Raw genomic sequence first — 57,671 nt, forward strand, 5'->3', positions numbered from 1 at the left:
ATACTGTTGACAAAGTATACAAATCCTCATGCTAAGAATATCATACGGAAAAAATTGATTTGATTTCAAATTTTAAAATTCGTCAAAAAACGCACTGTTTGAGCGTTAGCGAGTTTGCGTTTTTAGAATTTTGGAATTTAGAAATCAACAATTTTTGAAGTCCGATATTCGTGCTTGAGGGTTTGTCTACGCTCTGAAGAACTTTTGCTCTTATTTTTTTAATATATCCAAAGGATTTACTCTTTGGGGGCTTATGGATAATTTGTTTTTATTGTTGTAGAAAACAAAGATTGGGAAATTTGTTTTTCCTTCTTCTAAGTTTTCTGCTAGGCTTTCTAGGAAAAATTTCAAATCTTTTTTGTTTATATTTTTCTTTTCTTTTTCTAGCCAAAATGGGGATAAGGGTTTTATTGCTTCTATATCAATAAGGATTCCTACTTCATATTCCCTATTTAAAAAACTTGCCCCAAAGGCATAGATTCCATTTTCATGGTCTTCTTTTTGGTCTATGTTTAAATTTTTTGGAAGATTTATTACATCTATTTCCATCACATTTGTAATTTTCCCATTTATTTTTTCAAAATTTTCTAAAATTTTATCTTTTTCTAATTGTTTTTTAACTAAATTGTAATATTTTTTATTTTTTAACATGTCCCCTCCTATTTTTGTAAATCCAAAACTGCATTTGCCATAACTTCTACCGCTGGCTTTATCGCCTTATCTGAGCAGTAAAAATTTTTGCTGTGGAGGGCTTCTTTTTTATGATTTTCTTCTCCGCTTCCAAACCAATAGAAAAATCCTGGGACTTTTTTCATATAAAAGGCAAAATCTTCGCTTGCCATGGTTTGTCCTTCTTTTATTATATTTTCTTCTCCCAAAATTTTTTTTGCTGATTTTAAAACTTTTTCGTACATTTCTTCTGGGTTATAGACTAGGGGAATTTTTTCTGTGTATTTTATTTCGTACTTACACTCATAGGCACAGGCTATATTTTTTACTATTTCTTCCATTCTTTTTACTGATTTTTCCAAAGATTTTTCTGAAAGTGATCTTATTGTTGCAGACAGATGGGTCCTATCGACAACTAGATTGTCTTCTGAACCTCCATTTATGGAATTTACGGATAAAACTGTAGAGTCAAATGGATTTGTGTTTCTTGAAATAATTGTTTGAAGGGCCATAACTATATTTGACGCGCAGACAATTGGGTCAATATTTAAATGTGGCATAGATCCGTGTTGGCCCTTTCCAATAATTTCAATTTTAAAATTGACTTTTGTGCTCATAAGGGGGCCTTTTTTTAAAACGACCTTGCCATAATCAATTTCTGGCCAATTGTGAAGGCCCAAAATCTTGTCAATTTTTACCTTTTCAAAAAGTCCCTTATCCAAATATTCCTTGGCGCCTGTCGTTATTTCTTCTGATTTTTGGAAAATAAAAACCACATCGCCTTTTAATTTTTCCTTATTTTTTGATAAAAGTTTGGATATGGCAAGGACAACTGAGGTGTGATAATCGTGGCCACAAGCGTGCATGATCTTATCATTTTTTGATTTATAGGAAATTTCTGTTTCTTCTTTTTGTAAAAGAGCGTCAATATCTGCCCTAATACCAATTACTTCTCCATTTTTTCCAGTATTTAGCCTTGCAATCAAACCAGTTTCTATTGGAAAATCTATAATTTCTATCCCATCAATTTTTTCCAAAAATTCTCTAATAATTTTTGTTGTTCTAAATTCATTTTCTGAAACTTCTGGGTGCATGTGAATATCGTGTCTAATTTTTATTATTTCTTCTAAATCTTCATTTGAAATTTCAAGCATTATCTGTTTAAAAGTCCTCCCTCTCCAAGTTCAATAAAATCTTCTTTTTTAAGGTCGATTTTTGCAAAAATTCTTGGCAAAAATATGTCAAAACTTGTAAATTTTGAATGCATACTTGCGCCCGGAACTCCAAGTAAATAAGTTTTTCCCCTCATACCAAGAGTGAGCATATTTCCTGGTTGAACTGGCATTCCTTGGATGATAAATTTATCAGATAAATCTTTTATGGTTGATGGAGTTATATCGTCAGGATCCACGCTCATTCCACCAGAAAATATAACAAGGTCAGCGTCGTCTTCTAGATATTTTTTACAAACTTTTTCTATATATTCTTTGTCATCTGGACATTTTTCAATTCCAAGAAGTTCATGGTCAAAGTGGGATAATTTTTCCCTAACTACAGGCTCAAACATATCTTCTATTCTTCCTGTAAAAACCTCATTTCCCGTAATTATCACTCCAACTTTTAATTTTTGAAATTTTTTTACTTGAAAAATCGGCTCATATTTTTTGGCGATTTTTTTAATATTATTAACTTGCTCTTTTTCTGTAAAAAGCGGAACAATCCTTCCTCCAACCAAATTGTCTCCCTCATTTACAATTGAATATGAGGCAATTGTTGCAAAGGTGTAATCTCCTTCCATATTTAGATCAAAAAGTCCCTTTCTGTTTATCACAAAAAGTCCATAGGTCTTACTTTTAAAGCCAATTTTTCCTTCTGATGGATTAGAATAGGAAATATTTTCTCCAATCAAATCATCTGCCACTTCTTTTATTGCATCTTCTTCGTGGACAAAACCTTGGTCAAGCTCTCCCACAAATATATTCTCTTTTCCAATATCTTTTAATTTTTCTATATCTTCTTTTTGGATTACATGGCCTCTTTTAAAAAGTACGCCTTTAAAGCCACTTGCTTTTATTCCAGTTAAATCATGAAAAAGCACATGACCCACTGCGTCTTCTACTTTTATTTTTTTTAGCATAAATTCTCCTGTTTATAAATTTTTCCAAAAAATTACAAACCATTAAATATTTAATGGTTTGTAATTTTCTAATTTTCTATTACTTTATTGTTTTTTATTGAAATCATCAAGGATAAAATTGAAATTGCAATTTCCTCAACGCTTCCATCGTCAATATCATAGCCTACTGGGGCGTGAACTTTTTTAAGTAAATCTTCACTAACTCCCTTTTCTTTTAAATTGTCAAAAACTCTTTTTACCTTTCTTTTTGAACCAATCATACCTAGGAATTTATAATCTTTGTCAATTACATTTTCCAAAACTTCCTCGTCATAATCTGGTGTGCAAATTAAAATGTAGGTATTTTTGTTAAATTTATATTTTGATGCAAAATCTTTCGGATTAGAAATTACAAATTCTTTTATATTTTCCAAATCTTTTTTATTTTTGAAATCTTCTCTTTGGTCGACTATTGTCACGTCAAAATTTGTATTTACAGCAACTCTTGCAAGCTTTTGTCCAACATGGCCTGCCCCAAAAATAATCAAACTGGGATTTGCCCTAAAAATTTTTATATAACCCTTATTTCTTCCACCACAAGACATTTTCACTTCTTGTTTTTCATTTAAAGTGTAATCAAAAGATTTTTCTTCGTCATCTTCTAAGGCTTTTTTTGCTTGTTTAATAAGGTCAAACTCTATAGGACCACCGCCGATTGTTCCAGAAATTTCTCCATTTTCAAATACTGCCATAGAAGAATTGTCCTTGCCGGGAGCTGAACCTTTGGTTTCTGTAAGAATTACCAAAGCAACATTTTCTCCCCCATCAAGTTTTTCTACAATATTTTTAAGAATTTGTATGTCCATTTTCAATTCTCCTTTTTCCTATAAGAATAGCCTCAAGGCAGCCCCCTCCAATAAGTCTTGCCTTATCAGAAATAGTTTTTGCATTTTTTGGAATAACTCTTGGATCAACATCCCCAATTTTTAAATTCTTTGTAACATAAGAGCCATTTCCAATCATGCCCCTAACCATTCCATCAAGTTGTGATTTTATTTCTTTTCCATTTACAAGAGCGACAACTTGGTCTTTTTTTACAACAGAGCCAATATCTTCAATAACTTGGATTTCTCCCTCATCTACTGCTCTTAAAATTCTTTCACTTGTAAAACCTTTAATATTTCCAGGAATTCCCGTATTTTTTTCAGCAAAACCTTCAAAAATTAATCTACCAAGATCATGGCCCCTGTTTGTTTCAATTACATAATCAACATCAACTCCTGCCTCATAACCAGGTCCAAGAGCAATTGTAATGTCAGCCATATTTTTATTTGTTCCAATATTTTTTTTGGCAAGAGTTCCATCAACCACAGCCATAGGTTTTAATTCCTTTATAATTTCAGCTTTTGGATCAATCAAAACCGGAACTACATTTTCATCCCAGGCCTTTTTGATTTGGTCAAGATTTTCTACTTTTCTAGCTGTAAAATCTTCAATTTGTACTTCTCCATCAAAAATTGCTTGGGCAGTTGAGACATATCTTCTTATACAAAGTGGTTTTTCCATCTCCAAAACCAAAACCTTAAAACCAGTTCTAAATAATTTTTGGATAGAACCAGTTGCAACATCGCCACCGCCCCTAAAAACTACAATATTATTTAGCGGCATCTTCTAATTCCTCCAAATTTTTGTAGGTATCAATATCCCACAATTCTTTAATATCGTCAATTTTAACTTCATTTTTATTATCATCCTTAACCAAAATCATTCCGCCTTGGTCAAAATCTAAAGACAAAAGACCTTCCCTATATTCTGGTGAGAAAATTACAGGAGCTCCCCTTCTTTTTTCAGTTCTTGGATAGGTAATCAATTGATTTTCCTTATATTTTTCAATTAATTTATTAACAGTTTCAACTTTTAATAATGGTTGGTCAGCTACAAAAAACATCATAGCAGAATCCTTATCACAATTTAAAACTCCAAGCTTAATTGATGCAGATTTGCCAACTTCATTGTTATCATTGAAAATAGCCTTAAAGCCTCTTTTTTTGGCAGATTCAAGAATTTCATCATAAGATGAAACAAGGATAACATCATCAAAATCAATTTCTTCTACCAAATCAAGAACCCATTCATAAAGTTTGTCGCCCTTAAAATCAAGTAAAAGTTTATTTTCTCCCATTCTTTTAGAAAGTCCAGACGCCATAATAATTGCACTAATTTTCATAATATTTCTCCTTTAAAATTGATCCATAAAAATATTTCAAATTTATTTTCTCTCTTAAATAATTTATTACCCCTTTTGCTTGATTTATCTCAAAAATACTATCAGCTTGGTTAAAGAAAATAAATTTTTCTCCGCAAAAATCTCCAAAAATTCCAGATTTTATTAATTTTTCAAAAACTTCTTCATCTACAATATCACTTTTTATATTCTCCCTAAATTCATCAAAATTATAAATAAAATCAGGAAAAATTTCTTTTCCATAAACTTTTATAGAAAAAATTCCAACAAGTTTATCTGTAAAATCATAAACTACTGGTTCATATTCTTTCCAAAATTTTAGGGGAAGATTTCTACATCCATCTGCTTCTATTATAATATAATCAAAATCTTTTGCGATAATTTTCAAATTATTTTCTCCAATAGATTTTAATTTATTAACTCCATCAAGCTTTTGCCCAATAGCAACTATTTTATTTTTATAATCTTTTTTTACATAATCATCAAAGGACAAAAAAAGTTCATCGACTTGGTCTTTTTCTGGAACTTTTATTTTTGTAGAAGTAGTGATTAAAACCGAACCTTTTTTCTTTAAAATATTTGCAAGATAAAACATAAGAGAAGTCTTGCCACCAGATCCTGTAATAGAAATCACATCATTTTTTTTGATTTGTAAAATCTCATCTAATTTTTTTCCATAATAAAATAAATTAAAGGACTGTGAAATTCACAATCCTTTATTCTCCTATTTTTTTATAATTTTCTTTTTATTTTTTACGTAAGCTGTATCTCTTAATGGAAGTTCCAATCTTAAATCATGGTCCATTGCATAATATGCTCCTTGAACTGCTGGTGCTGTTGGAATTGTTGCAATTTCTCCAATTCCTTTTGCTCCGTAAGCAAGGTCTAACAATTCATCTTTTTCAATTAAAATCGTATGAATATTTGGAGCATCTGGTGCTTTCCACAAGCCCATTGTTCCATATTTTGCTTTTAAAACAGAATTTTGAACTTTCAAATCTTCTGTCAAAGCATAACCAAGACTCATAATAACGCCACCTTCGATTTGTCCTTCAATTGTTGTAGGATTTACAACTTTTCCAGAATCGTGAGCAGCATAAACATCTGTAACTTTTCCATCATCATCTAAAACTACAACATGAGCTGCAAAGCCGTAGGCAATATGTGATTTTGGATTTGGTTTATCTGATCCAAGTGGGTCTGTTGGGTCATCATATTCGTAAAAATATTCTTTTTTATCAAGCTCTTCAAGGCTATGGTTTTCTAAATCTTTTGCAAGTTGTTCTGCACATTTTTTTGCAGCCTCACCAGTTATAAGAGTGTGTCTTGAACCTGATGTTGTTCCAGAATCTGGACTTGTTAAAGTGCTTGGTGGCATAACTTTTATTTTGTGATATGGAAGTCCTGTTGCCTTTCCAACCATTTGTAAAATAATTGTACCAACACCTTGACCTATACAAGTTGCTCCAGAAAATACTTTTACAAAATCTTTTTCAACAACAATTTTTACCCTACCAATATCTTTTAGTCCAACGCCGACTCCAGCATTTTTCATAGCAACTGCAATTCCTGCATGGTCTTTATTTTTTTCATAAATATCTTTTACAGCCTCAAGACATTCAACCATTGCAGTAGATCTGTCAGCGATTTGTCCGTTTGGAAGAACTTCGCCTGGTTTTATTGCATTTCTGTATCTAATTTCCCAAGGAGAAATTCCAACTTTTTCTGCTAAAATATTTATGTTTGATTCCATTGCAAAATTTGATTGGCAAACTCCAAATCCTCTAAAAGCTCCTGCTGTAGGATTGTTTGTATAATATCCGTAGCCTTTTATATCTGTATTTTGATAATTGTAAGGACCTACTGAGTGAGTACAAGCTCTTTCCAAAACTGGTCCACAAAGTGAAGCATAGGCTCCTGTATCAAAATAAATTTCACATTCCATTCCTTGGAAAATTCCATTTTCATCGCAACCGATTGTAAAGGTTCCTTCCATTGGGTGGCGTTTTGGATGCCATCTTAATGATTCATCTCTTGTAAATTTATGTTTTACTGGTCTTTTGAAAAGATAAGCCGCTAGAGCTGCTGGTGGTTGAACACTCATGTCCTCTTTTCCACCAAATCCTCCGCCGACAAATGGATTTACTACGACAATTCTTTCTGGAGTATCTTCCCAGTCAAACATAATTGACAATTCTCTTCTTGTATCATAAACTGATTGGTCGGATGAATAAACTCTTACTCCATCCTTGTATGGTTCTGCCACGCAACATTCTGGTTCAAGAAATGCGTGTTCGCCAAGTGGAGTTTTGTAAGTAAATGTTGCTGTATATTTTGAATTTGCCAAAGCTTTTTTTGCATCTCCACGAGAAACGTGTCTTTGTTGGCAAAGATTGTCAACGCCTTCGTGAACTTGTGGTGCATCTTCTGCCATAGCGTCTTTGATTGAGCTAACTGGCTTTAATTCTTCAAGCTCAACTTTTACAAGTTTTTTTGCTTTTTCCAAAGTTTTTTCATCTTCTGCAACCACAAAACAAAATGCATCTGCAAGGGAAGCTGTTGTTTGTCCAACATCAATAAATACTGGCCAATCTCTTTGAATGTGTCCAACTTTTTGTACTGGCAAATCTTTTGCAGTAAGAACTCCAACAACTCCATCAAGTTTTTCCGCCTCGCTTGTATCAAGACTTAAAAGTCTTGCTCTTGGGAATTTACTTCTTACACAAGAACCGTAAGTCATATTTGGAAGTTCTATATCATCCGCATAAGTTCCTGTTCCAAGAATTTTTTCTTTTGCATCAATTCTGTCGGCTCTTGCTCCAACAAAAGATTCACTTTCCTCATTCTTTATTTCTTCTTCGCCTCTTAAAATTTTTCCGGCTAAAGTTATTCCATCAACGATTTTTTTGTAGCCTGTGCACCTACAAATATTTCCTTTTATGGCTTCTCTTATTTCTATTTCTGTAGGATTTGGATTTGTTCTTATTAAACTTGCTCCACTCATAACCATTCCAGGAATACAAAAACCGCATTGGACAGCTCCTGCCTTAGTAAAGGCGTATGTAAAGGCATCTTTTTCTTTTTGAGATAGACCTTCGTTTGTTATAATTTCTTCTCCATTTAATTTTGATAGCCTAACTATACAAGATTTTTTGTGAATATCTCCAACTATAACTGTACAAGTTCCACAAGCTCCTTGGCTACAACCATCTTTAACAGAAAATAATTTTAAGTCATCTCTAAGAAATCTTAATAAAGATTTATCTTCGTATGTTTCATAAGTTTTCCCATTAACTTTTATAATAAAGGGATCCTGTCCTTGTATTTTTTTTCCTATTAAAATCGTATCTTTATTTGTCATCATATTTCCTTATCTAATTTTCTTTTTATAAATTTGCCCATGCCTTTTTTTCCATAATATCCATTTTTATCCAAAATAATTTTTCCTTTTGCTATGACTGTATCAACTTTTACATCTGTTTTGTATCCTTCATAGCTTGTATAATCACATTTTGAATGTCTGTTTTCTTGTGTTATTGTGTAGGATTTTTTGGAAAATATTCCTATATCTGCATCTTTTTTTTCTTTTATGCTTCCTTTTTTATTTGAAAATCCAAAAATTTCTGCTGGATTTTTGCACAAAAGATTTGTCAATTTATTTAATGGAATATTTCTTTTTAAGCCTTCAGTCAAAACCACTTCCATTCTTTCTTCAACTCCAGGAATTCCTCCTGGTGCTTTTGTAAAATCATCAGCGTAAGGTTTTTTTTCGCTCTCATATATAAATGGACAATGGTCAGTTGCTATTACATCCACATCTCCATTTTTAATTCCCTCCCACAAGGCTTCAATGTCTGATTTTTTTCTAAGGGGAGGTGCGCAAATATATTTTACCGCTTCTTCGTTTGGATTATCCATATATTTACTTTCATCATAAGTTAAATATTGGGTGCATGTTTCGCAATAAATATTTTTAAGACCTCTGGCTCTTGCTGCTTTTATTTCATCAAGTCCTTCTTTGGTTGATGTGTGAACTATATATAATTTCGGATCATTTGCAACTTTTGAAAGATAGGCAAGTCTATTTATTGTTTCTGCTTCGCTTTCATTTGGTCTTGTAAGTGCATGGTATTTTGGAGAAAGATTACCAGCTTCTATCGCCTCTTTTCTCAATTCTTTTATGAGCCCATCGTTTTCACAATGAACACAAACTATTGTTCCAACTTCTTTTGCTTTTTTCAAAACTCTTAGGATTTCATCATCTTCAAGTTTTCCTGCATAAGTTGAATAGATTTTGATGGATGGGATTCCCTCATCCATCAATTCCTCTATTTCTTCTATCAATTCATCATTAACTTCATACATTGCTCCGTGAAAAGAGTAATCTATAACAGCTTTTCCGTCTGCAATATCGTGATAATGGTCGATTAATTTGTGAAGGCTTGCTCCTTTTTCTAAAGCTCCTATATGATCACAAATGGTAGTTGTCGCTCCATAACTTGCTGCTAGTGTTCCTGTATAAAAATCATCGCACGCAACAAATTTTCCCAAATCCAAAGACATGTGGGTGTGAACATCTACTCCACCTGCCGTAACTATTTTATCTTTGGCATCAATAATTTTTTCAGCACTTAGGTTTAAATTTTTGCCAATTTTTTGGATTTTCTCATCTTCTATATAAATATCTAAATTTTCTATTTTTTCATCTAGAACTACCGTTCCATTTTTAATCAATATAGACACGCCTTCACCTGCTTTTACATATAATCTTTTTTATCTTCTTCTTTGATTTGATTTACTACATGTTCTTCTATTTCTTCAAAACCATTTTCAATATTATTTGCTTTTTGTACTGCTATTAAAATATTTTCGTAACCTGTACATCTACACATGTGATTTGCCAATTCTTTTCTTAGCTCATCAATTGTGTAATATTTTCCTCTTGAAATTATTTCTGTTGCAGAAACTATAAAGCCTGGTGTACAAAAACCACATTGAACTGCTGCTTCATCTACAAAGGCTTGTTGGATAATTGAAAGTGAACCATCAGATGCTGTCAAGCCTTCTGTTGTCCAAATATCTTTTCCTTCTGCCCAAATTGCAAGATAAATACATGAGTTAAAGCTTTCGCCGTCAATTAAAACTGCACAAGCTCCACATTCTCCAACTTCGCATCCTTTTTTTACACTTGTAAGGGCAAATTCATTTCTCAAAAAATCTGTAAGTGATGCTCTCACATCAACCATTTTTGTAACCCTGATTCCATTAATTCTACATTTTACAATTTTATATTGAGGTTCGTAATGTAGTTTTTCTTCTGGTTTTGGGCCGTATGGTCCATATTCTCTGCTATGCATTTAATCCCTCCTCATGTTTTTTTCTAATTTCTTTTAAACATCTTGTGGTTATTTCGTAAAGTATTTGTGTTCTTAAAGCTTTTGATGCTCTCCATGAATCTCTTGGAGATAATTCATCTAGAGCTTTTTTTGCAAATACATTTATATTATTATCTGTAAGTTCTCTTCCTACCAATGTTTTTTCTGCTTCAAAAGCTCTAACTGGAATTGCAGCTGCAACTCCATAAGATATTCTTACTTCTTCTACTTTATTATTTTCATCAAACTTTACATTTGCTGATGCTGTTGATGTTGCTATATCCATAGCATTTCTCATTGCATATTTAAAATAGTGTCCGTAATGATTTTCGTAGGATTCTTTTTTAATTTTTATAGCTGTAACAATTTCAGTTTCTCTTATGTCTACTGTTGCATATTTTATATAAAAATCTTTTACAGGAACTTCTCTGTAGCCATTTTCGCCTTTTAATTCAATTATTGCATCATAAGCCATAACTGTTGTACAAGAATCTGCTGATGGAGCTGCGTTACAAATATTTCCACCAATTGTTGCAATATTTCTAAGTTGAGGACCACCTGCAGTGTCAACTGCTTCTCCCAAAGTATTTATATATTTTTGAATTATTTCATCATTTGTAATGTGAGTAAAGCTGGTTAAAGATCCAATTCTAATTGTTCCATCTTCTTCCATACTAACTCCCCTAAGCTCATCTATAAGATAAAGTGAAATAAGCTCAAGGCCTGCCATTTTTCCTTCTCTAATTTTTACCAAAACATCAGAACCACCAGCTATATATCTTGCTTCAGGATGTTCTTTTTTTAATTGTATTGCCTCATCGATTGTATAGGCTTCATAAATTCTTTTTACATCATACATAATTTTTCTCCTTTAAGCATCATATTCCATATCTTGTTCGTAATCATTTTCAATTAGTCCAGCTTCTTTGAAAAGTGGGAACAAAACGTGTGGTGTCATTGGACATTTATTAACTTGTACTCCTGTTGCATTTAAAATTGCATTTCTTATTGCTGGAGCTGGAGAACAAGTTGGTGGTTCGCCAAGTGATTTTGTATTAAATGGTGAAACTGGTGATGGATTTTCTATAAAGTAAACTTCAAAGTGTGGATGATCCATTGTTGTTGATAATTTATAATCAAGAAGATTATTATTTAAAATTTGTCCCTTATCATTATATTTTAATTCTTCTGATAAAGCATATCCTACTGCCATACTCATTCCACCGTGAGCTTGAGCTTCAGCAAGTCTAGGATTTATAAGTCTACCACAATCGTGAACATTTATAAGTCTTAGAAGTTTAACTTTTCCAAGTGAAATATCAACTTCAACTTCTGCAAATGAACAACCAAATGAGAAAGCATTATTTCTTATTGTATAAGTTTCTTCAGCAGAAATATGTTCACTATCACGAGTATTATACAATGCTTCTGTAGCAAGTTCTCCTAAAGACATTAATGGCTTGTTAGTTATTTTATTTATTATCATACTATCAACAAGATCAAGATTGTGTGGAGTATATTCCAAAATTTTACTTGCCCTATCTAATATTTTTTCTTTAAATACTCTAGCAGTATTTGTAATAGAAAAACTTGAAACAAAAGTTTGTCTTGAAGCATAAGCTCCCAAACCAAATGGAGTTACATCTGTATCTTGAGTTGAAACTATATGAACATCTTCCATTTTTACACCAATAGCATCTGCTGCCATTTGTGAAAATGCTGTATCTCCACCTTGTCCAATTTCAGTTTCCCCAAGTTGCATTTGAACTGAACCGTCTTGGTTTAAAACCATTCTACAAGAAGAAGATTCTAGAGAAATTGGATAAACTGCTGTGTTATACCAAAATGTTGCAAGTCCTATTCCTCTTCTTATATTTCCAGTTTGATTTTTATATTCTTCTTTCTTTTTATCATAGTCAATTGCTTTTCTACCAACTGCCATTGCTTCTCTAAATGAATCATAATAATTTTCATTTCTTGAGAAACCATCAACAAATCCTTTTGGCATTATATTTTGAATTCTCAATTCCAAAGGATCCATATTCATAACTTTTGCAACATCATCAAGATGAGATTCAAAAGCAAACATAGTTTGTGGAATTCCATATCCTCTCATAGCTCCTGCTGTTGGAAGATTTGTATAAACAGTATAACCATCAGCTTGAGTATTATCGCAAGGATATAATTGATGGAAACAATTTGTTCCCTTTGCAGCTATTGAATGACCGTGAGATGCATAAGCACCATTGTTAGAAAATAATTCCAATTTTCTTGCAGCAAAAGTTCCGTCAGCTCTTACATAAGAAATAATATGAAGTTTTTGTGAGTGTCTTGTTCTTGTTGAAACAAAAGTTTCTTCTCTTGATGTATCAAGTTTTACAGGATGACCGCCAACTTGAGTTGTAAGGTAAGCTGTTAATGGTTCATACAAAGCATCTTGCTTGTTACCAAAACCTCCACCAATATATGGTTTTACGATTCTAATTTTTCCCCAGCCAATTCCCAAAGCTTGACCGCAAACACGTCTTACAATGTGAGGAATTTGAGTTGAAGCAATAACAACAATTTTTCCTTGCTCTTCATAAGCACAAGCAATTCCATTTTCAATATGAGAATGTTGAACGATTGGAGTTTCGTACCAGCCTTCAACTTTTGTAAGACCTTCTTCTTTTATAGCCTCTTCATAATTTCCTCTGTGATTTTTAGTATGACCTAAAATATTGTCAGGAAATTCATCGTGAATTGGTCTTAATCCATTATTCATTGATTCAATAGGATCCAAAACAACTTCATATTCTTCATATTCAACTTCAATTAATTTCAAAGCCTGACTTGCAGAAACTTCATTTTCTGCAATAACAACAGCCACATCGTCGCCATAATATCTAACGTGTTCATTTAGAAGTCTTCTATCAGCAATATCTTGATGGCTTTTGTCAGTTGACCAAGGGTGGCCTGCTGTTGGGAAAGTATGTTTTGGCACATCAAAACAAGTAATAATTTTTACAACTCCCTCAACCTCTTCAGCCTTTTTAGTATCAATAGAGATAACCTTTCCATGACCAATTGTTGAATGCAAAACTTTAGCAACATAAGCCCCCTTCATAATAAGGTCTTCTGTGTATTTTGCATGACCAGTTACTTTATCGTACGCATCTACTCTTTTAACACTTTTTCCTACATACATTTTAACCTCCTAAAATGTTTCAAAGCATTTTTAATTTATGTACATTTACATTTCTACTGTATATTGTATATAATATATTACCACAAAATACTAATCGTTTTCAAGGTTTTTACGCAAATTTTTAGTCAAATCAAAAATAATTTTTAAAATTTTTTCAAACAATATTTTAGAATTAATAAAATTTAGAATTTTTAAATTTTTTAATGAACTTTCCATTTATATAAATCTGTTTTTATAATCTTAAATAAGCCGTCATTAGCAAATTTTTCTTTTATGCTCTTAAAAATAATTATAATTATCTTTGATATAATATTCATACTAAGGTATGTTTAATTTATATTGCTATGAGAAATTATTAGATAATTTAGTTTGATAAAAATTAATTTCGTCATTATTATGACATAGAATTTCTTATACAAAAACAAATTAATTAATGCAAACTTAAAAAAGAGAGGTTATTATATCTTGAATCAAAAAAATAAAAATTTTTCAAAGTTGCTACTTCTTTTAGGAAACTCTATCGGTCAACTAGGAAGTAGCATACTTTCTTTTGTGCTTGGGCTTTATATTTTAAAAAAATTAAATTGTTCTATATTTTTTTATAGCCTTTCCCAAATTATAGGACCTTTAGTGGCGATTTTTTTATTGCCTATTTTAGGAAGTGCCATTGATAAATACAATAAAAATAGAATTATTAGATTTTCTCAATTTCTTAGTGCTATCTCTCTGTTTTTATTTATTATAACAAGTAGAAAAATAGAGATAGAATATATACATATTATAGGTCTGTTAATAATTTTAAAACTTTCCGATCAAATCCTATCTACAAGCTTAAATTCTTCTACTATTAATATAGTTGATAAAGATGATATTCAATCGTTTAGAGCTCATTTACAAATAATTCAAGCAGTAAGTATGGTTTTATCTCCCATTATAGCAGTATTTATTATTGATAAATTTGCATTAATTGGAATTTTACTCATGGAAATGTTTATGGAATTATTGGTATTAGTAATCTATTGGAAAGTTGATTTTAATAAAAATACAAAGAAAGAAGTTAATGAAAGTCAAAGCTTACTAATTTTGTTTAAAGATGGTATTGATTTTATATTTAAATACAAAAAAATTGTATTTGGTTTAGCTTTTGTTTTAGTGGTAAACTTTATTCTTGGTATCGTTAATATAGGTTTGCCATTTGTCGAAATAAAAATTTTAAATTTATCAAGCAAAAATTATGCTTTAAATGATAGTATTTTGGCTATAGGTTTATTAATAGGTTCATTAATTTCATCAAAAATTAAATCCCAAAAAACTTTAAATATTGCTAGAAATTCTATAAGCTTAATATCTTTAGTAACTTTTGTGTTAGGTTTGTTATTAACATTAGAATTAACTAAAAACAGTTGGTCTATTATATTGGCAGGATATTTCTTAATAATTGGTATTTCAATTACTATATGTAATATACTTCTATCTAGCTGGTCTATACTAAATATCCCTCAAGAATTTCAAGGAAGGGTTTTTAGTATATTAAACACATTAACTCAAGTGTCTTTGCCACTAAGTATGTTATTATTTGGATACTTATTTGAAATAATATCAGTATACGCTGTTTTTGTAGGAGCTGGAATCTTTTTATTATTATTTACAATTGGTATTCCTTCTTTATTTAAAATTAATTTAAAAAATGATAAATTGGAGTAATTTAAAAAAGTCTATAATATTGCGTAAAATATTTTACACAATATTATAGACTTTTCTTTTATTTTATTGTAAATTTTAAGCTTTTAAAATTTTATTCTTCTTCTAATTCTTCTAATTCAAGATTTGCTAAAGAATTTTCTTTTGCTTTATCTTCTTCTTTTTCTGGAATTATCAAATTCATTAAAACTGCAGAAATTGTCGCAAGTACAACTGGTGATGATCCGATTGCTACTGCTAATTCTTCTGGCATAAAGAAAACGCCAGCATTTTGTGCGCTTGCAACTACTGTAGTAAATCCAACGCCAAGTGCTACTGAAACTCCAACTATTGAAGTGTTTCTTCCGCTTAGTGGTTGGCTTGTTATCATTCTAACTCCATTCATTGTTATTGCTGCAAAAACTGAAAGTGTTGCTCCTCCCAAAACTGGATAAGGAATTGTTGTAAGTATTGATGATAATTTTGGAACAAGTCCTGATACCAAAATAATTAATGATGCAAGTGTAAATACTTTTTTATTTACTACCTTATTTATTGAAACTATTCCTGCATTTTGTGAAAATGTAGCTGTTGGTAGGCATCCAAATAATGCTCCAAATAAATTTGCTACTCCATATCCTACAATTCCACCTCTTAATTCTTTTGGTGTAGGAATTCTATCCATACCACCTACTGTTGTTGAAGTCATATCTCCTATTCCTTCAATTGCTGTTACTATAAAAATAATTGTAATTGAAACTATTGCTGATGGTTCAAAAGCAATTCCAAAATGAAGTGGTTCTACAACTGAAATCCAACCTGCTTCTTTTACTGTAGAAAAATCTACCATTCCAAAAAACATTGATATTATGTAGCCAATAATCATAGCAAATAATACATTTGCAAGTTTAAACATTCCTTTTCCAAAATGTGTAAAGCCAAGTCCTAATATTAAAGTTATTCCTCCGACTAACCAATTTTGCCAAGCTCCCCAGCCAGCAACTTCTACGCTTCCTGCTCCTCCCATATAATTCATAGCTACAGGATAAAGTGAAAGTCCTATTACAAGAACAACTGTTCCTGAAACAAGTGGTGGAAATAGTGGCATTATGTATTTTAATCCGATCCCAAAAAGTATTGAACAAATTCCACCAACGATTTGTGCTCCCAATACTATGGCAACAACTTCAACGGGGCCTCGTGCTCCAAATTGATTTGCTAGAGCAATCATAGTTGGTACATAAGCAAATGAAACTCCAAATATCATTGGAAGTCTTGATCCTACAATTTTAATTGGATAAATCATCAACAATGATGTAAGTGCTGAGCCTATAAGGGCAATTTGTATTAAAATAATTGTATCTTTTGGTGAAAGTCCACTTGCTCCAGCAAGCATTAATGGTGGAGTAATACAACCTGCAATCATTGCCACAACGTGTTGAAAGGCAAGTGGCAACGCCTCTTTTGTAGTTACCTCTCCGTCGAAACTAAAAAGTCCTCTAAATTTTTTTTCTTTTTCCATAAAAATTTTCCTTCTCTTTTATTTTTATTTTTTTCCGTAAGGAAGGGAGCTATTTTAAAACTCCCCTTATAATAATTTTATTTTTAAAACAAAATTATTTTTATTTATCATCCATCGCCTTTCTTTCAGCTTCTTCTTCTGCTATAGTTTTCTTTGGCATTATTATATTTAATAAGAAAACTACTAAAGTTGCTAAAACTACTGGTGAGGATGTAAATACCATTCTAAACCAATCTGGAAATTGTGATAATGCTTGATCGCCTAGTTGAACAATTCCCATTCCAAGTGCTATTCCAAGTCCTACTATGGTTACATTTCTTGAGCTCATTTCGTCTGACATTATTAATTTCATTCCGCTCATTGTTATTTGTGCAAAAACTGTAATTGTTGCTCCACCAATAACCGCTTGTGGAACTGAAAGCATCAATGCTCCAAATTTTGGAATAAATCCTGCAACAAGAATAAGGCTTGCTGTGATTGCAAAAACTTTTCTTGCAACAACTTTTGTTAGTGAAACTATTCCTACGTTTTGACTGTAAGTTGCTGTTGGCATTCCACCAATTAATGAACCAATTACTGAAGCAAGTCCGTTTGCTTTAATTCCTCCTTCAAGCTCATCTGCTGTTGGAACTCTATTAAGTCCTCCAGCTGTTGTTGATGATAAATCTCCTACAGCTTGAATTGAATTTACAACAAACATTACTGACATTGTAATTACTGCATCAATTGGAAATTCTAATTTAAATGGCATAATTCTTGGTAGAGTTAGCCAAGCTGCTTCTTTTACTCCATCAAAATTAACGATTCCAAAAAATATTGACGCAACATATCCAACGCCAATTCCTATTAAAATAGCTGCAAGTTTTATAATTCCTTTTCCAAACATATTACAGCAAAGAGTTACTGCTAAAGTTAAAAATGCTACACCCCAATAAACCAAATCCCCTTGGTTTGGATTTCCATTTCCTCCTGCCATATAATTTAAGGCAACAGAATAAAGTGAAAGTCCAATTGTCAAAACAACTGTTCCTGAAACCATTGGCGGGAAAAATTTATAAATTCTTTTTATATTCATTCCTACCACAAAGGCAACTACACCACCAACTAACTGGGCACCATAAACTGCTCCTATTCCATATTTTATTCCTATTGATGTCAAAACTGGAATATAGGCAAAACTTACTCCCATAATTACTGGAAGTTTTGCTCCGACTTTAAATACTGGGTATAATTGCAAAAATGTTGCTATTGCGGCTACAAACATTCCAGCTTGAATCAAATAAACTGCATCTTGAGCTGATACTGCAAATTCTGTATTCGCTAATTGCCCTGTAAGAACGATTGCCGGAAGTGTATTACCTACTATCATTGCCAATAAATGTTGAAGGGCTATTGGCAAACTCCTTTTAAAACTCGGATTTGCATCCATGTCAAACAAGGACGTGTTTGTGTTTTTTTCTTTTTTTTCCATCTCATCTCCTTTTTTTGATATAATTTTTTTCTATATCCTATATTAGAATTTTTTAAACTCCAATAATATGATACATTTACTTATAATTTAAACAAATAAATTAATAAAAAATTTTTTTCTTATATTTTTAAAATAAGTTCATAAAATATTTAAATAAGAATTTTATTTATTAAGCTAGTTTAAAAAACAAACTAGCTTAATAAATTTTAAAGATTTTTCCAAATTTTTGCAGCTCTTTGTCTTGAATCTGCATGGATTTTTGCTTGGTCGACTGTTGTAATTATTTTATCTTTCATTACAAATTTTCCATTTATAATTGTATCGTTTACAAGTCTTCCTGTTAAACCAAATAAACTATGTCCGCCCCAATTGTCCTTGTTAATTGGTGTATATGGATCGTAATTTATTGTAATTAAATCTGCATAAGCTCCCTTTTTAATTCTTCCTACTTCATTGTTTAGGAAATGTGAAACTATGTCAGGGTTATTTTTAAATTGCATTTCCAAAGTTTCTCCAAATCCTTTTGTTGGATCTTGGGTATTGTGAGCTTGGATAATATTTGCAACTTTCATTGATTCAAACATATCGTTTGTATAGGCATCTGTTCCTATTCCTACTTTTAATCCTTTTTCAAAAAATCTATTTACTGGAGGAACTCCTACTGCGTTGTTCATATTTGATTCTGGATTAAAAATTACTGGTGTATTATTTTTCTTTAATATATCCATTTCTCTTCCATTTATATGAACACAGTGGATAGCTAAGGAATTTTCATTTATTATGCCAAAATCATTTAGTCTTTCTACAATTCTTTTGCCGTATTTTCTTTGGCAATCCCATTGGTCTTCGATTCCTTCTGCAACGTGAACGTGGAAGCCATTATAAACTCCATCCATTGCATCAAGAGCTTTTTCTAATGATTCATCTGAAAGGGTAAAGGAAGCGTGAAGTCCAAATAATCCTCTTAGCATATCATCATTTTCTTTTTGAGAATATTTAATCCAATCCACGTTTTCTTTTATTTCCCTATCTCTGATTTCAACTCCATCACGATCTGAAAGCTCATAACAAAGATTTGTTCTAACTCCTACTTCTTTTGCAGCTTCTCCAAGAGTAAATAGAGAATTTTCTACAGAATTTGGTCCTGAATGGTGATCAATTACTGTTGTAACTCCATTAGCTATTGATTCCATATAAGTTGTTAGGGCATTTAATCTTACATCTTCTGTTGTAAGCTTTCTATCAAGAGCCCACCATAAGTTTTCTAAAACATTAAAGAAATTATCTGTTGGTTTTGAAACTGCCATTCCTCTTGCATAAGCTGAATAAATGTGTGAGTGAGCACATATCATTCCTGGCATAAGAAGTTTTCCTTTTAAATCAATTACTTCTTCATCAGGATATTTTTTTAAAATATCCTGATTTTCTCCAACATCTTCTATTAATTTGTCCTTGATATAAACTGCGCCGTTTTCATAAAAATTATTATTTTCATCGTTTGTAATTATTAGGCAATTTGATAATATCATCTTATCTCCTTATGAATTTAAAATTTCACTTGGCTTTATATAGTAAGCATAGTTTTCTTCGATGGCTTTTATTAGTTTTTGCATATTTTCTGACAAATCATCTAAGTTTTCTGTTTCAATTACTTTACCATTTTCAAGTCTAACTAGATATTTATTACCATCTTTTAAGAAACCTGTATTTGTTGAATCATCAAAGTCTTCTTTTGTCCAAAATACTGTAAGTTTATCTTTGTAAGGACGTCCTGCGTGTGGGCAATAGAATCCACAGTTGCCACATTCATTACACATTCCATCTAAGTGGATTATTTGATGAAGATTATTAAATCCATCAACCTTTATAGCCACGTTTGCTCTGTTTGGACAAACTTCTGTACACATTTCACAAATTTGATTACATTTTAAACATCTGTATCCTTCATTTTTGCCTTGGATTTTTTCTTGAAGTCTTCCTCTTTTTTCAAAAATTATTTTGTTTTGTTCTTTAACTTCAAATTTTTCAAAATCATTTTCTAGATTTTCTTTTGCTAAAATATCAAGACAAACTGCTTTTGCTTCTCCCATTGCTTTTACAATAGTGCTTGCTCCAGCTCTACAATCTCCAATTACATAAACATTGTCGATATTTGTTTCGTAATTTTCTGTAGTTTTTACATTGCCCCAATCATCTAAATTAATATTATTTTCTTTGAATGCGCTTGTATCTACTCTTGCTCCTGTTGCTCCAATTACTGTATCAAATTCAAGGTCAAGTTTTTCTCCTGTTGAATTGATTGATCTTCTTCCAGATTCATCAAATTCCCCAAGTTCCATTTTTTCGCATTTTAAAACTTTTCCGTCATAAGAATAAGGAGCTACTAATTCATAAATTTTGTGTCCTTCTTCTTTTACATCATTCACTTCTTCTTGAGTTGCAGGCATGTAAGCTTCTGTTCTTCTGTAAACTAAGGCTACGCTTTCAACTCCTTCAAGTCTTGCTGCAGTTCTTGTGCAATCCATAGCTACATCTCCTGCACCTACAACCGCAACTTTTTTACCAACATTTGCCTTGCCATTCATTCTTACATCCCATAAGAAATCAAGAGCATCAAGGATATTTTCGCTTCCTTCTTTTACTGGAGATCTTCCCTTCTCCCAAGCACCTGTTGCAGCAATTATATAATCATAATCTTTTTTCAATTCTTCATAAGATTCTGTAACTTCGGAATCAAAAACAAATTTTACGCCTTGTTTTACAGCGATTTGGTAATCTCTTTCGATTTGTTCGTCAGAAATTCTAAATTCTGGAATAACGTGGCTTACAATTCCGTAAGGTTTTGATAATTTTTCTCTTACTGTAACATCCATTCCATTTCTTCTTAAATAAGATGCTGCAGCAATTCCACCAGGACCTGCTCCTATAACAAGAACTTTTTTGTCTGATTTTATTTCTGATTCTTTAATATTTTCTACAAACTTATCTTGAGCCTTATCAGCTGCTATAAGTTTCATATCTCTTATTTGAAGGCTCTTTTCATAGTCAACTCTTGTACAATGATCTTGGCAATAATGTGCACAAAGTTTTCCAAGAATTGTTGGTGCAGTATTGTCCATCGCAATAACTTCAATCGCCTTATCGTATTCACATTCAGCAACTAATTGCAAATATTCAGGAATTTGTTGTTGGATAGGACAGCCACCATCTTTACAAGGAGCCTTGTAGCAATCTGTAAGTGGAAGAGTTGAATTTGTTTTTCTTGATCCAACTTTTTCTCTGTATAATTTATTATTAACCCACTCGCTTATGATTTTATCTCTAAGTTTTACAGTTTTTTCTACATCAACATCGTGTAGTTTATCACTTAATAAATCTTCAGTTTCTTTTGCCAATTGGTTAAATCTTAAATATCCACCTGGTTTAAGAATTGTTGTTGCAACTGTAATTGGTTGACCTAAAGCTTCAAAAATTTCTTTAATATTTCTAGCATCAGCCCCGCCAGAGTATGACATTGGAAGTTTGCCATCAAATTTTTCTGAAAGCATAGCTGCCATAGAAATAGTTAATGGAAGAAGAGCTCTTCCTGACATATACATTTCTTCTGCTGGAAGTTCATTTCTTTTTACATCAACTGGGAAAGTATTTGTAAGCTTTACACCAAAGGCAAGATCATTTTTCTTTGCAAGATCTAATAATCTTTCAATCATAACAACTGCATCTTCGTATTGAAGGTCATCTTTGAAATGGAAATCTGTAAAAGAAATATAATCAAAGCCCATATCATCAAGAGTTTTTCTTGCATATTCATAACCTAACATTGTTGGGTTACATTTTATAAATGTAGATATTTTCTTTTCATCTATTAGATATGTTGCAATTTTTTCAATTTCTTCTGCAGGGCAACCGTGAAGGGTTGAAAGTGTTATAGAATCACAAATATTTGTGCTGATTTTTTCTAAATCTTTTTTATCAAATTTTGAAAATTTATCGATATTTTCTTCAAGATATAATTTACATTCTTTAAATACTTCTGTGTCTTTAGCATTTCTTAAATTTTCAATATATGTATCAATTTTTTCAGATTTTATTCCTTCAAGATCATAACCTACTGACATATTGTAAGCAAAATCTTTTTTATCAGAAATATTTAATTCTTTTGTCAAAGCAATAATTGCAAAATATGCTTTTACATATTCATTGTAAGCTTCTTTTACTGTAAGCTCTGTTGACCATTCACAGTTATAACATTCATCTTCCGAATTTATACATGGTTTTGCAACAGCTTTTTGTATATCTACTCCATCAAGTTTTTGAACTGTTTTTAATTCAATAAATCTTGCTCCTGCAAGATAGGATGCTAGAATATTTTGGGCAAGTTGAGATTGAGGACCTGCTGCAGGGCCTACTGCTGATGAAATCTCATCGCCAAAAACAGTTTTTAACATTTTTCCTGATTCATTTTTGTAGAATTTTTCTTTTTTAATTCCAAAAATAGAACCTTCATTCTTATATTCTTCCAAAGCCCAATTCATTAGGTCTTTAAAAGGTATAGGTCTCATAAATTCACTCATTTTTTTACTCCTTAATTATAATATGATAATTTAATAGGTTTAAATCTTAAAATCGCTCTATTGTTTAATACAGACTTAATTAAAAACTCATATATTAATATTATCAAAATTTTTATTGAAAATTATTTAGCTAATTTTCTTTTTATAAATTTTCCATATCCTGGAACTCCTAAATATTTCCCTTCTGATAATACAAACTTTCCTCTGCACAATACTGTCTTAACTTTATAATCGGACTCAAACCCCTCATATGAAGTATAGTCTACATTTGAATGTCTATTTTCTTGTTTAATAACATATTTTTCTTTTTCTAATATTATTATATCAGCATCACTATTTGGGTTAATATTTCCCTTTTTAGGATATAATCCAAATATTTTAGCTGGATTAGCTATTAATACCTCTATCAATCTATCAAGACTTATTCCTCTTTTTAACCCCTCTGATAGTATCAGCTCTAATCTTTCTTCAACACCTGGTGCTCCACCTGGGCAATCATAAAAATTATCTTTATAAGGTAACTTCTCTGTTTCATAAAAAAATGGACAATGATCTGTAGCTACAACATTAACTTCACCATCAATTATCCCTTGCCATAAAGCATTTTGATCAGATTTTTTTCTTAAAGGAGGTGACATAATATATTTTATTCCTTCAGAATTACCGCCATCAATATATTTTTGCTCATCTAATAACAAGTATTGAGTACATGTCTCACAATATAAATTTTTAACTCCTCTTTTTCTAGCCTTTTTTATTTCATTTAAACCTAATTCCGTTGAGGTGTGAACTATATATAATTTAGGATATCCTGCTATTTCAGATAAATAAATTAGTCTATTGATTGCTTCCGCTTCTGTTTCAGCCGGTCTAGTTTTTGCGTGATAAATAGGATCTAACTCATTCTTTGACTTTGCCTCTTCTCTTAATTCTGCAATTGCTCCATCATTTTCACAATGAACACATACTACTGTCCCAGTTTCTTTAGCTTTTTTCAATATTTTTAAAATTTTATCATCATTAAGTTTTCCACCATAAGTTGTGTATATTTTTGTTGAAACTATACCTTCATTTTTATGATATGATTCCATTAATTCCAATGTTTTATCTCTTGAATCTTGGATTGCTCCATGAAAAGAGTAATCAATTATAGCTAAATCTTTTGCCATTTTATGATATTTTTTTATCATTTCATCAAAATAGCTTTCTTTAGATCCAAAAGCTATATGATCTACTATTGTTGTAGTTCCTCCACAAGCAGCAGCTCTTGTACCTGTGTGAAAATCATCAACAGCAACAAATTTACCTAAATCTAGAGACATATGGGTGTGAACATCTACGCCTCCTGGTAAAGTTAGTCTTTCTTTCGCATCATATATTTCACACTCGTCATCATTAAGATTGCACCCTATAGATTCTATCTTCTCTCCATTTATTTTAATATCTACTATATTTTCACCGTATAAATTAGCATTTTTAATAATTAAAGACATATTCCATCTCCTATTTTTTCTTAACAATTTTAAGATATAAATAGTACAAAGCACCTGTAGCTATTACACCAAATACATAAGCATTATTGAATATCCATGTTATTGATTCAATATATTTACCAGCAAATATTAATGCTGTCATTATAATGAATAATACTATTACAGGGATGTTCCACCCATTGCTATAAAAATACTTACCTTCATTCGTCTTATAAACATCAACCATATCTATTTCAGTCTTATATTCAAATAGATATGATACCAAATATATACCTGATATAGGACCAATAAGTGCACCTAATAACTGAGTTACATTGAAAATAAGATTATAAGCACTTGACAAACTATCCCAAGGCCTTGCTAATAAAGCCAATAAAGCAACTAATATAGTAACAACTTTATATGGTATTTTATTTTTAGTTAAAGTCGCTGCGATATTCACTGGTGGAATTAAATTTCCAGCAACATTAGTAGTTAAAACAGCCAAAATTATAAAAATAGAGAATATAATTCTTATAAATATACTAGGAAAATTTCCTACTAATACGGCAGGTTCCCAAATTTCTTTACCAAAAGCTAGTAATCCACCAGCTGTCCCACACATTCCTACAAAAGAAATATAAAATGTCATTAAAGGAGCTGAAATAATTTGCCCAACACTTTGTGCTTTTTGGTTTACACAATTCCTTGTAAAGTCTGGCATTGATAATGCAATTCCTCCGTCAAAAGCTATCATAGCTGAAAGAGCCGGCCAAAAAAGTTTCCAAAAGCTAATACCTGGTTTTGCTTGAAGTATTTTTGCTCCAAATAATGTTTTAAAGCTCCAGTCAGCGGTATAAAGTCCCCAGATAATAACTATTAGGCTTAGAACAATTAATATAGGTGCTGACACGCCTTCTAGTATTTTAACTGCCTTGCTACCTGAAGCAGCAATATATACGTTCATAATCCAAAAAATTATAAATGAAATAAAGTGAGCTTTAAATCCCATTTCTAACCAACTTGGAAAAATAGCGCCAATTATCGTATATATAGCTTGACCTCCGATCCATGCTTGAACACCAAACCAAAATACCCCAAGAATAGCCCTAATAAATGATGGAAAAATTGTACCTTTTTTACCAAATACAATTTTGCTAAGCATCGGATATGCCATACCATATTTTGTACCAAAATGACCCAAAACTATAGCTACTCCCATAACTATGGTATGTCCTAATACAACAGTTAGTAAAGCCTGTCCCCAAGACATTCCTGACACCAACAAGCCACTTGCTACTTGATACACGGCTATAGAAACAATCATTCCAATCCATAAATTCGATATATCCTTAGTGTGCCAATTTCTGTCTGTAGACTTTATAGGTGAGCTTATTTCATTATAATCATTTTCATGATTATTTATCTCTTTTATCCCTAATTCGGTTAAATCATATATGTCGCCATTTAAAACTTGATTTTTTTGTTTTTCCAAAACTTACCTCCTTTTCAAATTTCAAATTTGAATAAGATAACAACTTTCTAATTTAATATTAAACGTTTTCTTAATAAACACTTTGCAAATTCGAAGCAATTCAAAATACTACAGTTCCTTTTATAAATATTATATTATTAATTTTATGTATATTTATCATTTAGCAAAAGATTTTTAAAAGTTAATCGCTTTTCATAAACTTGAAAGTTTTATCTTATTATTAACCGATATAAATTTATATCAAGAAAGGACTAAGCCTTTCTTGATATGATTTTAATTTATTTTGTATATTCTAGTGGTAAAACTGCGTATGTTGCTGCACAAGTTACTAAGTCTTGTTTGAATGTAACTTCGTTTGGTGCGTGAGCTTGATCTTCTGCTCCTGGTCCAAATCCTATTACTGGAATATTGTGTCTTCCCATTATAGCAACACCGTTTGTTGAGAATGTCCATTTATCTGTTAATGGTAAATCTTTTCTCTTTTCAATTTCTTTTTCTACATTTGGAGCTATTCTCTTATCTCCATAAAGACCTTTGTATGCTCTTTCTAATGCTTTTGTTACTTCGTGATCTTTAGGAATTACCCATGTTGGGAAATAGCATTCTTGTTTTTTGCTTACGCCAGTCCATGATGGTCTTTCGTAATCATACATTGTAACTTTTGCACCGAATTTTTTAGCTGATGGTAAATCTTCAATTTCTTTTATGCAAGACTCCCATGTTTCTCCAGCTGTCATTCTTCTATCAAGTGAAATTGCACAAGAATCTGCAACTGCACATCTTGATGGAGAAGTATAGAAAATTTGGCTTGTTGTAACTGTTCCACGTCCTAAGAAGTTTGCTTCTTTGTATTCAGGATTGTATTTTTCGTCAAGCATTTTTACAAGACCTTTTATTTCTACTGAATCGTCTGCTGGATTTTCGTTTAATTGTTCGATTTCGTTAAGGATTTTTGCCATTTTATAAATTGCGTTGTCTCCTCTTTCTGGAGCTGAACCGTGGCAAGAAACTCCTTTAACTTCTACACGGATTTCCATTCTTCCTCTTTGTCCTCTGTAGATTCCACCGTCTGTTGGTTCTGTTGAAACTACAAATTCTGGTTTGATTCCTTCTTCTTCAATCATATATAACCAGCAGTTTCCATCACAGTCTTCTTCTTGAACTGTTCCTGTAACTAAAACTCTATATTTATCATTTAAGAATCCTAAATCTTTCATGATTTTTGCGCCGTAAACTGCAGATACGATTCCACCTAATTGGTCTGAGCCACCACGGCCACCAATTAAATTTTCATCTTCAAATCCTTCGTATGGATCAAATTCCCAGTTATCAATGTTTCCAATTCCTACTGTATCAATGTGACCATCAAATGCGATTTGTTTTTCGCCTTTACCCATTTCGCCAAGTACATTTCCTTGACCATCAATCCAAGCTTTATCAAAGCCTAGTTTTTCCATTTCTTCTTTTATTCTTTTTGATTTATCGCCTTCTTCGCAAGATTCACCATGTTTTAAAATTAAATCTCTCAAGAAAGCATTCATATCTTCTGAATAATTTTGAGCAGTTTCTTTTACTAAATCATAATTAATTTCTGTCATTTAAATCTCCTTTTTAATTTTAAAATTCTTATTTATTTTCGTCTTCTTTGTCAACTAATCTTTCTTTGTTAGCTTCAATTAATTTTTCAATTGTAGCTTTAGGATCTTTAACTTTTTGTAAGAATATCATTGCAGCAATTATATATGGTTTAAAGCTTGCTTCTTTGTAAAGTGGATCTCTATATCTATCAAATACAGATTCATCAACTTCTCCATCTTCACATGAAAGTCCTGTTATATCTGCTGGAAGACAGTGCATGTATAAAGCTTTACCATCTTTTGTAAGTTTCATCATTTCTTCTGTACAAGCCCAGTCCATGTGTTCTTTGTTTTGTTCAAGAAGTCTTTGTTCAAGTTCATCAATTCCTTTTTGATCTCCTTTTGCATAAAGATCTGTTCTTTCTTCCATAGCTGCAAATGGAGCCCAAGATTTTGGATAAACTATATCAGCATCTTTGAAAGCTTCTTCCATTGAATTTGTTTTTGTAAAGCTTCCACCGTATTTTTTAGCATTTTCTTCTGCAATTTCTTCAACTTCTGGCATTATTTCGTATCCTTCTGGATGAGCTAAAACTACATCCATTCCAAATCTTGTAAATAAACCTGAAATTCCTTGAGGAACTGAAAGTGGTTTACCATAAGATGGAGAATAAGCCCAAGTCATAGCAACTTTTTTACCTTTAAGATTTTCAATTCCACCAAATTCGTGAATAACGTGAAGTAAATCTGCCATAGCTTGAGTTGGATGGTCAATATCGCATTGAAGATTTACAAGGTGTGGTCTTTGTTCAAGAACGCCGTGATCATATCCTTCTTGTACATATTCAGCAAAGTCTTTCATATATTTGTAGCCTTTGCCTATATACATATCATCTCTTATTCCAACTGTATCAGCCATAAATGAAATCATGTTAGCTGTTTCTTTTACAGTTTCACCGTGAGCTTGTTGTGATTTTCCTTCGTCTAAGTCTTGAACTTCAAGTCCTAGCATATTTGCAGCTGATGCGTATGAAAATCTTGTTCTTGTTGAATTATCTCTAAATAATGAAATAGCAAGTCCTGAGTCAAAGATTTTTGGAGAAATATTTTTTTCTCTCATTGCTCTTAATGTATCAGCAACTGTAAAAATTGCTTCAAGTTCATCTTGTGATTTATCCCATGTGTGGAAAAAGTCATCGTGGTATAAGTTTTCAAAATCTAAGCCTTCTAATTTTTCTAATAATTTGTTAATATCTTGTGTCATTAATTTTTTCTCCTATCTAATTATTTTTTTATATTCAAATTTTTCATCGTTTGTATAATATCCATCCCAAACTACTTTTCTGTAGTGTTCGAAGTCGGTATCTCCTTCTGTTGAGATAAATAAAATTACTGAATTTTCATCTAATTTTAATTTTTCTTTTATATCTTTTAAATCTTCTCTTTGTAAAATTTCACTAACAGCTCCAACAGTTGCTGCTCCAGATTCTCCAGATATAACTCTCTCATCTTCTCCAATTGGATTTCCCAAAATTCTCATTCCTCTTGCAGCTGAACTATCTGGAACTGATAAAAATGCGTCAACGTAAGATTTTAAAATTGGGTATCCAACAGTAACTGGTTCTCCACAAGCAAGTCCTGCCATGATTGTATTCATTTCACCTTCAACGTTGTGGATTTTGCCGTCATTTATTTTTGCTGTTAGGTAGTTACAATTTGCCTTTTCTGGCTCGATTAGTCCTATAAAAGGTTTCTCACTTCCCTTATATTCGTCTGAGAAAAATCCTGTTACTCCAGTTGCAAAAGAGCCTACTCCTGCTTGTAAGAATATGTGAGTTGGTTTTTTGCCTGCTTCTTTTAATTGATCAGATGCTTCTTTTGCAAGAGTTGAATATCCTTGAATAATCCATGTAGGAATTTCTTCATATCCTTCCCAAGCTGTATCTTGAACCATAATATATCCTTTTTCTTCAGCATATTTATTGGCAAGTCTTACGCAAGCATCGTAGTTAAGTCCATCCATAATGTCACATTTAGCGCCAGTTTTTCTGATATTATCTCTTCTTTCAAGAGCTGATCCGTCAGGCATCAATACCACGCAATCTTGTTCTAATTGTTGGCTTGTCCAAGCAACTCCTCTACCATGATTTCCATCAGTTGCTGTAATAAAAGTTACCTTGCCTAATTTTTCTTTGATTTCAGGAGAAATCAATTTCTCATAAGGCAGATCCTCTAAATCCATATCAAGTTTTTGAGCTATGTATTTTGCCATAGCATAAGATCCTCCCAAAACTTTAAAAGCATTGAGACCAAATCTTAATGACTCGTCTTTGACAAATATATCCTCCACACCAAATAAATCCGCAAGATTGTTTAATCTTTTTAATGGTGTTACAGAATATTGGGGAAAGCTCGCATGAAATTTTTGAGCTTTTGAAGATTCTTCTTCATTAATAAAACTTAAATCAGCTAAATCTTCCAAATTTCTTTCATTTAAAACTATATTAAAACTCTCTTTCAATCTTTTCTCCTTTCTAGAACTTCTTCTGGTATTATAGTAACATATCACACATCAAAAAGCAAGACTTTTTAAAAATGTTTTCAAAAATTTTTTTAATTTTTTATTTTTTAATATTTTTCTATTTTAAATTTTTATTTTCCTGTGAAATTTTTTTTAAAAATTTCTATTTAAATTTTTTCTTTCATTAAATTTTTCGTATAGTATAATTTAAATAGAGTATTTGAAATTCAATAATTTATAGAAAGAAGGAAGATATGTCTAATATAGAACTAGAAGTTTGTGGAGGTTGCAATGCAAAAATCCCCCAAGAAAGTCTAGGCGAAACTTTATCTTCTATTAAAAATTTTAAAAGAGATGATGTTTTGATTGGATACGATACCATGGACGATTGTGCTCTTGTAAGAGTTGATAAAAATAATGGAATTGTATCTACCCTAGATTTTTTCCCGCCGATGGTTTCCGATCCATATATCTTTGGACAAATTGCTGCGGCAAATGCCCTATCAGATATTTATGCTATGGGAGCCGAACCAATTTGTGGGCTAAATATTGTTTTGTTTCCTGAAGATGAAAATATAAATATTTTGAAAAAAATTCTCCAAGGAGGTGCAAGCAAGGTTATAGAAGCTGGTGCATCTCTTGTAGGCGGTCATTCAATTCATGATCCAAAAATAAAATACGGACTTTCTGTAACGGGAAAAGTCGATATTGATAAAGTTTGGAAAAATAATACGCCAAATGAAAAAGATATTTTGATTTTAACCAAACCTTTGGGAGTGACCTTGGTTACAAATGCCTATGGGATTAATATTCTTGGACAAAAAGAGATGGATAAGGCCATTTCTTCTATGATATTTTTAAACAAATATGCCAAGGAGATTTTGGAAAAATATAGGATAAGCTCAGCTACTGATGTTACTGGTTTTTCTTTTATGGGTCACTTATCAGAAATGCTTGGCGATAAATATTCTGCCATAATTGATTCTAAAAATATTCCAATCCTTGATGGAGCAAAAAAAGCTGCAAGCGAATTTGTTTTTACCAAGGGAGGACAAAGAAATAGGATGCACATGGAAAATATGGTGGAATTTCTGGTTGACGACTTTGCTCTTGAGGAAGTTTTATACGATCCTCAAACATCTGGAGGACTTTTGGTAAGTATTCATAAGGATGATGCAAAAGATGCCTTGGAAGAATTAAGAAAAAATAATATAAATGCAAAAATTGTAGGTCAAATAAGTAAAAAATATGATAAATCAATATTTATCGAATAAAAATAAAGGAGTATGAAAATGAAAGAAATTGATGCTAGAGGAATCGAATGTCCAATGCCTGTAATTATGGCAAAAAGAGAAATTAAAAATGGAGAAGAAAATTTTTATGTACTTGTAAATGAGGACATAGCTGTAGAAAATTTGAAAAAACTTGCAAAAGAAACAGGATTTGATGTTGAAATCGAAGAAAAAGAAGATGGAGTTTTCAAATTAACTTTTAATAAAAATGAAGAAAAAACAGAGAAAGATGATAAGGAAGAAAGCCTATCTTCTTCTTATGTTGTAGTTTTTGATTCTGATAAAATCGGAGATGGAGATGAAGATTTTTCAAAATCTTTATTGGAAAGTTTCTTAGTTTCAATAACTGAGGCAGACGTTCTTCCAAAATTTGTAATTTGCTACAACAAGGGAGTATTTTTGACAACTCAAAGAGAAAATACCATAGAAGATTTGAAAAAGCTTGCTGATAATGGGGTTGAAATAATCTCTTGCGGTCTTTGCCTTGACCACTATGGAGTAAAGGAAAAATTAAAAGTTGGAAGAATTTCAAATATGTATGAAATTTCTTCATTAATGAGAACCCATCACACCATTAGACCATAATGGAATATGTAATTTATACTTTCAAATCGTCAAATTTAGCCTATCTTGCCCTAAGCAAAGTCGAAAACGAAAATATTAGGGCAAGGCTAGTCCCTCTTTTGCCAGAAATTGATGCAGGTTGCGGACTTTGTCTTAGGTATGAAAAAAATTTTGATGAGAAAGTAAAAGAAATTTTTTCAAAATATAAGCTGGATTTTGAAGAAAAATACCTGCTTATTTACAAAGAAAATGACAGAAAGCCAGAGGTTAAAGCTTATGATTTATCTTGATAATGCTGCAACTACAATCGACAAGGACGAATCAGTCGCAAGGGCAGTTTATAATGCAATAAATTCAAAATCTTTTGGCAATCCCTCAAGAGGAGCCTACAAGGTTAGCCTTGATGCCCTAAATTTATTGATGCAAACCAGAAAAGAAGTTGGGGCTTATTTCGGTATGGACAATCCCTTAAATGTGGTTTTGTGTCCAAACATAACTTTCGCCCTAAATTTTGTGATAAAATCACTTTTTACAAAAGGCGACCACGTCATAACAAGCCTTGCAGAACACAACTCCGTCCTAAGACCCCTTTATGATTTGGCAAAAAACGGAACAGAGCTTTCTTTTATCGATATAAAAGATGATTTTAGCCTTGATCTTGAAAAAATTGAAAGTTTAGTCAAAAAAAATACAAAAGCCCTAGTAATTACAGGAGCATCAAACGTATCAGGAGTTTTGACAGACCTTGATAAGGCAAATGAAATTTGCAAAAAATATGATTTGAAATTAATAATAGATGGAGCCCAAGTTGCAGGATATGTGCCTTTTGATATAAAAAAATATCCCGAATCAATATTTTTATTTACAGGCCACAAGGGACTTCACGCTCCCCAAGGAACGGGTGGATTTATTGTAAATGGAGATTTTGATTTCAAACAAGTTTTTGCTGGTGGGTCAGGTTTTGATTCATTTTCAAAAACCCAACCACACGTCTTGCCAGATTTATTTGAGCCAGGGACTGCAAATGTTCATTCCTTTGCAGGACTAAAAGCCGCCATAGAATTTTTGACAGAAAATTCTCAAAAAGATATAAATGAGCTTACAAAAATTTTGTATAATGGCCTTAAAGAAATTGATGGAATTAAATTTTATTCAAATATAAATTTAAAACACGTTCCAATAATTTCATTTAACATAAAAGATATTCCAGCAAATTATATAGCAATGAAGATATGGGATGATTACGAAATTTGCGTAAGAGCAGGCAGCCACTGTGCCCCACTTTTTCACGAAAAAATGGGAACAAAAAAACAAGGCATAGTAAGAATGAGCCTGTCATTTTATAACACAAAAGAAGAAATAGAAAAAACAATAGAGGCTGTGAGAAATATAGCAAATGAAAAAAGCTAGGGGAATCCTAGCTTTTATTTTAAAAAAATTATATTTTCTTCATCAAAAGTGAAATAAAGCTCTTTTTCGTTTTTCAAATTTTCCCATTTTTCTTTTTCTATAAAAACGGTAATTTGTCCTTTGCCTTCTTTTTTTCTTATTAGTAGGCAAGTGTTGAAAGTTTGGTCGATTTCTTTTATTATTTCCATTTGGAAAGAATTTTTTTCTTTTTTATTTTTGGAAATTTCTACATCATGACCTCTTATGCCTATAAATTTTTCATTGTGATTTTTTTCTAAATCTAAATCAAGGTTCCAAGCCTCAGCCTTATAAATATTTTCTCCAATTTTTTCAACTTTTGAGAAATTTTTGCAACCTGATAGCTCTGCTGCTGCCATGGTTTCTGGATTATGAAAAAGCTCCTTGGTTGGTTTTTTTGCTTCTGATTTTCCTTTTGTCATTATTACAATGTCATCGCACATTCTGTATATTTCATCTCTATCGTGGGAGACAAAAAGGGTTGGTATTTTATATTCTTCTATAATTTTTCTAACTTCAAGCTCAATTGACCATCTCAAGTATCCATCGATTGCTGAATATGGCTCGTCTAACAAAAGAATTTCTGGCTCGTTTACCAAAATTCTTGCAAGGGCTGCTCTTTGTTTTTCGCCACCAGAAATCATTTCTGGCATAGAATTTTTTATGTGCCCAATATGAAGTTCTTCAAGTTTTTTATTTATTATTTTTTCAGAATTTATATTTTTTTCCCTAAGCCCAGTTTTTATATTTTCATAAACTGTCATGTTTGGAAAAAGTGCGTAATCTTGAAATAGATAGGCAACTTTTCTGTCTTTTGTTGGTATATTTATTTTTTTATCTTTATCAAAAAGGATTCTATCATTTAAAACTATTCTTCCATAATCCGGTTTTATAATTCCCGCTATTGCTTTTAGGGTTAAGCTTTTGCCAGAGCCTGATGCTCCCAAAATTCCCAAAATTCCTTCTTCATTTGTAAATTTTGCATCAAGTTTAAAATTTGTAAATTCTTTTTTTATTTCAACATCAAGCATAATTTTTTTCCTTTGGATTTGTATCTTCTAAGAAATTTATGGCAACAAGAACAACAAATGAAATCAAAACATTTATCATAACCCACTTATAAGCAACAGTATCTTGACCGATTCTCCAAAATTGATAAACAGTTGTTGAAATGGTTGCGGTTTTTCCTGGAGTGTAGCCGCTTACCATGGATGTTGCTCCATATTCTCCAAGGGCTCTAGCAAATGATAAAACTAAACCTGCCATAACGCCTTTTTTGCAATTTGGCATCAAAACTTTCCAAAAAATCCATGTATTTGACTTGCCCAAAGTTTGAGCAGCGTATGATAAATTTTGGTTATAAGCTTCAAAAGCTCCTCTAGTTGTTCTATACATCAAAGGAAATGTTACTATAACTGTTGCAAAAATTGCTGAATACCAATTCATTATAAGAGGAAATTTAAAATATTCTACTGCGATTTTTCCTAGGGGCGAATTTGGTCCTAGAATTTTTATTAGAAAAAATCCTACAACAGTAGGAGGCAATACCAAGGGTAAGGTTAATACCACATCTATTGCCCCCTTTACTTTTGCAGGTAATTTTTTTATATAGTAAGCAGCAAATATACCAAGAAAAAATATTATTACCGATGATATACTTGCAATCCTTATTGAATTATATAAAGGATATAAGTCCATATCTATTTATTTAATGCCTTTATTTAATGGCTTAAATCCATATTTATCTAAAATTTCTGATGCTTTTTCGCCTTTTAAAAATTCTAGATATTTTTTGCCTTCTTCTGGATTTTTTGAATTTTTAAGTAAAGCTGCTGGATAAATTACTTTATTTTCTAGCATTGAATCATCAGCTACTGCTACTGTTTCAAGTCCTGCTGTTTTTGCGTCAGTTTTATAAACTATTCCACAATCAGCTGCTTTTTCACTTACCCATGATGTAACTTCTTTTACGTTTGAACCAAGTGTAACTTTATCTTGAATCTTATCCCAAATTCCTAAATTTTTAAGAATTTCTTCTGAATATTGTCCAACTGGAACGTCAGCATTTCCTAGAGCGATTTTTTCTACTTCATCTTTTTCAAGATCTTTAAAATCTTTTATTCCTTTTTCATTTCCCTCTGCTACTGCAAGAGTTACTTCATTTTCAAGTAAATCAAATCTTGTTTCTTTGTCAATTTTTTCTTCTTTATCAAGTTCATCCATTTGTTTTTGAGCTGCTGAAACAAATACATCACAGTCTGCTCCCTCATCAATTTGAGTTTTTAATGTTCCTGATGAATCAAAGTTAAAGGTCAAACTAAGATTTGGATTTTCTTTTTCAAATTCTGTTTTTAATTCTTCTAAGGCTTCTGTCATTGAAGCTGCTGCGAATACTACAAGGTCTTTTTTCTCCATTTTGCCAGCATTTTCATTTGATTTTTCTACGCTTGCATTTGAATTTGACATAGCTTCATTTGAATTGTTGTCATTTTTTTTGTTGTTAGCACAACCTGCTGTTCCGATTAATAATGCTCCTGCTAGAGCTGTCATTGCGATTTTTTTAATATTCATTTTCTTCTCCTAAAATTTTAATTTCATCACCTGTTTTTATTACGCCTTCTTTAATTACTTTTGCAAATATTCCCTCATAAGGCATAATACATTTTCCTACACTTTGTTTTATGGCGCAGCCCTTGTGACATTCTTTTCCAATTTGACTAACTTCCAAAATACAATCGCCAATTTTCAATTTTTTTCCTATTGGAAGCTCATGCAAAATTATTCCTTGGGTTGTAATATTTTCTGCAAAATCCCCAAAAGCAAATTTGCGATTTTCATTTTCCATTTTTCTAATTGATTCTACTGCCAAAAGGCTTACTTGCCTGTGCCACTTTCCTGCGTGGGCATCATTTTCTAGCCCAAAATCTTTTTTAAATAAACCCTGACCTATCTGTTCTTTTCTCACACCCTTTGTCTTTGAAATATTTATTGATAAAACTTTTGCGTTAATTGTGTCCACTATTATCCCCTTCTAATATATCTAAGCCATGACTTAAAAAAGGCAAAATTCCTTCTATACTTTCTATAACAGCCTTGGGAGATCCTGGTAGGTTTATAATTAAAGAATTATTTTTTATTCCAGAAACTGCCCTTGATAAGGCCCACATATAAGTTTTCTCTTTTGAAATCAACCTTATTGCCTCGCTTATGCCTGGCGTTTGTTTTTCTATTACTTTTAAACTTGCCTCTGGTGTGTTATCTCTTTTTGAAAGCCCAGTCCCACCAGATGTTAAAATTAATTGGATATTTTCATCAACTAATTTATTTAATTCTTTTTCAATATTTTCCAAATCATCGTTAATTATAGACTTATAAACCATCTTATAATTTTCTGGCATTATTTTTTGACAAGCGTCAATGCAGCCGTCTTTATTTTCGCCAGTAGATCTGGTATCAGAAATTACCACAAAGGCGTAATTATAAATTTTTTCTTTCATAAAGACCAGATTTTCCTCCTGATTTTTTTACTAAATATATATCTTTTATGGTCATAGACTTATCAAGAGCCTTGCACATATCATAAACTGTCAAAAGACCAGCTGAAACTCCAGTCAAAGCTTCCATTTCAACGCCGGTTTTTCCTTGGCACTTAACTTTCACCTCACAAAATAATAAATTTCCCTCAAAATTAAAATCTACATTTATTCCATTTAATAAAAGTGGATGAGCCATGGGAATTATTGAAGATGTATTTTTTACAGCTTGAATTGCTGCAACTTGAGCAATGGCAAGGACGTCTCCCTTTTTTATTTTTTCATTTTTTATAGCTTCTATCGTTTCATTTTTTAATTCAATTGAACCTTTGGCTATGGCTTCTCTTTGGCTAATTTCTTTTTGAGAAACATCAACCATTTGCCCCCTGCCATTTTTGTCTAAATGTGTAAACATTTATCCTCCTATCCTATACATGGATTCTTTTATAACTTCTTTTTCCAAATGATGTCTTTGAGGCTTTTTCATAAGAGCCTCATCAATTAATTTTTCTATATTTTCATTTGCTCTTATCGCTTTTTTTAAATCAATTTCTAAATCCGAATGAAGACAAGGTCTAATTTTGCCATCAGCTGTAAGTCTTAATCTGTTGCAAGTAGAGCAAAATTTATGACTTAATGGCTCAATAATCCCAAGTGTATAATCAAAATCTTGGACTTTGTAAAGACTTGTTGGCGAATTTTTGTCGGGATTTTTTATTGGAATTAAATTTAATTTTTTTATAATTTCATCGCTTGAAATAAATTTATCTTTTGAAAATTCTGCCGTACCACCTATTGGCATTAGCTCAATAAATCTAAGCTCTATGTCATTTTCTTTGGCGAATTTTATAAAATCATAAATTTCTCCATCATTAAATCCCTTTATCAAAACGCAATTAATTTTTATTTTATAGGCAAAATTTTTAGCATAAGAAATTGCATCAAGGACTTTTTTTAAATCGCCACCTTGACTCATCATCTTATATTTTTTCTCATCAAGGCTATCAAGAGAAATATTTAATCTTTTTAGTCCATTTTCCCACAAAATTTTTGCCTTTTCTTTTAAAAAATATCCGTTTGTAGTCATTGCCAAATCTTTTAGTCCATCAATTTCTGCAAGCATTTTCACTAAACTTTCTACATTTTTCCTAACCAAAGGCTCGCCACCTGTAAGTCTTATTTTTTTGATTCCTTTTTTTACAAAAATTTTGCTTATTTCATTAATCTCTTCTAGAGTCAACATATCTTCATGATTTTTTTTGCAAGAAAGACCATCTGGCATACAATATTTGCACCTATAATTACAACGGTCTGTAAGAGAAATTCTCAAATAATCTATTTTTCTTTCATACTTATCAAGCATATAATCAACTACTTTCTATATTTTTATAATATCCTAGCTTAAAACCAAATAAACAATATTCTTAAAATTTTAAAAAAAAATTGAACTTGGAAAGAAAGTAAATCTTCTAAATCTCATTAAATAACTAAAGTGAAAATTAAAAGATTTGCCCTCTTACACCAAGTTCACTATTAGCTTAAAGCATTTCTATAAAAGCTGCAATTCTTGTATTTATTTGTCCAATATCTGTTTTTGAAAAATCAGTTTCCAAAGATAGGTATGGGATATTTTTTTCTTCTGTTACAAATTTTCTAATTGATGTAGTTTCTATTGCATAAGTGTGACAAGCTTGAAGCTCTACATCCAAAACTGCATCGACTTTATATTTGTCGATTAACCTATCCAATAAATCAAATCTGTTTTTATTTGGGCTCATCACTGAACAACCAATATCTATGTATCTTTTTGCAATTGCCTTTATTGGATCGTCTGTATTTTCTTCTACAAGTCTATCATAATTTTTTTCGCCTGTACAGTTTTCGTAACTTACAACAACTGCCCCATTATCTTCAACAGCTTGTATGACTTTTTCAGTTGCTCCACCGATTGGACAACCTGTAATTAAAATCCTTGGTTTTTTTGGGCGAGTTTTGTCATATTCTTTCATGATTTTTTCTGCCAAATTATTAAGCTCATCAGCAAGATTTTCCCTATCAAATTTAAAAGTTGAACCATACAAAACTTTAAAATAATCATATCCTGACATAGGAGTTGGATCATTTGCCATTGTGCCCGCAAGTTTTTTGAAGGCTTTTCTAATTTTATTTTCAAGCTTAATTTGATTTTCTAAATTTTCATCAGAAATTTCTACCCCAAAAGTATCTTCAATTTTTTCTTTTACTCTAATAACTTCTTTTTCCCAAAAATTAATGGCATCTTCTCCTTGGTTGTGAGGAAGATTCATCACATGGACTGGTTTAAATTCCCCCATAAGCTCATACATTTTTTGTTTTCCATCACAAGTAGTCTCCCCTATTACCAAATCTGAAAAATGAAAAAATGGACACTTGTCTGTGATTGCAAATCCATAAGATGATTTTATCAAAGGACAAAGATTGAGTGGCAAATCTTTTTCAGCTTCACTTATAGTTTCATCTGAAGTTGAACAAAGTGAAACTGTTCTTGCTCCCATAGCTTGGGCGATTTCTCTTGGAAAATATGTACAATACATCCCAACAACAGGCTTTCCACTATCTTTTATTTTTTTAACTTGCAAAAAAGAATTTTTTCTTTGCTCAGCAAATTCTTCAAAAACTTCAGGTAAATCTTTTACTAATTTCATTTTACCTCCTTTAAACAAAACAATTTTATGGCTTTATTTTTAAGTTCAAATTAAAAACAATTATATATCTAAAATTTTTAAAATTTTATATGATATATTTTCATCATTGAGGATTTTTTTTATTTTTTCAAAATTTTCATCTTCAAATCTAAACGCCAAACCGCAACCTGCTCCAAATTCTTCTGGTACTGGAATTAATTCTCCATTTATTTTTTTGTTTTTACAAAAATTTTCCATCAAAAGAGCATCGTTTGTCGTATCAAATCCTGCAACAAGTTTCATATCTCCTCCTCATATTTATAAGTAGAGTATAACATATCACTAAATCCTTTTCAATGAAACGTTTGTAGATATTTATATTTCTGTTATAATATTTTTGTATAGAATAATTTGATAAAAGAGGAATTTATGAGCGAGAATAATAAAAATAAAGTTAAAATAAAAAAAATAAGCAGGACTTTTGTAAAAGACGAAGCCTATAATTTGCTTGCACAAAGAATAATTAGCGGAGAACTTAAACCATGCGAAAGACTTAGAGTCCAAGAGCTTTCAGATGATTTGGGAATTTCTAGAACTCCAGTAAGAGAAGCTTTGTTGCAACTTGAAAGCGAGGGCTTAGTAATGACCAAAGCAAATCGTTGGACAATAGTTGCTCCTATAAATCCTTGTGAAGCAAAAGATATTTATCCAATTATCTATAGCTTGGAGGAGCTTGCTTTGATTGAAGCTTTCGACAAAATTGATGATAAATTTATTGAAAAAATTCAAGATATTAATGAAGATATAAGTTATTTTCATAGAAAAAAAGACCAATTAAAAACTATAAAAAAAGACAACGAATTTCACGATGCTTTCATTGAACTTTCTGGAAATGCTGAGATAAAACCTATTATTGATAAACTAAAAAGAAGAGTTGAAAGAATGGAAATTTATTTTTTTGAAACAGGCGATGAAAATTTCACAACTTATAAAGAACACATGAACATAATTAACGCCTTAAAAGAAAAAGATTTGGAAAAGGCTAGAAACTTTTTAGTTGAAAATTGGAAATCAACCATACATACTATAAATAAACTTTCCAAGGATTTGGAATTTGAAAATATAGAAGATCAAATAAAATAAATTAAAGGCTTTTGTGAAATATTAAAAATTTTACAAAAGCCTTTTTTTACTAAATTTTATATCAAAAATTCTTTTGGCAAATCATGGCTTGCAAAGTGTAAAATCGAAAGGCTAAAGCAATAAGCTCCAGCGTTTGAAACTTTCAATATATCGCCAATATTTGCTTTTTTTAATTCTATATCACTTGCTAACAAATCTAAACTTGTACACAAGTGTCCCCCAATATCTACAATTTCTTTTTGGGAATTTTCTCCAATAATTTCAAATTCACATTGATTTTTTCCTGTGTAAAGTGGCTCAAAAGCTTTTTTGCACTCATATCCCAAAGCTTGTTTTAGCATTTCTTTCATAGGTCCTTTAACAAAACCGTTCATAGCATTTTTTACAACAAGGTAGGTTTTCCCATTTGAATATTTTTTGTCGATTATTGGTGTATAATAAGTTCCTGAATCCATAACCAAAAATCTTCCGCTTTCTATCAAAAATTTTGCCCCAAGCTCATTTTTATTTTTTTCGTACAAATCTTTCATAGTTTTTGCCAAAATATCCAAATTCACATCATCTTCGTTTTTTTTGTCGTAGGCAACTCCTATTCCTGAGCCAAAATTTATAAATTTAATATCAGCATGTGAAAGTTTTGAAAATTTCACTGCCAAATCATAAGTATTTTTGTAATAATTTGAAAGAAGATTTGTGTCAAGAATTTGGCTTTGAACGTGAACGTGAAGACCTACAAGTTTTAAATTTTTGTAAGTCCAATCGAAAGAAAAAATTTTATCTTCATCAATTCCAAATTTACTTGAATGGGCTTTTTTATCTGTCATAGAATAATTCGGATTTACTCTTATGCCAATTTCTAAAATTTCTCCGTGATTTTTTGCAAGTTTTTCTAACAAATCAAGTTCGTGGAAAGAATCTGCAATAAAAATACACTTGTCCCAAGCTTTTTGTAAATCTTCCATAGTTTTTCCTGGAGCAGAATAATAAATTTGATTTTTTTCCATACCAGCCTTTATTGAAAGCAAAACTTCATTGCTTGATGCGGCATCAGAACCAATTCCATTTTCCTTTATAGTTTTTATTACTGGCATAAAGGGATTTGCCTTGATTGAATATAAAAATTCAATATTTTCAAATTTTTCTTGTAATTTTTGGCAAGATTTATCAATTATTTCTTTTTGATAAATATAACAAGGGGCGTTTTCTCTTACAAATTCATCAATATTTTTTGCTTGCATAATTTTCTCCTAATTTTATCTGAAAACCTTTCTTTGTAATTTAAATTTACTTCTTAAATCCATTATACAATAAATTAATTTATAAAAAAATCCTTGAAAACTTACTGACTAGTAAATTTTCAAGGAAAAATTAATCTGCTTGAGGTGATATTTTTAAATCTAAAAACAAATCGTTGTATAAAATTGTTGTTTCCTTGCCCAAATTTTTGAAAACTTCTAATTTTTCTATATCTTCATCGTCCGGATACAAGGTTTTATCATTTCTTGCTTCTTTGTCAATATATTTCATTGCCTTTTTGTTTGGAGTTGGATACCAAACATAATCTGCATTTTTTGCTGCAACTTTTGGTTTTAGCAAATAATTTATAAGAGCATAAGCTCCCTTTGTATTTTTTGAAGTTTTTGGAATAACCATGGTGTCAAACCAAATATTTGAACCTTCTTTTGGAATAGCATAAGAAAGATTTGGATTTATTTCTTTTGCCATTGAGGCTTCTCCAGAAAATGTAATTCCAACATCAGCCTCGCCTTGTGCCATATACATTCTAATTTCGTCAGCAAGAATTGCCTTTACATTTTTCATAAAACCAACCAAGTCATCCTTAGTTTCTCTTAAAATTTTTTCATCTTTTTCATTTAGACTTTTTCCATTTGCCAAAAGACCAATGCAAAGTGTTTCTCTTGCTCCATCAAAAGATAAAATTTCTCCTTCAAATTTTTTATCCCACAAATTTTTCCAAGAAGAAAAATCTTCTTTTTTGTATTTTTTATTGTTATAAATTATTCCAAAAGATCCCCAAAAATATGGAATCGAATATTGGTTGTTTGGATCAAAAGAAAGATTTAAAAATCTTTCGTCAATATTTTCAAGACCTTTTATTTTTTTGTGGTCCAATTTTTTCAAAAGATTTTTATCTCTCATCATCTCAACCGTATATTCTGACGGAAAGGCCAAATCGTAGGAAGTTTTTCCCTGCTCAACCTTTGCCATCATGGCTTCGTTTGAATCGAAAGTTTCATAAATTACATGATAGCCAGTTTCTTTTTCAAAATCTTTTATAATTTCAGGATCAATATAATCGCCCCAATTATAAAAATAAATATTTTTTGAATCCTGATCTTTTGCTTTTTCATTTAATTTTTTTTGTCCTACAAACAAAAGAAGGCAAAGAGTTAAAATTCCTATAAAAAATTTATAAACCTTATTCATCTTGTCCTCCTTTTTTCTTCTCTACTTTGTATGACATAATAGCCGATTGCAAGAATTAATGACAAAATAAAAATCAATGAAGAAAGCGCATTTATTTCCAAAGAAATTCCTGTTCTAACCCTTGAATAAATTTCTACAGAAAGAGTTGAAAATCCTGAGCCTGTCACAAAAAATGTAACTGCAAAATCATCCAAAGAATAAGTCAGTGCCATAAAAAAACCTGCAAATATTCCGCTTGCAATATTTGGAAGAATAATTTTATTTAAAATTGTAATATCATTTGCTCCCAAATCTTCAGCCGCTTTCATCATATCAGAATTTAGGGCATAAAGCCTTGGAAGAACCATCAAAACCACAATTGGAATTGAAAAGGCAATGTGAGCAAGCAAAACCGAAAAAAATCCCATAGGAATTTTTAATAAAAAAGAAAATAAAATCAAAAATGAAGCACCCATCATAACATCAGGCAAAACCATAAGGACCGAATTTAAACTTAAAACTTTCTTTTTTAATTTTTTATCTCTCATATAATAAATCGAAATTGCACCAAGCGTTCCAATAATTGTTGCAATCAAAGACGATAATAAGCCAATTATTAAAGTATTTATTACAATATTTATAAGCCTTTCGTCATTAAAAACTTTTTTGTAATAATCTAGGGTAAAGCTTTCAAAAACATTCATATTTCCCCCGCTATTAAATGAATAAAAAATCAGAAAAGCTAAGGGCAAATACATTATTATAAATACAAAAAATAAATACAAATTTCCAATTTTATTTTTTTTATTTTCCATCTTTGACCGCCTTTTTATTTAAAATAGAAATAACTGCAAACATCATAAAAATTAAAACAAGGCCAATGGTTGAACCCATGCCCCAATTTTGAGTAACCAAATAATGCTCTTCAACAGCTGTTCCCAAAGTTATAATTTTATTTCCTCCAATAATTCTTGTAATAAGAAAAAGTGAAAGCGAAGGAATAAAAACCGCCTGACTTGCAGCCATCACTCCATCCATAGAAAGAGGAAGGATTATTTTCCTAAAAGTTTGAAACTTACTTGCTCCCAAATCTTCGCTTGCGATTATATATTCATTTGGAATAGAATCTATTGCCCTAAAAATTGGAATTATCATAAAAGGAAGTTCGACGTAGGAAGCAACCAAAATAAAGGCAGGATTTGTAAACAAAAATCCCTCACTTGCAAGTCCCAAAAATCCCATAATACTTCCATTTTTATTAAAAAGTCCAATAAAGGCATAGGCTTTTAAAACCAAATTTATCCAAGTTGGAAGAATTACCAAAAGCAAAATAAAATCCTTGTGCTTGGCCTTTGACAAAAAATATGAAAAAGGATAGGCCCACAAAAGTGTGAAGGCTGTTATTAAAAAGGCAGTCAACAAAGAATTGAAAGTCATAATCATATAATTTTTATTTGAAAAGTAGGAAATATAATTATTTAAAGTGAAATTTCCATAAATATCAAAAAATGATTGGTAAATCAAAAGAAGAATTGGAGCAATAATAAAAATTAAAATCCAAATATAATAAATAGCTGATAATTTTTGGTATTTTTTAGCCATCATCTTCTCCAATCGCATATTTTTCAATTCTTTTATCAAAATCATCCTCACTTTCGTTATAACGCATAACGTGGATGTTGTCTGCATCAATTTTTATTCCAATATCGTCGCCTTCTTCAAAAGTTCTTGTCGTATGAATTTTCCACCTAAATTCGGAAGAATCAAAACAAATTAATTCATTAAAAACTCCCCTGTACAAAATATTGTCGATATTTACAACAATATCCGCATCATCAACTGACACAACATTTATATCTTCAGGCCTAATTACAACTTCAACCCTTTCATTTTTATTAATTCCAGCATCAGAGCATGCGAAAGTTTTATTTGCAAATTCAACCTTATAATCATCAACCATTCTTGCCTTTAAAATATTGCTTTCTCCAATAAATTGAGCAACATAGCGATTGATTGGCTCATCATAAATATCTTTTGGGCTTCCTTGTTGGACAATTTCTCCCTTATCCATTACAAAAATCCAATCACTCATAGCAAGCGCCTCTTCTTGATCGTGGGTTACAAAAACAAAAGTAATTCCAAGCTCCCATTGCAAATCACGAAGTAAAACTTGCATAGATTTTCTAAGTTTCATATCAAGAGCAGACAAAGGCTCATCAAGTAAAAGCACATCAGGTTTATTTACAAGAGCACGAGCTATGGCAACTCTTTGTCTTTGTCCTCCTGACATTTGAGAAATTTCTCTTTTCTCAAATCCTGACAAATTTACCATATCAAGAGCCTTTTTAACCTCTTTTTTTATAATTTTTTTGTCAGTTTTTTTAATTTCAAGACCAAAGGCAACATTATCAAAAACATTCATGTGAGGAAAAAGAGAATAATTTTGAAAAACTGTATTAACCTTTCTCTTACTTGCAGGAACATCCAAAACATTTTCGCCATTAATATAAATCTCTCCAGAATTTGCATCCAAAAATCCAGCAATAAGATTTAAAATTGTAGTTTTCCCACAACCAGAAGGCCCCAAAAGCGTATAAAATTTCCCCTTCTCAAGCTCCAAATCAACAGATTTTAAAATCATTTCATCATCAAAAGACTTAGAAACTTCCTTTAAAACCACAGAATATTTATCTAAATTTTCACACACAAGACCACCCCCATTAGTTTCTTTTAACAGTATAACATAAAAGAAGAAAAAATTTGCAAGTCAAGTCTACAATATTTTATTAGTAAATTTTACATAATATTATGGACTTGCTTATAAAATAGTGATTTGTTTAAATATAAATAAAAAGTGTGACGGCTAATAAATAATTATAACCATCACACTTTTTATTACACATTGATTTTAAAACCTTAAAAAGCATCTCTTAGGATATTTGCCAAGTCAAATTTTGTTACCAAAGCTGGATTTGTTGGTGTGCACCTATCGTTTAGAGCTGTAAGTGCCATTTTTTCTATAGAATCTTGGTAAGCTTTTTCATCAATTTTACCAAGTTCACTTAATTTTTCTGGAATATTAAATTTTTTATTCATTTCTTTTATTACTTTGATTAAACAAGTGTAGTCCCTATGATTTAATTTTTGAGCTAAATCGTCTAATTTTTTTCTAGCCTCTTCACTATTTTCACAATTATATTCTATTACATAAGGTAAAAGTATTGCATTTAATCTTCCGTGAGAAATATGAAAAGTTCCACCAATTGTATGGGCTAGGGAATGATTTATTCCAAGTCCTGCATTGTTAAAAGCGATTCCTGCCATATTTGAAACTTCTAGCATTTTTTCTCTTAGTTTTAACCTATCTCCATCATCGTATACTTTTGGCAAAATTTCAAAAACTGTCTTTATGCAAGTTTCTGCAAAAGTATCGGTATATATTGATGCATTTTTACTACTATAGGCTTCTATTGCATGAGTCAAAACGTCCATACCTGTATCAGCTGTAATAAAATTTGGTACAGTTTTTGTAAATTTTGGAATTAATAAAGCATAATCTGGAAGCATTATATCGTCTATTAATACTTTTTTATCATTGCCTACTGTTACAACTGCAAAATTTGTAGACTCACTTCCTGTTCCTGCTGTAGTCGGGATAGCTACAAAAATTTTTTTTACTTTTTCTTCTTTATATATATCATATATAATTGCTTTAGTAGCATCTATAGCTGAGCCTCCACCAATGGCACAGATTAAATCAGGATTTGAATTTTTTAAAGCTTTTTTTCCTTCTTCAACTAATTCTTGGCTAGGATCTGGTTGAATATTGCTAAAAATATCATAGGAAATATTTTTATCTAACAATTTTGTCACCTGATCTATCATTTTACTTTCTACTACAAATGGATCTGTTACAAAAAAAATTTTATTAGGATTTAAAGAATTTAAAATTTTTATGCTATCATCTCCAACATTTATAGTAGGTTTTACTGAAAACGTCATATAATTTCCTCAACTTTCATTTCTATTGGTATTAGTATCTCTGTTACATATTTTTTCTCATCTCTAAAAGTCCAAGAATCTACCACAAATCTCTCTATAACATCTTCTGATAATTTATATCTATACTTTTTAGCCCACTCTCTAAGTTTTTCATAGGATTTACTTAAATTTTCATATTTTCCAAAATGATAAATAGAACCATAGAATCCATCTTTCAATGTAAAAATGATTCTTTCATCTTGAATAGGTTTAACTGCTTTTTGTATGTATAAACATCTAATGTTTCTATTTTCCTTTTCACACTTTAATCTTTGGATATAAGAATCAAAATAAAACATAACAGAACCTGTAATCTTATTGTTTTTACTTTTTACAAAATTTGCAAAATCTAAATCTAATACAGTATCTTCATAACAAAAACTAAAATCTATAGGATAAGATATTAGTTCACTTTGTTTTATATACTTAATACTTGGGGTATTATTGCCAATAATAAATGCTGAAGATGCTTCTGATATTAACTCATTCCAATCTTTTATAATAGTTAATCGCTCATCTAATTTTTTTATTTCATTACTTGTTCTTTTAATAAGTTCATTGAATGATTTACTCACATCATCATAGTCTGAATTAAATATAAAGTCTCTAATTTCATACAATGAAAAATCCATAAATTGCAAATATTTTATTATAGAAATCAAGAGAATAGTATCCTCCGTATAATATCTATATCCATTTTCTTTAACTACATCTGGTTTTATAAGTCCTACAGTTTCATAATGTCTTAAAGCTCTTGTGGATACATCCGCTTTATTTGAAGCCTGACCAATGGAATATAATTTTTCTTTATTGATCATTTTTACTCCTTAATTATTTACTTTTTCAAATAAGTATTTAGTATTTTTATAAATATTTTCTTCTAAATTATAAAAAGGGCTTTCAATCATCTCTTCTATAGCCCATAAAGTTTTCAAAGACAAACAAGTAATTTCTGCAATATAATAATCATTAGACGAAATACTTTTATCTTTAGATTTTTCAGGTCTTACTTTTTTTAGATCTTTTGGAATATTTGTAGATTTAGAATTTAGAGTATTTTTTATATTTTCTAATAAATGGGACTTAACAGGAGATAATTCTTCTAAATTTTCTTTAATATCTTCAAATCTATCTTTATCTGTAAATTCCATCATTCTAGCATACTTATCAAAAATAGGATTTACGCCATTTTTTTCAATTTCTTTTAAGTCTTTATATAAATAATCTATAATTTTTTGATTATACGCCAAATATTGAGAAAGCCTCATAATGAAAAATTCTTTAGGTGAATCTTGGCAAACTGCTCTACCATTAAGTCCCCTTATTTCATCAAAGTTTTTCCATTCAAAATCTAAAATCCAAGAAAGCTCATCAAAAACACATAATAAATTATAATCTCTAAGTATATCTTTCATCAAGTTCTTGTCAATATTTTTAAATAAATATCTCATATCAATTTCCTTTCACCAAATTAATTGCCTTAATTTGTGGATTTATAATTGAATTTTGTACTTCAATAGCATGAGCCAATAAAAAATCATCATCTGATTTGGTAATAGATCTATATTTTAATATATCTTTTACATATATACTTAGTTTTTCACTTAAATAAAGAAGATCTTTTTTATCATTTGATGCCATAAATTTATTCATATCTTTAAGTAAATCACGAGGATAATAATTAATTTGTGCTAATCTTTTGTATCTTAACTTATAATAAGGCATATATACTTTTGCAAATAAAAAAAGTACTCCAAATAAAGCTTCCATAAATTCAGCTTTTGCAAAAAAAACTGCTGAAATATCATTTCTATCAAGAGATCTTTTTAAATTATATTGTCCCGCTTGAGCCATTTGGAAAAGATACGCTGCAAGTTTTTTTCTGAGTACATCTTCTGGATAAAAATCTAATAAATATTTTCTATATTCTGAAAATAATTTACAATTATCTAAAAAAATTTCTCCATTAGTGACAGTAGCAAGATAAGATTCTGGAATTTTTAAAAATTCTATATCGCTAATTGGAAATTTCCTAGCTGATGTATATTTTTCATAAAAATCTTCTAAAGAGAATAACCCAACTCTTTTATCTACCAGTTTCGACTCAACTTTCTTATATCCTAGAAATTCATCTGGTAACTTTTCCAAAACAGAATTAATCCTATTTTTATAAATTTTTACATCATCTTCTTTTAACCAAATACAAAATCCCGGACCAAAATCATGATCTTTTGAAATATCATCATCAAGACCAAAACATTCAGAGCCTTCTCCAACCAGACCAATTGAACAAAGATCTAAAATTTCTGGACAATTATTTTTAAAAATTGGATAGGCTATATCATAAAAATATTTTTTTGATAATTCTATGCCATTCATGATATTTCCTTTTGCTTTTTAGCTTGATTAAGGTTTTGAATTAGAATTTCCTTTACTGGACCTTCACCAACAGTTTCATCAAATACTTCTATAGCTTTTTCATAATAGTATACAGACGTATAATATTCTTTATTGTTATAATAAATATTAGCAGCTGTCGCATAAGCATTTGCCAAATGTGGAAGTCTTAATCTATTTTTTTCATAATAAAGTATAGCCTCATTTACATTTACCAATGCTTTAGCATACTTTTTTTTAAGTATTAATATTTCTGCGAGATTTATCTTAGATACAGCTATTTTTTCTTCATTTTCTATTATTTTTAGAGCTTTTTCAATATCTTCTTGTGCTAAATCCAACATATTTTTTGCCCTAAAGGCTTGAGATCTATTATTATATACGCTTGCCATTAAATATTTTGTATCGCTAAGTTGGCTAAGAATATTTTCAGTTTCATTCAAAGTATCAATTGCTAAATCATAATTTTTAGAAACTATATGGCAATTCGATATATTTATAAGAAGACTAGCATAATCTTTTGAAATAAATCCGTAGCTGTCTAACACTAATTTTTGTATTACTTTATAAATCTTATAAGCAAAGTCTGTTTGACCCTTTACTCTAAGAAAAGATGCGAGCTCATTACCAACAGCGATAATGGCTCTTTCATCTTTTAAACTTATAGTTTTAGAAAATTCTTCCATCAAAAATAGAATAACTTCCTTGCCATTTGATTTATTAAACTTTAGCTTCAAATCATTATAAAAGTTTGATAAATCATATTTCATGATTCTTATTTATTTTTTGGTAAAATTGTTTCAACTTCTGTGTGTGGTCTTGGAATTACGTGTACAGATAATAATTCTCCAACTCTTTGTGCTGCTGCAGCTCCTGCGTCTGTTGCTGCTTTTACTGCTCCTACATCTCCTCTAACTAAAACTGTTACAAGTCCTCCTCCAACGTGTTCTTTTCCTACAAGTGTTACGTTGGCTGCTTTTACCATTGCATCTGCTGCTTCAATACTTCCTACTAATCCTTTTGTTTCGATCATTCCTAATGCTTCGTTCATTTTTTCTCTCCTTTATATTTTTTATTTTTTTATTAACTTATTTATTCACCTTTAAAGGCATTTACTAGTGAGTCTACCATTTCTTTTAATTCTTCTAGGTTTATCTCACCTGTTTCATTAAAGTTTGAAGATTTCTTTTCTTCTTCTGTTTTACAATTATTACAACCTGTTGAATATTCAAAATATTTTGGCTGGTTTCCATAGTTTGGTAATGAATTGTTATTTAATAAAGAATTATTTCCGTGATATTTTTTAAATATTTCATCTTCTTCAACAAGCTTATCAGCATCTTTTGTTCCATAAACTAATTTTTTGAAGTTAACAAGGTGTTTTGGACCAACATTTTCTGATACGCTTGATCCTCCCATTGTTCCACATCCTAAGGTTAGCGCTATTGGAAGGCCTGTTGTAAGTCCTGTTCCTCCCATTGTTCCACCAGTATTTACAAGAATTCTACTTGCAGGTTTTATAGCAAATTTTCTTGCAATTTCTTTATCTTCTGTATGTAGGCTCATAGTGTGTCCTATACCATTTTCTAGAAGTTTAAATGAAAGATCGCAAGCTTCCTTCCAATCATTTACTGTGTAAAATCCTAGTACTGATGTCAATTTTTCATAAGATAATGGATATTCTTTTCCAACTCCGTATTGTTCACCAACAAGTACTCTAGTCCCACTTGGTATGCTAACTCCTGCAGCATCTGCTATAACTTTTGCACTTCTTCCTACATAGTTAGGATTCATTGCTGTTCCATTTCTAAATAATAAAGCACAAACTTTTTTGCATTCCTCATCAGTCATGAAATATGCACCAGCTTTTTCAAATTCTGAAACTACTTCTTGTCTATTTGTTCTTTCGACAATTAATGATTGTTCTGAAGCACATATTGTTCCATTATCAAAAGTTTTTGATGCCATAATATTTCTAACAGCTTTTTTGATATCAGCAGTTTTTTCTATATAAGCTGGTGAGTTTCCTGCCCCTACTCCTATAGCTGGTTTTCCAGCAGAATATGCTGCTTTTACCATTGCTGGACCACCTGTTGCTATGATTAATTTAACTTCATTAGCATGCATTAATTCATTTGTTGCATCAATTGAAAGTTTTGTTAATCCTTGTACAATATTTTCTGGTGCCCCTGCTTTTACAGCTGCTTCATTTACAATTTCTATTGCCCTTGATGTACATTTACTAGCTTTTGGATGTGGACTAAAGATTATAGGATTTCTAGATTTTATAGCTATCATTGAGTTATATAAAACTGTTGATGTTGGATTTGTTGATGGAACTATTCCCATTATTAAACCAACTGGATCTGCTATAGTAATAACTTGACCTTCTTGGTCAGCATCTACTATTCCTATAGTTTGTTGATTTTTAATTTCTTCATATAAAAGTCCACTTGCCATGTGATTTTTATATATTTTATCTTCTACCTTTCCAAAGCCTGTTTCTTCTACTGCAATTTCTGCTAATTCTTTTGCGTGAATTTCTCCAGCTTCAGCAATAGCTTTTATAATTCTATCAATTTGATCGAATGTATAATTTTTTAATTTTTTTTCTGCTTCAGCTCCTTTTCTAGCAAGATCTCTTGCTGCTTGGATTGAAGATAGATCAAAATCTAATTCTGCCATGCTTACCTTCTTTCTAATTTATTTGTTAATTATTCTTTGTGTGGTAAGATTGTTTCAACTTCTGTGTGTGGTCTTGGGATTACGTGTACTGATACTAATTCTCCAACTCTTTGTGCTGCTGCAGCCCCTGCATCTGTTGCTGCTTTTACTGCTCCTACATCTCCTCTAACTAAAACTGTTACAAGTCCTCCTCCAACATGTTCTTTTCCTACAAGTGTAACGTTAGCTGCTTTTACCATTGCATCTGCTGCTTCAATACTTCCTACTAATCCTTTTGTTTCAATCATTCCTAATGCGTCTAATTGTGCCATTTTTTTTATCTCCTTTTTTTCTACTTTTTTTACGATCTTATTTGTGGTTTTTTTGTTTACTTCTGTATTCACTTCTTCGTTTTTTGTAGCTTCTGTTTTTTTTGCTACTTCTTTCTTTTTTTCTGTCATCTAAACCCCTTGTATAATAATTTCTATAAAGTCTTTAGGACCTAATCCTAGAGCATTGGCTTCTTCTTGATCTATATGACAATCAAGATATCCGTTATCTCCTACTCTAACACTTACATTTTCAAGTAGTGCTGACCTTTCACCTCTAGTTTTTATTGAAACTATATCTCCATTTTTTAATCCTCTTTCTTTTGCTTGAAGATTATTAAAATGAATGTGTCTTTGAGCAACTATTGTGCCTTCTTTTAAAACAACTGTTCCTTCTGGTCCTATTACTGTGATTCCTGGAGTATCTTTAATATCTCCTGACAATCTTAGTACTGGTTTTATACCAAGTTTAAAGGCATCTGATCTTAGTATTTCTACTTGACTTTGTTTTCTTACTGGACCTATTATTCTAACTTTTTCTATGCAACCTTTTTTTGCTGCTATTGTCACACATTCCTTGCATGCAAATTGTCCTGGTTGTGATAAACTTTTTATTGGTGTAAGCTTGTATCCTTTCCCAAAAAGAGTATCTAAATCTTCTTGAGATAAGTGAATGTGTCTTCCTGATATTCCTACAGGAATCTTATAAAGATCTATATTAACTTTTTGCTTATTTTTTTTATAATTGTCTACTAAGCTTTCTAGCAACTGACTAAATTCATTCATCCTATCCTATTATCCTTTCAATATCATTTTCAGATAATAGGCCTTGTTCTATCCCTTTTTTAAGTATCCTATAAATTTGTTCTTCCGATAAAACAGCTGATGATTTTTTACATTCTTTGCTTTCTTTTTTTTCTTCTATATCATTTTTTTTATCTTTACAATCACATTTTTTAAATTCTATGCCAAAATCTTTTGCTAAGTCTTTGGCTGCAGCTGTGATTATAGTGTTGTCATCAATATAGATTTCTTTTTCATTTTTTTTCTTTAAGACTTCTTCCTGACTTATGAGTCTTTTCATCAAAACCTCCTAGAAATCACAATCCTCATCTATTATTCCAACTATAACAGCATCTACAGGAATTTTTTGATTTTGATTTTCCTCAAGAATTGCTCTTGCAGATGAACCTTGGGTTATAATAACCCTATCTCCTCTACCAGCTCCTATTGTATCTACTGCTACTATTTTTTTATTTTTTTCACTTCCATCTAAAATTTCTACTAACATAAATTTAAGACCATTAAGCGAATCATATTTTCTTGTAGCCCATACATTGCCTATAAGTTTTGCGATTACCATATATTTTTTTCCTTAATTTTTTCTTCAATATTTCTTAGGGCAACTTTAACTTCTTCCATCTCTCCTATTATTGCAAGCATAATCATATTTTGTGGACATGAGCCTCTAACATCTAATACTTCTACCCCACTAGTTTTATAGGCTATATCACTTGCCACAGTCATTTCTATTAATTTTCCTTGAACAAGCCCTAAAGCTCCAGGATTTTTTTCCAATTTGAATTTGGATCTATTTTTTATAATATCAAGTGTGGCTGGGCTTGGTGCTTTTATAAGTTTAATATCCATTTTTAATCCTCTATAAGTGATAAAGCTATTCCTATTGGCGTTACAAACATAGGATTTGATGGTTTTAATGTTTTTATTTTTGTCTTTTGACCAACATAATCTTCCATTCCACTTAAAAGTGCTGTACCACCTACCAAAACAATTTTATCTATTTTTTGATCTTTGCTTGCATTTTCGATTATAGAAATTATTTTATCTATAACAGGTCTTACAACAGGAAATATTTCTTTATGTTTTGAAAAATCTCTTTTTAATTCTTCTGCTTTATCAAAGTCAATTTTATATGCCCCTGATAATACTAATGAAAAATGTGTTCCACCTGTAGCTTCATCTAAAACTTTTACTACTTTTTCGTCTTTTACTATTGATATTCCAGTTGTACCGCCACCGATGTCTACTACAGCTCCATTATCAAGATTTAATAATTTATTTGCAGCTGTTGGCTCGTCTAAAACTTTTTCTACTATAAAACCACTTGACTCTGCTACATTTTTTACTGCTCCACCGTCTATATTTTCTGTTCCTGGTGGGATAGCGCATCCTGCTATAAGAAGTTCTTCTCCTAGTTTTTCTTCTAGTTGATTTTTTAGCTTTCTTACAATATCACAAGCTCCTATATAATCCACAACCATTCCATCTTTAACAACTTGAGCAAATTCATATGCACCTGCAACAGGTCTTTTATCTTCATCAAATACACACAAAACTATAAAAGCAGTTCCTAAATCTATACCTGTGTAAAGTTTTTTATTTTTTGTCTTTATAGGCTTTTTTATTGATTCTTCAAAGTCTTTTATGACTTTATTAACATTTTCTAAATTGATAAGCTTATCCTCCTTTGCAAATATTTATAAACCAAATATAAAGTTTAGCAGCTATTTTATATATAAACTCTTCATTATTTTTTTCTTTAATCTTATTAAGTTTATCAATACCTTCTTCTATACTTATAAAGCTTTTAAGATATGGATTATCAAGATTCATATTCATATAAATATCTATAGCTTCACTTTCTTTACAATTCATTTTCTCTAGGTCTATAATTTCATTTTTAAAAATTTTTATCGCTAAGTCATTTAAATAAGAAGCAAATTCATGGTCAAAATCTTTAAGCTCAAAAGCAATTTTTTTAATTATCAAACTCACTTCTTCATCTAATTTTTTCTCATCCAAATTTTTGCAAATCGGATTATCCCCAAGCTTATTTTGTTTCTTTTTTGTGTTTTTAGCCTTTGTTTTATCAACTATATCTATCCTAAAATCCAAAAGAAATTGTCTAGCTTGTGGAGTTAGCTTACTACCTTTTTCAATGATGTATGAGTCAAAAGGGCTTTTTTTGTATTTGTATCTTAAATTATCTTCTGTTATAAAAAGCATCTTTTTTCCTCAGTTTCTTTTATATATTTTCTTAATTTTTCTAGTCCCTTACCTGTCTTTAGTGATATCTCAAATATATAATCACTTCCAATAGCATTTGCTATTTGCCTTAATTTTTCCAACTTTACATCATCATAAAGATCAATCTTATTGATTATTGTAATTGTTGGTCTGGTAAATGATTTTGCAAAGTTTGGTGGAACATGACAATCTTTTTGTAAATCTATCATAAAAATATTTACTAAGGCTTGATTTTGTCCAACCATAATCAAAGCACTATTTAAGTAGGGATTTTCTATATATCCTTCTGATACTTCAATAGTTTTTTCTCTAAATTGAAGATCTAAACTTTTTTTTGATTTAAGATTTTTCTCTTCAATTAAGCTTGCAAGACTTGTCTTTCCCACTCCATCATTTCCAGCTATTAACCACTTTCTACTCATGACATTGTTACGGGACAAGAAGTAAATTTTAACATACTTTCAAAAGTATCTTTAACTGCTTGTAGGGACTGTTTTACGCTTTCATTATCTCCTTGTAAAAGAACGCATCCATTAAATCTATCAATAAAGCAAACTTCTACATTCGCAGCTTTTGCTGCCACATCAGCTGCTATTATGGAACTTTCTGTTGGAGTTAAGGTCATAATTCCTATGGCATTTCCCTTATCCAAACCAATTTTTTCATTTACTGATGGATCTGGAGATGAAATAAGATGAAGAAGGGTTATTTGTTTGCCTGGTACTGATTCTTGAACTATTCTTTGCAAATTTTCCATATTATCACCTAATGCCTTACTAAATTCACTTCGATTTTCTTTTCATCAATCCACTTTTGGATTTCATCTAACTGTTCATTGGACAAGGCAAATTCACCTTCCATCTCAGAATCCATTGGATAATCCATATCAAGCTGTTCATATTTGCCAACCCCATACCTATGATAAGGAAGTAAATCTATGCCATCGAAATTTTTAAAACATTTAAAATCTTCTAAAAAATCTACAACTGCTTTTATTTCTTCGTGGCTGTCATTTACTCCTTTTAAAATTGGCATTCTTACCCTAACTTTTTTTCCACATTCTAGTAAATATCTTAGATTGGATAAGATTCTTTCATTATTTACTCCAGTCCAATATTTATGCTTTACAGGATCCATTTGTTTAATATCAAATAAGAATAAATCTACATGGTCTTTTATTAAATCTAAAGATTTTCTTGGAGTATAACCACAAGTTTCTATGGCTGTATTAATTCCACTCATATGACTTTCCTCAAGTAGGGATTTCAAACTTTCAGCTTGAGCACTGCATTCTCCTCCGCCTACTGTTAACCCGCCACCACTCATCATATAAAAATCTTTATCTTCTTTTACAATATCCATTAATTCAGTTATTGTTTTATCTTCACCTACAATTTCTATAGCTTTTTGAAGGCAATTTTTCTCACATCTTCTACAACCTATGCAAGTTATATCTCTATGAACTTTGTGTATTCCATTTTCCATATAATGAATTTTTTTTGGACAAACATTAACACATTGACCACAATTTATACAAGCATTTTTTTTAAGCATTACTTGATATTCTCTTTTTAATCCTTCAGGGTTGGAGCACCACTTGCATCTAAGTGGGCAACCCTTGAAAAATATTAAAGTTCTTACTCCTGGACCATCATGGACGTTGTACTTTTGAGTATTGAAAATTCTAGCAGTCCTTTCAATTCCTTCTTTATTTGAATCTACATCCATTTATATTCCTTTCTATTCTAGAAGTGTTCTAGCATTGTACGACTTATAATTTCGTCTTGAACATCCTTACATAATTCAACAAAGAATGCTGAATATCCAGCAACACGAACTACTAAATCTCTATGTTTTTCTGGATGTTCTTGAGCATCTAGCATAGTTTCATTATCTAAGTAGTTAAATTGCATCTCTCCATTTCCATACATACAAGCTGTACGTAATAAGGTTACAAGAGCATTTTCTCCTTCTATAGAATCTAAAATTCCTTTTTGAATTTTAAAATTGTGTACCATACCCATATTCATTGAATCATTCGCCATTTTTGATACTGATTTTATAATAGCTGTTGGTCCATTAAAGTCAGCACCTTGAGTTGGTGATATGCCATCTGATAATGGTGTCCATGCATCACGACCATTAGCTGATGCTCCTGTCATTTGTCCAAATGGTGTATTGTTAGATATTGAAAGTGTTCCATGGCAAAGTCTTGAATAAAGTGTTCTATATTTTGCG

Annotated in this window: 59 protein-coding genes (1 of these 59 running past the window's edge); 6 read left to right on the top strand and 53 right to left on the bottom strand. The window is 30.9% G+C overall.

The features are described 5' to 3' along the window. Positions 1–210 precede the first annotated feature (210 nt). The 12 genes from HMPREF0078_RS06590 to xdhA all read right to left on the bottom strand — a co-directional run bounded on the left by HMPREF0078_RS06590 (position 211) and on the right by xdhA (position 13,592). Positions 211–651 carry a hypothetical protein gene (locus HMPREF0078_RS06590; RefSeq protein WP_004839364.1) on the bottom strand — a complete coding sequence of 147 codons (441 nt, stop codon included), beginning with the start codon at positions 649–651 and terminating at the stop codon, positions 211–213. A gap of 8 nt (positions 652–659) precedes the next feature. Beyond that, positions 660–1,823 (bottom strand): M20 metallopeptidase family protein, encoded by a 1,164-nt coding sequence (locus HMPREF0078_RS06595; RefSeq protein WP_004839365.1) that lies wholly within the window; start codon positions 1,821–1,823, stop codon positions 660–662. Next, positions 1,823–2,806: a molybdopterin-binding protein gene (locus HMPREF0078_RS06600; RefSeq protein WP_004839366.1), complete on the bottom strand. Its 984-nt coding sequence runs from the start codon at positions 2,804–2,806 to the stop codon at positions 1,823–1,825. The genes HMPREF0078_RS06595 and HMPREF0078_RS06600 overlap by 1 nt, the downstream gene beginning before the upstream one ends. Before the next feature lie 68 nt (positions 2,807–2,874). After that, positions 2,875–3,651: an XdhC family protein gene (locus tag HMPREF0078_RS06605; RefSeq protein ID WP_004839367.1), complete on the bottom strand. Its 777-nt coding sequence runs from the start codon at positions 3,649–3,651 to the stop codon at positions 2,875–2,877. Continuing rightward, a complete protein-coding gene (gene yqeB / locus HMPREF0078_RS06610; RefSeq protein WP_004839368.1) occupies positions 3,632–4,453 on the bottom strand; it encodes a selenium-dependent molybdenum cofactor biosynthesis protein YqeB in 822 nt (273 codons plus the stop codon). Before yqeB ends, HMPREF0078_RS06605 begins: the two co-directional genes overlap by 20 nt. Further along, positions 4,440–5,012: a nucleotidyltransferase family protein gene (locus HMPREF0078_RS06615; RefSeq protein ID WP_004839369.1), complete on the bottom strand. Its 573-nt coding sequence runs from the start codon at positions 5,010–5,012 to the stop codon at positions 4,440–4,442. The genes yqeB and HMPREF0078_RS06615 overlap by 14 nt, the downstream gene beginning before the upstream one ends. Further along, positions 5,002–5,664 carry a selenium cofactor biosynthesis protein YqeC gene (gene yqeC, locus HMPREF0078_RS06620; RefSeq protein ID WP_004839370.1) on the bottom strand — a complete coding sequence of 221 codons (663 nt, stop codon included), beginning with the start codon at positions 5,662–5,664 and terminating at the stop codon, positions 5,002–5,004. The genes HMPREF0078_RS06615 and yqeC overlap by 11 nt, the downstream gene beginning before the upstream one ends. 90 nt (positions 5,665–5,754) lie before the next feature. After that, the gene (xdh, locus tag HMPREF0078_RS06625; protein ID WP_198482162.1) at positions 5,755–8,391 is read right to left on the bottom strand and encodes a selenium-dependent xanthine dehydrogenase; all 2,637 of its coding nucleotides are present in this window, start codon (positions 8,389–8,391) and stop codon (positions 5,755–5,757) included. Then, entirely contained in the window at positions 8,391–9,773 is a 1,383-nt protein-coding gene (hydA, locus tag HMPREF0078_RS06630; RefSeq protein ID WP_004839372.1) for a dihydropyrimidinase, read from the bottom strand. The genes xdh and hydA (HMPREF0078_RS06630) overlap by 1 nt, the downstream gene beginning before the upstream one ends. Before the next feature lie 14 nt (positions 9,774–9,787). After that, on the bottom strand, positions 9,788–10,387 hold the full coding sequence (gene xdhC, locus HMPREF0078_RS06635; RefSeq protein WP_004839373.1) for a xanthine dehydrogenase subunit XdhC: 600 nt from the start codon (positions 10,385–10,387) through the stop codon (positions 9,788–9,790). Then, the gene (gene xdhB / locus HMPREF0078_RS06640) at positions 10,380–11,264 is read right to left on the bottom strand and encodes a xanthine dehydrogenase subunit XdhB (protein ID WP_004839374.1); all 885 of its coding nucleotides are present in this window, start codon (positions 11,262–11,264) and stop codon (positions 10,380–10,382) included. Before xdhB ends, xdhC begins: the two co-directional genes overlap by 8 nt. Positions 11,265–11,276: 12 nt before the next feature. Further along, positions 11,277–13,592 carry a xanthine dehydrogenase subunit XdhA gene (gene xdhA / locus HMPREF0078_RS06645; protein WP_004839375.1) on the bottom strand — a complete coding sequence of 772 codons (2,316 nt, stop codon included), beginning with the start codon at positions 13,590–13,592 and terminating at the stop codon, positions 11,277–11,279. A 465-nt stretch (positions 13,593–14,057) separates the two neighbouring features. On the opposite strand from xdhA, the gene HMPREF0078_RS06650 reads away from it, so the two are divergent. Next, on the top strand, positions 14,058–15,296 hold the full coding sequence (locus tag HMPREF0078_RS06650; protein WP_004839377.1) for an MFS transporter: 1,239 nt from the start codon (positions 14,058–14,060) through the stop codon (positions 15,294–15,296). Between the two features lie 91 nt (positions 15,297–15,387). Here HMPREF0078_RS06650 and HMPREF0078_RS06655 read toward each other — a convergent pair whose 3' ends face one another. From HMPREF0078_RS06655 to dpaL, 9 genes are all read right to left on the bottom strand, one after another. Further along, entirely contained in the window at positions 15,388–16,794 is a 1,407-nt protein-coding gene (locus HMPREF0078_RS06655) for a uracil-xanthine permease family protein (RefSeq protein WP_004839378.1), read from the bottom strand. 100 nt (positions 16,795–16,894) lie between these two features. Then, positions 16,895–18,265, bottom strand: coding sequence for a uracil-xanthine permease family protein (locus tag HMPREF0078_RS06660; RefSeq protein ID WP_004839379.1), 1,371 nt, complete (start codon positions 18,263–18,265; stop codon positions 16,895–16,897). 206 nt (positions 18,266–18,471) lie between these two features. Next, complete coding sequence (gene ssnA / locus HMPREF0078_RS06665; RefSeq protein ID WP_004839380.1) at positions 18,472–19,794, bottom strand: putative aminohydrolase SsnA; 1,323 nt, start codon at positions 19,792–19,794, stop codon at positions 18,472–18,474. Positions 19,795–19,803: 9 nt separating this feature from the next. Beyond that, the gene (ygfK, locus tag HMPREF0078_RS06670; protein WP_004839381.1) at positions 19,804–22,839 is read right to left on the bottom strand and encodes a putative selenate reductase subunit YgfK; all 3,036 of its coding nucleotides are present in this window, start codon (positions 22,837–22,839) and stop codon (positions 19,804–19,806) included. Between the two features lie 122 nt (positions 22,840–22,961). Continuing rightward, positions 22,962–24,332 (bottom strand): dihydropyrimidinase, encoded by a 1,371-nt coding sequence (hydA, locus tag HMPREF0078_RS06675; protein WP_039920590.1) that lies wholly within the window; start codon positions 24,330–24,332, stop codon positions 22,962–22,964. Between the two features lie 10 nt (positions 24,333–24,342). Further along, positions 24,343–25,806, bottom strand: a complete 1,464-nt coding sequence (locus HMPREF0078_RS06680; protein ID WP_004839383.1) for an NCS1 family nucleobase:cation symporter-1 — start codon at positions 25,804–25,806, stop codon at positions 24,343–24,345. 278 nt (positions 25,807–26,084) lie between these two features. Next, complete coding sequence (locus HMPREF0078_RS06685; protein WP_004839384.1) at positions 26,085–27,404, bottom strand: YgeY family selenium metabolism-linked hydrolase; 1,320 nt, start codon at positions 27,402–27,404, stop codon at positions 26,085–26,087. A gap of 28 nt (positions 27,405–27,432) precedes the next feature. Beyond that, a complete protein-coding gene (ygeW, locus tag HMPREF0078_RS06690; RefSeq protein WP_004839385.1) occupies positions 27,433–28,647 on the bottom strand; it encodes a knotted carbamoyltransferase YgeW in 1,215 nt (404 codons plus the stop codon). Positions 28,648–28,659: 12 nt separating this feature from the next. Next, positions 28,660–29,904, bottom strand: a complete 1,245-nt coding sequence (gene dpaL, locus HMPREF0078_RS06695) for a diaminopropionate ammonia-lyase (protein ID WP_004839386.1) — start codon at positions 29,902–29,904, stop codon at positions 28,660–28,662. A gap of 254 nt (positions 29,905–30,158) precedes the next feature. Between dpaL and selD the strand changes: the two genes are divergently transcribed. Genes selD through HMPREF0078_RS06715 form a run of 4 tightly spaced genes read left to right on the top strand, consistent with a single transcriptional unit; the run spans position 30,159 to position 33,170 of the window. Then, positions 30,159–31,178, top strand: coding sequence for a selenide, water dikinase SelD (gene selD / locus HMPREF0078_RS06700; protein ID WP_004839387.1), 1,020 nt, complete (start codon positions 30,159–30,161; stop codon positions 31,176–31,178). 18 nt (positions 31,179–31,196) lie between these two features. Further along, the gene (gene yedF, locus HMPREF0078_RS06705; RefSeq protein WP_039920591.1) at positions 31,197–31,781 is read left to right on the top strand and encodes a sulfurtransferase-like selenium metabolism protein YedF; all 585 of its coding nucleotides are present in this window, start codon (positions 31,197–31,199) and stop codon (positions 31,779–31,781) included. Next, entirely contained in the window at positions 31,781–32,050 is a 270-nt protein-coding gene (locus tag HMPREF0078_RS06710) for a DUF3343 domain-containing protein (protein ID WP_004839389.1), read from the top strand. Before yedF ends, HMPREF0078_RS06710 begins: the two co-directional genes overlap by 1 nt. Next, positions 32,037–33,170 (top strand): aminotransferase class V-fold PLP-dependent enzyme, encoded by a 1,134-nt coding sequence (locus tag HMPREF0078_RS06715; protein ID WP_004839390.1) that lies wholly within the window; start codon positions 32,037–32,039, stop codon positions 33,168–33,170. Before HMPREF0078_RS06710 ends, HMPREF0078_RS06715 begins: the two co-directional genes overlap by 14 nt. A 14-nt stretch (positions 33,171–33,184) precedes the next feature. On the opposite strand, the gene HMPREF0078_RS06720 is transcribed toward HMPREF0078_RS06715, so the two are convergent. From HMPREF0078_RS06720 to HMPREF0078_RS06760, 9 genes are all read right to left on the bottom strand, one after another. Then, positions 33,185–34,219, bottom strand: a complete 1,035-nt coding sequence (locus HMPREF0078_RS06720; protein ID WP_004839391.1) for a sulfate/molybdate ABC transporter ATP-binding protein — start codon at positions 34,217–34,219, stop codon at positions 33,185–33,187. Next, positions 34,212–34,886 (bottom strand): molybdate ABC transporter permease subunit, encoded by a 675-nt coding sequence (modB, locus tag HMPREF0078_RS06725; RefSeq protein ID WP_004839392.1) that lies wholly within the window; start codon positions 34,884–34,886, stop codon positions 34,212–34,214. The genes HMPREF0078_RS06720 and modB overlap by 8 nt, the downstream gene beginning before the upstream one ends. A gap of 6 nt (positions 34,887–34,892) precedes the next feature. Next, the gene (gene modA / locus HMPREF0078_RS06730; RefSeq protein ID WP_004839393.1) at positions 34,893–35,759 is read right to left on the bottom strand and encodes a molybdate ABC transporter substrate-binding protein; all 867 of its coding nucleotides are present in this window, start codon (positions 35,757–35,759) and stop codon (positions 34,893–34,895) included. Continuing rightward, entirely contained in the window at positions 35,749–36,207 is a 459-nt protein-coding gene (locus HMPREF0078_RS06735) for an MOSC domain-containing protein (RefSeq protein ID WP_004839394.1), read from the bottom strand. Before HMPREF0078_RS06735 ends, modA begins: the two co-directional genes overlap by 11 nt. Next, a complete protein-coding gene (locus HMPREF0078_RS06740; protein WP_004839395.1) occupies positions 36,194–36,685 on the bottom strand; it encodes a MogA/MoaB family molybdenum cofactor biosynthesis protein in 492 nt (163 codons plus the stop codon). The genes HMPREF0078_RS06735 and HMPREF0078_RS06740 overlap by 14 nt, the downstream gene beginning before the upstream one ends. Further along, a complete protein-coding gene (moaC, locus tag HMPREF0078_RS06745; RefSeq protein WP_004839396.1) occupies positions 36,666–37,136 on the bottom strand; it encodes a cyclic pyranopterin monophosphate synthase MoaC in 471 nt (156 codons plus the stop codon). Before moaC ends, HMPREF0078_RS06740 begins: the two co-directional genes overlap by 20 nt. Continuing rightward, positions 37,137–38,084: a GTP 3',8-cyclase MoaA gene (gene moaA, locus HMPREF0078_RS06750; protein WP_081445746.1), complete on the bottom strand. Its 948-nt coding sequence runs from the start codon at positions 38,082–38,084 to the stop codon at positions 37,137–37,139. Positions 38,085–38,259: 175 nt separating this feature from the next. Continuing rightward, positions 38,260–39,405 carry a double-cubane-cluster-containing anaerobic reductase gene (locus tag HMPREF0078_RS06755; RefSeq protein ID WP_039920593.1) on the bottom strand — a complete coding sequence of 382 codons (1,146 nt, stop codon included), beginning with the start codon at positions 39,403–39,405 and terminating at the stop codon, positions 38,260–38,262. Positions 39,406–39,465: 60 nt separating this feature from the next. Next, a complete protein-coding gene (locus tag HMPREF0078_RS06760; protein WP_004839399.1) occupies positions 39,466–39,687 on the bottom strand; it encodes a DUF3343 domain-containing protein in 222 nt (73 codons plus the stop codon). Positions 39,688–39,813: 126 nt separating this feature from the next. Here HMPREF0078_RS06760 and HMPREF0078_RS06765 point away from each other — a divergent pair, with 126 nt between their 5' ends. Next, positions 39,814–40,527, top strand: a complete 714-nt coding sequence (locus HMPREF0078_RS06765; protein ID WP_004839400.1) for a GntR family transcriptional regulator — start codon at positions 39,814–39,816, stop codon at positions 40,525–40,527. Positions 40,528–40,583: 56 nt separating this feature from the next. Here HMPREF0078_RS06765 and HMPREF0078_RS06770 read toward each other — a convergent pair whose 3' ends face one another. From HMPREF0078_RS06770 to cutC, 23 genes are all read right to left on the bottom strand, one after another. Further along, on the bottom strand, positions 40,584–41,765 hold the full coding sequence (locus HMPREF0078_RS06770) for a diaminopimelate decarboxylase family protein (RefSeq protein ID WP_004839401.1): 1,182 nt from the start codon (positions 41,763–41,765) through the stop codon (positions 40,584–40,586). A gap of 130 nt (positions 41,766–41,895) precedes the next feature. Then, the gene (locus HMPREF0078_RS06775) at positions 41,896–42,975 is read right to left on the bottom strand and encodes an ABC transporter substrate-binding protein (protein ID WP_004839402.1); all 1,080 of its coding nucleotides are present in this window, start codon (positions 42,973–42,975) and stop codon (positions 41,896–41,898) included. Continuing rightward, on the bottom strand, positions 42,972–43,769 hold the full coding sequence (locus HMPREF0078_RS06780) for an ABC transporter permease (protein WP_004839403.1): 798 nt from the start codon (positions 43,767–43,769) through the stop codon (positions 42,972–42,974). Before HMPREF0078_RS06780 ends, HMPREF0078_RS06775 begins: the two co-directional genes overlap by 4 nt. Then, the gene (locus HMPREF0078_RS06785) at positions 43,759–44,556 is read right to left on the bottom strand and encodes an ABC transporter permease (RefSeq protein ID WP_039920594.1); all 798 of its coding nucleotides are present in this window, start codon (positions 44,554–44,556) and stop codon (positions 43,759–43,761) included. Before HMPREF0078_RS06785 ends, HMPREF0078_RS06780 begins: the two co-directional genes overlap by 11 nt. Beyond that, a complete protein-coding gene (locus HMPREF0078_RS06790) occupies positions 44,549–45,661 on the bottom strand; it encodes an ABC transporter ATP-binding protein (RefSeq protein ID WP_004839405.1) in 1,113 nt (370 codons plus the stop codon). Before HMPREF0078_RS06790 ends, HMPREF0078_RS06785 begins: the two co-directional genes overlap by 8 nt. A 209-nt stretch (positions 45,662–45,870) precedes the next feature. Beyond that, positions 45,871–46,956 carry a 1-propanol dehydrogenase PduQ gene (locus HMPREF0078_RS06795; RefSeq protein ID WP_004839406.1) on the bottom strand — a complete coding sequence of 362 codons (1,086 nt, stop codon included), beginning with the start codon at positions 46,954–46,956 and terminating at the stop codon, positions 45,871–45,873. Further along, on the bottom strand, positions 46,953–47,813 hold the full coding sequence (locus tag HMPREF0078_RS06800; protein WP_004839407.1) for a MerR family transcriptional regulator: 861 nt from the start codon (positions 47,811–47,813) through the stop codon (positions 46,953–46,955). The genes HMPREF0078_RS06795 and HMPREF0078_RS06800 overlap by 4 nt, the downstream gene beginning before the upstream one ends. 9 nt (positions 47,814–47,822) lie before the next feature. Beyond that, the gene (locus tag HMPREF0078_RS06805; RefSeq protein ID WP_004839408.1) at positions 47,823–48,446 is read right to left on the bottom strand and encodes a DUF4125 family protein; all 624 of its coding nucleotides are present in this window, start codon (positions 48,444–48,446) and stop codon (positions 47,823–47,825) included. 1 nt (position 48,447) lies between these two features. Beyond that, positions 48,448–49,374, bottom strand: a complete 927-nt coding sequence (locus tag HMPREF0078_RS06810; protein ID WP_004839409.1) for a DUF4037 domain-containing protein — start codon at positions 49,372–49,374, stop codon at positions 48,448–48,450. Beyond that, complete coding sequence (locus HMPREF0078_RS06815) at positions 49,371–50,162, bottom strand: tetratricopeptide repeat protein (protein WP_004839410.1); 792 nt, start codon at positions 50,160–50,162, stop codon at positions 49,371–49,373. Before HMPREF0078_RS06815 ends, HMPREF0078_RS06810 begins: the two co-directional genes overlap by 4 nt. 5 nt (positions 50,163–50,167) lie before the next feature. Beyond that, entirely contained in the window at positions 50,168–50,443 is a 276-nt protein-coding gene (gene eutM / locus HMPREF0078_RS06820; protein WP_004839411.1) for an ethanolamine utilization microcompartment protein EutM, read from the bottom strand. 41 nt (positions 50,444–50,484) lie between these two features. Further along, positions 50,485–52,077: an acetaldehyde dehydrogenase (acetylating) gene (locus HMPREF0078_RS06825; protein ID WP_004839412.1), complete on the bottom strand. Its 1,593-nt coding sequence runs from the start codon at positions 52,075–52,077 to the stop codon at positions 50,485–50,487. A 29-nt stretch (positions 52,078–52,106) separates the two neighbouring features. Next, positions 52,107–52,388: an ethanolamine utilization microcompartment protein EutM gene (gene eutM / locus HMPREF0078_RS06830; protein ID WP_026065049.1), complete on the bottom strand. Its 282-nt coding sequence runs from the start codon at positions 52,386–52,388 to the stop codon at positions 52,107–52,109. Positions 52,389–52,517: 129 nt separating this feature from the next. After that, the gene (locus HMPREF0078_RS06835; protein WP_004839414.1) at positions 52,518–53,171 is read right to left on the bottom strand and encodes a phosphate propanoyltransferase; all 654 of its coding nucleotides are present in this window, start codon (positions 53,169–53,171) and stop codon (positions 52,518–52,520) included. A 1-nt stretch (position 53,172) separates the two neighbouring features. Further along, positions 53,173–53,469, bottom strand: a complete 297-nt coding sequence (locus tag HMPREF0078_RS06840; RefSeq protein WP_004839415.1) for a hypothetical protein — start codon at positions 53,467–53,469, stop codon at positions 53,173–53,175. A 9-nt stretch (positions 53,470–53,478) separates the two neighbouring features. Continuing rightward, positions 53,479–53,748 carry a EutN/CcmL family microcompartment protein gene (locus tag HMPREF0078_RS06845; protein ID WP_004837443.1) on the bottom strand — a complete coding sequence of 90 codons (270 nt, stop codon included), beginning with the start codon at positions 53,746–53,748 and terminating at the stop codon, positions 53,479–53,481. Continuing rightward, the gene (locus tag HMPREF0078_RS06850) at positions 53,742–54,035 is read right to left on the bottom strand and encodes a BMC domain-containing protein (RefSeq protein WP_004839416.1); all 294 of its coding nucleotides are present in this window, start codon (positions 54,033–54,035) and stop codon (positions 53,742–53,744) included. The genes HMPREF0078_RS06845 and HMPREF0078_RS06850 overlap by 7 nt, the downstream gene beginning before the upstream one ends. A gap of 2 nt (positions 54,036–54,037) precedes the next feature. Next, entirely contained in the window at positions 54,038–54,883 is an 846-nt protein-coding gene (gene eutJ / locus HMPREF0078_RS06855) for an ethanolamine utilization protein EutJ (RefSeq protein ID WP_167317029.1), read from the bottom strand. Beyond that, a complete protein-coding gene (locus tag HMPREF0078_RS06860; protein WP_004839418.1) occupies positions 54,864–55,412 on the bottom strand; it encodes a hypothetical protein in 549 nt (182 codons plus the stop codon). The genes eutJ and HMPREF0078_RS06860 overlap by 20 nt, the downstream gene beginning before the upstream one ends. Beyond that, a complete protein-coding gene (locus HMPREF0078_RS06865) occupies positions 55,400–55,855 on the bottom strand; it encodes a EutP/PduV family microcompartment system protein (protein WP_004839419.1) in 456 nt (151 codons plus the stop codon). The genes HMPREF0078_RS06860 and HMPREF0078_RS06865 overlap by 13 nt, the downstream gene beginning before the upstream one ends. After that, on the bottom strand, positions 55,852–56,190 hold the full coding sequence (locus HMPREF0078_RS06870; RefSeq protein ID WP_004839420.1) for a BMC domain-containing protein: 339 nt from the start codon (positions 56,188–56,190) through the stop codon (positions 55,852–55,854). Before HMPREF0078_RS06870 ends, HMPREF0078_RS06865 begins: the two co-directional genes overlap by 4 nt. 8 nt (positions 56,191–56,198) lie before the next feature. Next, positions 56,199–57,161 carry a choline TMA-lyase-activating enzyme gene (gene cutD, locus HMPREF0078_RS06875; RefSeq protein ID WP_004839421.1) on the bottom strand — a complete coding sequence of 321 codons (963 nt, stop codon included), beginning with the start codon at positions 57,159–57,161 and terminating at the stop codon, positions 56,199–56,201. A gap of 17 nt (positions 57,162–57,178) precedes the next feature. Then, positions 57,179–57,671, bottom strand: the 3' portion of a protein-coding gene (gene cutC / locus HMPREF0078_RS06880) for a choline trimethylamine-lyase (protein ID WP_004839422.1). Its footprint extends 2,057 nt past the window's final position; 493 of the gene's 2,550 nt are visible here — the last part of the coding sequence; its start codon lies off the right edge, out of view; its stop codon occupies positions 57,179–57,181.

The sequence above is a fragment of the Anaerococcus vaginalis ATCC 51170 genome, assembly GCF_000163295.1.
Taxonomy (GTDB): domain Bacteria; phylum Bacillota; class Clostridia; order Tissierellales; family Peptoniphilaceae; genus Anaerococcus; species Anaerococcus vaginalis.

What these genes read in the sequence shown, in the direction of transcription:
- eutM (WP_026065049.1), bottom strand. Translation starts at nt 52,388, where the DNA reads ATGGCACAATTAGACGCATTAGGAATGATTGAAACAAAAGGATTAGTA.
- HMPREF0078_RS06765 (WP_004839400.1), top strand. Translation starts at nt 39,814, where the DNA reads ATGAGCGAGAATAATAAAAATAAAGTTAAAATAAAAAAAATAAGCAGG.
- HMPREF0078_RS06805 (WP_004839408.1), bottom strand. Translation starts at nt 48,446, where the DNA reads ATGAGATATTTATTTAAAAATATTGACAAGAACTTGATGAAAGATATA.
- cutD (WP_004839421.1), bottom strand. Translation starts at nt 57,161, where the DNA reads ATGGATGTAGATTCAAATAAAGAAGGAATTGAAAGGACTGCTAGAATT.
- HMPREF0078_RS06655 (WP_004839378.1), bottom strand. Translation starts at nt 16,794, where the DNA reads ATGGAAAAAGAAAAAAAATTTAGAGGACTTTTTAGTTTCGACGGAGAG.
- HMPREF0078_RS06870 (WP_004839420.1), bottom strand. Translation starts at nt 56,190, where the DNA reads ATGGAAAATTTGCAAAGAATAGTTCAAGAATCAGTACCAGGCAAACAA.
- HMPREF0078_RS06685 (WP_004839384.1), bottom strand. Translation starts at nt 27,404, where the DNA reads ATGACAGAAATTAATTATGATTTAGTAAAAGAAACTGCTCAAAATTAT.
- ygfK (WP_004839381.1), bottom strand. Translation starts at nt 22,839, where the DNA reads ATGAGTGAATTTATGAGACCTATACCTTTTAAAGACCTAATGAATTGG.
- HMPREF0078_RS06840 (WP_004839415.1), bottom strand. Translation starts at nt 53,469, where the DNA reads ATGAAAAGACTCATAAGTCAGGAAGAAGTCTTAAAGAAAAAAAATGAA.
- modB (WP_004839392.1), bottom strand. Translation starts at nt 34,886, where the DNA reads ATGGACTTATATCCTTTATATAATTCAATAAGGATTGCAAGTATATCA.
- HMPREF0078_RS06660 (WP_004839379.1), bottom strand. Translation starts at nt 18,265, where the DNA reads ATGGAAAAAAAAGAAAAAAACACAAACACGTCCTTGTTTGACATGGAT.
- HMPREF0078_RS06760 (WP_004839399.1), bottom strand. Translation starts at nt 39,687, where the DNA reads ATGAAACTTGTTGCAGGATTTGATACGACAAACGATGCTCTTTTGATG.
- HMPREF0078_RS06770 (WP_004839401.1), bottom strand. Translation starts at nt 41,765, where the DNA reads ATGCAAGCAAAAAATATTGATGAATTTGTAAGAGAAAACGCCCCTTGT.
- moaA (WP_081445746.1), bottom strand. Translation starts at nt 38,084, where the DNA reads ATGCTTGATAAGTATGAAAGAAAAATAGATTATTTGAGAATTTCTCTT.
- HMPREF0078_RS06755 (WP_039920593.1), bottom strand. Translation starts at nt 39,405, where the DNA reads ATGAAATTAGTAAAAGATTTACCTGAAGTTTTTGAAGAATTTGCTGAG.
- xdhB (WP_004839374.1), bottom strand. Translation starts at nt 11,264, where the DNA reads ATGTATGATGTAAAAAGAATTTATGAAGCCTATACAATCGATGAGGCA.
- HMPREF0078_RS06795 (WP_004839406.1), bottom strand. Translation starts at nt 46,956, where the DNA reads ATGACGTTTTCAGTAAAACCTACTATAAATGTTGGAGATGATAGCATA.
- ygeW (WP_004839385.1), bottom strand. Translation starts at nt 28,647, where the DNA reads ATGACACAAGATATTAACAAATTATTAGAAAAATTAGAAGGCTTAGAT.
- ssnA (WP_004839380.1), bottom strand. Translation starts at nt 19,794, where the DNA reads ATGATATTATCAAATTGCCTAATAATTACAAACGATGAAAATAATAAT.
- HMPREF0078_RS06865 (WP_004839419.1), bottom strand. Translation starts at nt 55,855, where the DNA reads ATGAGTAGAAAGTGGTTAATAGCTGGAAATGATGGAGTGGGAAAGACA.
- hydA (WP_039920590.1), bottom strand. Translation starts at nt 24,332, where the DNA reads ATGTCTTTAATTATTAAAAATGCTAATTTATACGGTGAAAATATAGTA.
- xdhC (WP_004839373.1), bottom strand. Translation starts at nt 10,387, where the DNA reads ATGCATAGCAGAGAATATGGACCATACGGCCCAAAACCAGAAGAAAAA.
- HMPREF0078_RS06845 (WP_004837443.1), bottom strand. Translation starts at nt 53,748, where the DNA reads ATGGTAATCGCAAAACTTATAGGCAATGTATGGGCTACAAGAAAATAT.
- xdhA (WP_004839375.1), bottom strand. Translation starts at nt 13,592, where the DNA reads ATGTATGTAGGAAAAAGTGTTAAAAGAGTAGATGCGTACGATAAAGTA.
- HMPREF0078_RS06615 (WP_004839369.1), bottom strand. Translation starts at nt 5,012, where the DNA reads ATGAAAATTAGTGCAATTATTATGGCGTCTGGACTTTCTAAAAGAATG.
- xdh (WP_198482162.1), bottom strand. Translation starts at nt 8,391, where the DNA reads ATGACAAATAAAGATACGATTTTAATAGGAAAAAAAATACAAGGACAG.
- moaC (WP_004839396.1), bottom strand. Translation starts at nt 37,136, where the DNA reads ATGTTTACACATTTAGACAAAAATGGCAGGGGGCAAATGGTTGATGTT.
- HMPREF0078_RS06780 (WP_004839403.1), bottom strand. Translation starts at nt 43,769, where the DNA reads ATGGAAAATAAAAAAAATAAAATTGGAAATTTGTATTTATTTTTTGTA.
- HMPREF0078_RS06815 (WP_004839410.1), bottom strand. Translation starts at nt 50,162, where the DNA reads ATGAAATATGATTTATCAAACTTTTATAATGATTTGAAGCTAAAGTTT.
- HMPREF0078_RS06600 (WP_004839366.1), bottom strand. Translation starts at nt 2,806, where the DNA reads ATGCTAAAAAAAATAAAAGTAGAAGACGCAGTGGGTCATGTGCTTTTT.
- modA (WP_004839393.1), bottom strand. Translation starts at nt 35,759, where the DNA reads ATGAATATTAAAAAAATCGCAATGACAGCTCTAGCAGGAGCATTATTA.
- HMPREF0078_RS06800 (WP_004839407.1), bottom strand. Translation starts at nt 47,813, where the DNA reads ATGATCAATAAAGAAAAATTATATTCCATTGGTCAGGCTTCAAATAAA.
- HMPREF0078_RS06740 (WP_004839395.1), bottom strand. Translation starts at nt 36,685, where the DNA reads ATGAAAGAAAAAATTTATAATTACGCCTTTGTGGTAATTTCTGATACC.
- HMPREF0078_RS06785 (WP_039920594.1), bottom strand. Translation starts at nt 44,556, where the DNA reads ATGGCTAAAAAATACCAAAAATTATCAGCTATTTATTATATTTGGATT.
- HMPREF0078_RS06710 (WP_004839389.1), top strand. Translation starts at nt 31,781, where the DNA reads ATGGAATATGTAATTTATACTTTCAAATCGTCAAATTTAGCCTATCTT.
- HMPREF0078_RS06720 (WP_004839391.1), bottom strand. Translation starts at nt 34,219, where the DNA reads ATGCTTGATGTTGAAATAAAAAAAGAATTTACAAATTTTAAACTTGAT.
- selD (WP_004839387.1), top strand. Translation starts at nt 30,159, where the DNA reads ATGTCTAATATAGAACTAGAAGTTTGTGGAGGTTGCAATGCAAAAATC.
- eutM (WP_004839411.1), bottom strand. Translation starts at nt 50,443, where the DNA reads ATGAACGAAGCATTAGGAATGATCGAAACAAAAGGATTAGTAGGAAGT.
- yqeB (WP_004839368.1), bottom strand. Translation starts at nt 4,453, where the DNA reads ATGCCGCTAAATAATATTGTAGTTTTTAGGGGCGGTGGCGATGTTGCA.
- HMPREF0078_RS06775 (WP_004839402.1), bottom strand. Translation starts at nt 42,975, where the DNA reads ATGAATAAGGTTTATAAATTTTTTATAGGAATTTTAACTCTTTGCCTT.
- HMPREF0078_RS06860 (WP_004839418.1), bottom strand. Translation starts at nt 55,412, where the DNA reads ATGCTTTTTATAACAGAAGATAATTTAAGATACAAATACAAAAAAAGC.
- HMPREF0078_RS06825 (WP_004839412.1), bottom strand. Translation starts at nt 52,077, where the DNA reads ATGGCAGAATTAGATTTTGATCTATCTTCAATCCAAGCAGCAAGAGAT.
- HMPREF0078_RS06715 (WP_004839390.1), top strand. Translation starts at nt 32,037, where the DNA reads ATGATTTATCTTGATAATGCTGCAACTACAATCGACAAGGACGAATCA.
- HMPREF0078_RS06595 (WP_004839365.1), bottom strand. Translation starts at nt 1,823, where the DNA reads ATGCTTGAAATTTCAAATGAAGATTTAGAAGAAATAATAAAAATTAGA.
- yedF (WP_039920591.1), top strand. Translation starts at nt 31,197, where the DNA reads ATGAAAGAAATTGATGCTAGAGGAATCGAATGTCCAATGCCTGTAATT.
- HMPREF0078_RS06590 (WP_004839364.1), bottom strand. Translation starts at nt 651, where the DNA reads ATGTTAAAAAATAAAAAATATTACAATTTAGTTAAAAAACAATTAGAA.
- HMPREF0078_RS06605 (WP_004839367.1), bottom strand. Translation starts at nt 3,651, where the DNA reads ATGGACATACAAATTCTTAAAAATATTGTAGAAAAACTTGATGGGGGA.
- HMPREF0078_RS06810 (WP_004839409.1), bottom strand. Translation starts at nt 49,374, where the DNA reads ATGAATGGCATAGAATTATCAAAAAAATATTTTTATGATATAGCCTAT.
- HMPREF0078_RS06850 (WP_004839416.1), bottom strand. Translation starts at nt 54,035, where the DNA reads ATGGATATTAAACTTATAAAAGCACCAAGCCCAGCCACACTTGATATT.
- HMPREF0078_RS06835 (WP_004839414.1), bottom strand. Translation starts at nt 53,171, where the DNA reads ATGAATGAATTTAGTCAGTTGCTAGAAAGCTTAGTAGACAATTATAAA.